Raw genomic sequence first — 57,671 nt, 5'->3', positions numbered from 1 at the left:
ATCATCTGCAATTACAAAACCAAAATTTTTGTTGCGTTGTAATACCCCTACAAATTCTGTTTTTGCACGTTCTAATACTTCAACAACATCAGCTTCTAATTTTTTACTTCCACGTTTGTTATAGGTATATACCTTAACGGTGTCTTTATGTAAACCTTTATTTAAGTTAATAGATGGTATAAAAATATCATCTTCAAAATCATCACATATAAAATATCCATTCCCATTTGAAGTTAAATCTAAAGTACCTATATGGTATTTTCTATCTTCATTAATTTGATATTTTCCTCGATCTGTTTCTTTAATTTTTTTGGTTGCTGTGAGCTCAGCTAATTTTTTTAATATTTGTGTTTTTCCATCGGTATCTGAGATCCCAATTTTTGATGCAATCTGTTTATAATTATAAGATTGAGCGGCATCTTCATTTAATATTTTAAATATGTTTCTAGTTAAATCTTTTATGATTTTACTCTTTTTTTTATAAATTTTTTTGTTTTTCGACATCTGTCTAATTGTATAGTATTATAGTAGCAAATTACAAATAATTAGTGGTATTTATAAATTAAATAAATGTTATAAATACAGCTTGTATTTGCTATGGTTATTTTTAAATTATTAATCACTTAAAGATTAAAATGAGTTATCTCTTAGTATAAGATAGTGATGTAGTAAAAAAAGATAATTAATAAGGAGAGAGAAGTTAGATTGAGTAAACCTAAGTTATTCTTTTAATTGAAGTTTATAAACAATACATCACTAAGCACACAAAGTGATGGTACAAAGGTACGTAATTTCTTTTATATGGATTAAGGTATTATCGTTTACATACTTAACTTACTGTAAAATACTATTTTAGGTTTTATAAAGTTAAATAAATCTTAAATTTTATGTAACAAATAAAATTTATACTCGTCTTTATAATAACAAACTTAGAGATGAAAGCAGTAAAAAAAATAATAGGAATCTTCTTTTTAATATTCTTAACAGGAGTTATTATCTCTGTGCTTTCTATACAAGCTACTTTTAAAAAACCTCAACAAGAAACTGTCAAAGTTTTTGAACCCACAGAATTATTACTTTTAGATAAAACCGTTTAAGTTTTTATTTACACTTATAAACATACTATACTATAATCATTAAAAGAGATTTTAAAATTTAAAAAAGATTGATGTTTATAATATAGTGTTCATAGCTACAATATTTTTTACTTTTTAAATTTTGATATATCACTTATAAGAAAAAGTGAACATTTTATCAGCTATATAAGTAGCTTAAAATCAAACAAATTTTATACTTATTAACAACTATTATAAACATACTTTTAACCATTTTATGGGATAAGTAAAAATTATTTAAGTGTAAATAAATTGTAAATTTTATGTTGATAAATTGAAATCAAAAACTGATAAATAAAGTTGTATATCTAAAAAAACTTCTTGTATTGTAATAAATATTTAAAGAATCAAATTTTCTTTTAAAAATCTACAAATAGTTCTTAACATTTAATTAATTGTGTTAAAGCCTTAATATGATGAGTTTTATTAAAAAATTAAAAAAAGTACCTGTTAATAACTGTTGATAACCATCAATATGTTTATTTTTGTGTATACAAACACAACTAAGACAAACTATTATGACTATTGCGATAGGAAATGATCACGCTGCTACTGATTATAAATTTGAAATTATAAAACAATTAGAAGCCCAAGGACATACTGTTATAAATTTTGGAACAAATGATACTACAAGTATGGATTATCCAGATGCTATACATCCTACAGCAACAGCTGTAGAGACCGGTAAAGCAGATTTTGGTATCATATTATGTGGTAGTGGTAATGGAGCTCAAATGACCGCTAATAAACACAAAGGAATTAGAGCTGCATTGTGTTGGAATAATGAGTTAGTTGCTTTAACACGTCAACATAACGATGCAAATATTTTAGCTATTCCTGCTAGATTTGTTTCTTTACAACAAGCATTAGGTTTTGTAGATATATTTTTAAATACTGCTTTTGAAGGAGGAAGACATAGTACTAGAGTTGATAAAATACCTTGTGCTTAAGTAATGGAATTTTATATTAAAAATTTCAATGAACTAAGCCTTGATGAGCTTTATGAAATACTTCAATTGCGATCTGAGGTTTTTGTTGTAGAACAAAACTGTGTGTATCAAGATCTTGATTTTAAAGATCAAAAAGCACTGCATATTTTTGGTAAAAAAAACGACAAAATTATAGCTTATACACGTATTTTTAAACCTGGTGATTATTTTAAAGATGCAAGTATTGGTAGAGTTATAGTAGCAAAGAATGAAAGAAAATTTGGTTATGGTCACGATCTTTTAAAATTTTCTATAACTTGTATAGAAAAAAAGTACCACACTTCAAAAATCACCATTTCTGCTCAAGTATATCTGACAAAATTTTATACTACACACGGTTTTAAACAAGTTGGAGAACCGTATTTAGAAGACGGAATTCCTCATATAGAAATGTTACATATTTAATACTTTCCAAAGAAAGAACTAATATTAAAATGAACGCGAAGTTCCTTGTTGTTTTTTATAAGTTTAATTTTTAAAACATCAAATGGCTTTTTTTTGTAATACTGAAGTGATTGGCTTACTAAAACCCAATCAGTATGCATCTTTCCATAAACTTTATCTAAATATTCATATTCACTTGCAATTCCTTCTCTAGAGTTTTTAGCGATGACTACTTTTGCCTTATCAAAACTATAACCATCTCCTCCTGTAATAACAACATTATTACTTAAGTTATATTGAACATTCACAGCTTTTTTAGATGTAGAACAAGCTACAGCTACCAGTAAAAAACACAGGTATATTACATTTTTTTTCATAAAGTTTGGTGTTTAGGGTTTCCCTAAATTTACTAAATAAAAAGGAAGTTTCTTAAAAAAAAAGCAACTTATATTAATTTTTCTACTTTTTTAACTTCACCTAATTTTAAATTATTAAGTAAAATTGTCCCTATTCGAACTCTAATTAATCGCAAAGTGGGGTAGCCTACAACCGCAGTCATTTTACGTACTTGTCTAAATTTTCCTTCATTAATAGTTATAGAAATCCAGCTGGTAGGACCGTGTCGTTCATCCCTTATTTTTTGGGTTCTATTCGGAAAATTTGGAGTAGAAATTAAAGTTGCTTTGCAGGGAATGGTTGTGTATTTTTTACCTTCAATACTAATTTCTACTCCTTTTTTTAGTATTTCTATTTCTGCTTGACTAATCACACCATCAACCTGAACATAATATTCTTTTTCTATTTTTTTACTTCTAATATATTCACTAGTTTTTCCATCCGTAGTTAATAACAACAGGCCTTCAGAATTTACATCCAATCGACCAATTGCCATGGTTCCTTCTGGAAAAGAATACAATTCTCCCAACATTTTTTTCTTTCTCTTAGTTTGATTATTGATAAACTGAGAGAGGTACCCATAAGGTTTGTGAAGTATAAAATGCTGGTGAAAATTTTTCAAAAGTAAAAGATTTAATAAGGTAACAAAGTAACAAAACCATTTAGTAATCAACAGAAACTTTTTCTTTTTTATGCATTAAATAATAACTACTTTATTGTGATTGTTGATTTACAATTTTTTTATTTTAAATAAATAAAAGCATAAATAAAAGCTACTTTTTTGTACCTTAGTCGTTCGTATTTTAAAAAAAATAGCAGCAAATATTATGTCAGCAGATAAAGAAAAAACAGCAAAATTAAAAGCATTACAGCTTACCTTGGATAAAATGGACAAAGTCTATGGAAAAGGTGCGGTAATGAAAATGGGCGATAGCCAAGTAGAAGATGTAGAGGCTATTTCTTCTGGTTCATTAGGACTAGATTTAGCATTAGGTGTTGGTGGTTACCCAAGAGGAAGAGTAATTGAAATATACGGACCAGAATCTTCTGGTAAAACAACCTTAACGCTTCATGCAATTGCAGAAGCTCAAAAAGCAGGAGGGATTGCTGCTTTTATTGATGCAGAACACGCTTTTGATCGTTTTTATGCAGAAAATTTAGGAGTTGATATTGATAACCTTATTATATCTCAGCCAGATTATGGAGAGCAAGCTTTAGAAATTGCAGACAATTTAATTAGCTCTGGTGCAATTGACATCGTGGTAATTGATTCTGTGGCCGCATTAACTCCAAAATCAGAAATTGAAGGAGAAATGGGTGATTCTAAAATGGGTCTTCATGCTCGTTTAATGTCACAAGCGTTACGTAAATTAACAGGAACCATTAGTAAGACAAAATGTACTGTAATTTTCATTAACCAATTAAGAGAAAAAATAGGTGTGATGTTTGGAAACCCAGAAACCACTACCGGTGGTAATGCATTAAAATTTTATGCTTCTGTTCGTTTAGATATTCGAAGAAGAACGCAAATTAAAGATGGAGAACGTGTTATTGGAAACAGTACCAAGGTTAAAATTGTTAAAAACAAAGTAGCACCACCTTTTCAGGTTGCAGAGTTTGATATTATGTATGGAAAAGGAATTTCTAAAGTTGGAGAAGTCTTGGATATTGGTGTAGAATTAGGAATCATTAAAAAAAGTGGTTCTTGGTTTAGTTATGGAGATACAAAACTTGGACAAGGAAGAGATGCTGTTAAAGGTGTTATTCAAGACAACCCAGAGTTAATGGAAGAGTTAGAAGTAAAAATTAAAGAAGCAATAAATAATCAAGATTAAGTATTTTTAAAAGTTCTACTTAATTAAAAAGCTATTTCAATATATTGAAATAGCTTTTTTACTTTTGTACAATGATCCAGATTACACCGAAGCTTTCTTTACAAACAATCAATGACACTGATTGTGATTTGCTATTTTCTTTAATGAAAGAAGTATATCCAAAGGCCTACGCCCATTTTTGGAAAGACGATGGGAGTTGGTACCTGTCTTCTCAATATTCAAAAACAAACATTTTAAAAGAGTTGTCCCAAGAAAAAAGTGACTATTATTTTGTGTTGTTTAACAATGAAATTATAGGAAACTTTAGAGTTGTTTGGGATGAAAAATTAGCGGGAATCCCAACCGAGAAACAACTTAAACTACACCGAATATATTTAGATTCAAAAGTTCAGGGAGAAGGCATAGGAAAGACATTGCTTAGCTGGTTAGAATCAAACGCAAAAGAAAAAAACTATCAAACAATTTGGTTGGATGCGATGAATGAGCAAGCACAAGCTTTTGAGTTTTATAAAAAGTTAGGCTATCAATATCACTCTCATTGTTTTTTAGACTTTACTTTATTAAAAGATGAAGTCCGTAAAATGAGTCAAATATATAAAAATATGTAGCTATTTAGAAAACATTTTAACGAACCACAGTATTAAATACAAACCAATACCAAAACCAGCGAATAAAACACATACAACAAACGCTATTCTTATGTTTTGTGTTTTCCACCCTAACTTACCACTTAACCACTCTGAGACTCCTAAAATCATAATTCTGCTATTTAAGTTATATTAATTACTTATACCCCTGTACTACCAAAACCTCCAGCACCACGCTTAGTTTGGTTTAAAACAGCTACTTCTTGCCAATCAACACGCTCATGTTTTGCAATAACAAGTTGTGCTATGCGTTCTCCGTCATTAATAACAAATTCATCGCTTGATAAGTTAACCAAAATAACTCCAATCTCTCCGCGATAATCAGCATCAACAGTTCCTGGAGAATTTAAGACCGTAATCCCTTTTTTAGCAGCCAAACCACTTCTCGGTCTAACTTGTGCTTCAAAACCAACAGGTAATGCAATATATAAACCTGTTTTGACAATGGCTCTTTCTAAGGGCTTTAAACGAATTGCCTCGTCAATATTTGCTCGCAAATCCATTCCTGCAGAGCCTGCTGTTTCATAACTAGGTGTTTGATGCTTTGATTTATTGATGATCTGTACTTGCATAATTTTAGCGTTTCAAAAATTGTTTAATGGTTGCTTTTTCTAAGAGATATATCAGTACAAAGAAACCAAAAATTGCCGAGATAGAAAACCAGTAATTTCCTCGAAATTCTAAAAATGACAATGCGCAAAATGCGACTGAAATAACCAGATAAAAACCAATCTTTTTTAGTTCATAAGGGACTTTGTAATACTTTTTTCCAATATAATATGAACAGGTAACCATAAAACCATAGGTTAGTAGGGTGGCCCAAGCCGAAGCAATAAAACCTATTTCAGGAATCATAACTACGTTAAACACGATGGTTATTAGGGCACCTAAAATAGAAAAATACATGCCGTATTGAGTTTTATCGGTTAGTTTGTACCAAACGGATAAATTATTATAAATTCCTAAAAACAAATTGGCAAGTAAAATGATAGGAACAATTTGTAGGGCTTGAAAATATTCTGGTTTTCCAAGTAAAATTTTAGCAAAGACATCAATAAACAAAACAACGATTAACATAAATAAAGCACCAAATAAGGTAAACCAGGTTAAGATTTTCGCATAGTTTTCTTTGGCGTTTTTGCTTGCAGCATGATTAAAGAAAAAAGGCTCTGCACCCAATCGAAAAGCCATGATATACAAGGTCATAAACACACCGAGTTTATAGCAGGCTGCATAGATTCCCATTTGCTCTTTTCCGATCAATTGACCCAATAATAATTTGTCTAAATTTTCATTGGTTACAAAGGCCAAACTACCCACCATGATAGGAATACTATAGCGAAGCATTTTTTTAAGCAACTGAAAATCAAAATCAATTTTAAACTTAAAAACAATAGGAAATAACAATATAAAAGTAGTTGCACTGGCAATGGTACCGGCAACGAAAATATGCATGACTTTTGGATATGAATTGTAGTATTCTATGATAAAGTTTGGCAAATAAATTCCGTTTTTAATTGCATGTGGAACAAACCATAAAAAGAAAACATTTAAGACTGCAAAAATTAAAATATTTAAGATTTTATATATGGTAAAATGCATAGGTTTGTTTGCAACCCGCAAATAGGCATAGGGGATCACTACCAAAGTATCTAAGGTAATGGTCCATACTAGTAATTTAAAAAACAAAGGGTTTTGAAAATCAAAAAAAGCACTGAGTTCATTGCTATATAGCAACATCAAAATCAAAAAAATCAAGCTAGTAACTGTTAAGCTAATAAAGGCTGTTGATATGGTTTTACCCTTTTCTTTTTCTTTAGAAAAAAATCGAAAAAAAGCAGTTTCCATACCAAAGGTTAACAAAGCATTGAAATAGGCTGCATACACGTAGTAATCTGTATTGATTGCATAGGTGTTGGCTTCTAGGGTAGAAGTGTGAAGCCTTACTAAAAAGATGTTAATTGCTCTTGGCAAAACAGCGGCAATCCCATAGATGATTGTATCTTTAAAAAAGCGCTTTAAGCCGTTTACCATAGGTGTTTATCTTGTGTGTGTGTACTCTCTTTAAAAAGAATAATAAGCAGTGTATTTCTTTGTTTTTAAAACAAAGAGGTTTTTTGTACCGAATCTATATCCGTATAAATGTTTAGACAAATATAATAATTACCTTAAGCATTGTGACATAGAACATAGTTTTCTTATTTTTGACCTAACAAATGATTCATACGTAATGAGCAATAGTACTAAAATAGCAGTAATAGGAGGAGGTAGCTGGGCTACAGCCATTGTAAAAATGTTGTCTGAAAATTTAGAAAGCGTTGGGTGGTATATGAGGAGTGTCTATGCCATAGAGCATATTAAACGCAACAAACACAACCCTAATTATTTGAGTTCTGCAGAGTTGAACCCAAAGCAGCTAATACTATCTAGTGACATAAATGAAATAGTGGCTGCTTACGATATTTTAATTTTTGCAATTCCCTCTGCTTTTCTAAAAACTGAGCTTGAAAAATTAACGGTATCACTAGAAAACAAAACCATCTTTTCTGCAATCAAAGGAATTGTACCAGAAACAGGCTTAATTGTAGGGGAACATTTTCAACAGGTATATAATGTCCCATTAGAAAATATTGGAGTCATCAGCGGTCCTTGTCATGCAGAAGAAGTTGCTATGGAACGACTGTCTTATCTAACCATCGCTTGTCAAGATCCAGCAAAAGCCAAAATATTGAGTAAAGCAATTGCAGGAAGATATATCAAAACTAAGATTTCTGATGATATTGTTGGAACTGAGTACGCTGCGATGTTAAAGAATATTTATGCCATTGCAGCAGGTATTGCTCATGGACTTGGTTATGGAGACAATTTTCAAGCAGTACTTATGAGTAACGCCATTAGAGAAATGAAGCGTTATATTAAAAAGGTACACCGCATGAAAAGAAATATTAATAACTCTGCTTACTTGGGAGATTTATTGGTTACAGGCTATTCTACTTTTAGCAGAAACAGAATGTTTGGAAACATGATTGGTAAAGGCTATACAGTAAAATCAGCGATGATGGAAATGAGTATGGTTGCAGAAGGTTATTACGCGGTAAAAAGCGCTTATGAAATCAAACAAAAAACAGGTACGAGAACTCCAATCATCGATGCTGTATATGCTGTACTTTATGGCGGAAAAGAAGCAAAAGATCAGTTTGAAAAATTAACAAACAAAATGAACTAGTTGTTTGTACAGTTAATAACGATTTTACATAGGTGTTAATCTTTCGTCTTAACCGATCAATTGCTCCATGGGTTTTTCTATACTTTTGTTAAACAATCCTTGGTTTAATGCATTTAATGCAGCTACTTTATCGGATGTCTTCACCAACAAAGATACATTATAATTACTTCCCCCGTAAGAAATCATTCGAATTGGTATCCCTTTTAATGAATTAAAGACGGTCGCGCTTTCTCCTTCTTTGTTTTGAGAAAAGTCTCCAGCGACACAAATTATACTCAAGGTACTGTCTACTTCTACTTTTCCTAAAGCCTCTAATTCTGAGATGATTGCCTCTAAATACCGTGTGTCATCTATGGTTAAAGAGACGGCTACCTCAGAGGTGGTAATCATGTCTATTGGTGTTTTGTATTTTTCAAAAACTTCAAAAACAGTCTTTAAAAACCCATAGGCCAATAGCATTCTGTACGATTTTATTTTGATTGCTGTAATTCCATCTTTTGCCGCAATTGCTCTCACGCCTTTTTTAACAGCATTGTTTTTTATAATCGTTCCTCTTGCACTGGGATTAAACGTGTTTTTTAACAATACCGGAATCGCGTTGTCTTTTGCGGGGATTAGACTTTGAGGATGCAAAATCTTTGCACCAAAATAAGCCAGTTCTGCTGCCTCATCAAAAGAAATTTCTTCTATAGAGAAGGTGTTGTTTACATATCGGGGATCATTGTTGTGCATGCCATCAATATCTGTCCAAATTTGAACCTCAGTAGCTGCAATTGCCGCTCCAATTAACGATGCGCTATAATCACTACCACCTCGTTGTAAATTGTCAATTTCACCCACACTATTTTTACAAATAAAGCCCTGAGTAATCCATAATTTTTGCTCAGGCTGTTGTTTGAGTATTGGATTTAATTTTTTAGAGATATAAGGAATATTAGGTTCCTTATTTTCATCTATTTTCATAAAATCTAAAGCAGAGAGTAGGCAAGAAGAGATGTTTCGCTCATCCAAATACAATTGCACCAAATTTGTTGAAATAATTTCTCCTTGGGCCAAGACAAACAAAGCGTCGTTTGTGGTAAATGGTTTGTTTTTAAAGGCTCTTATATCTGAAAAAATCTGAGTGACAAAATTTTTAGCGCTTAGTTGATAGCTTTTATTTTGATACAGTTCATCAATTAAAGGTAAATAGCTGTCATAAAGCAAATCCAATTGTAGGTTTGCTTCTTCAAAAGAGTTGTTTTCAAGAGCATTGTTAATGGCAACCAAGGCATTGGTTGTACCAGATACCGCAGACAAAACTACTATTTTGGGTGCTGAGCACTCTGTTATAATTTTCACTACTTGTTGAATGCTACTAGCCGTTCCAACAGAAGTTCCTCCAAACTTTAATACGATCATTTTAATGATAAATTTCAGCAAAAAAACAACGAAAAGTTACATTGTACAATTTTATTTGATATTTTTACATTTTATAACAAGATGTTTAATATTAAACAACAGTAAGGTTTTTACTTATGAAAACAATACAAGAAGCTGTAGAGAGCACCATTAGAAAAACACCTTTCATAGAAGAGGCGTTGAATGAAAAATTGATAAATGTATCATCATTGGCGCGTATTATTTTGCCAGATGTAACAGCAATATTAAAAAAAGAAGTCAAAATTGGTGCTGTGATGATGGCTATCAACAGGTTATCACCAGCCAGTGAATTGCGCATTCGAAAAAACATTAAAAAACTAGCCTTTAATTTGGGTGATTTTATTGTCCGCTCTGACCTCTGTGATTTTACTTTTAAAAACACACCGTCATTGCTTAAAGAAATCGCTAAAATATTAAGCCAATCTGCAGATAGCAACGATTATTTTTTAACTGTTTCTCAAGGTATTTTTGAAACAAACATTGTTACAAGTAAAAATTTAAAACCCTTTGTCGAAGCAATTTTTGAACAAGAAACTTTAATTAATAGTGTATTAGATCTTGCTTCAATTACAATCAAACTACCGACAGGAAATTTAGATCAATCTGGAATCTATTATTTTATTTTAAAACAATTAGCTTGGGCAGACATCCCTTTACAAGAAATTATTTCTACAACCAATGAAATGACTATTGTGGTTAAAGAAAAGGATGTAAATGAAACCTTTGCAATTTTAATGGATATGAAGCGTAGCTAATCTGTTGATAGCATGAAAAAGAATGACCCATACGCCTCTTTAAGAATTAAAGAGTTTAATTATTTTTTACTACTTCGGTTTGCATTAATTTTTGGCTGGTCCATGCAATTTATAATTGTAGAATGGCAGGTGTATAGCCTTACAAAAGACCCTTTATCTTTAGGGGTGATAGGTTTGTTAGAGGTAATCCCAGCAGTAACCATGGCGCTATTTGCGGGTCATATTGTTGATCAAAGAGAAAAAAGAAACCTATTAGCCTTGTGCATAGCTGTTTTTTCTTTGATTAGTTTGGGGCTGTTTTTACTTACTTGGCCAGAAATTGTTTCGGATTGGTCTTCTCAGACTGTTCTTTATAGCATTTATGGTTTGGTCTTTTTTGGAGGCTTTTTACGATCCTTTTTTGGACCCACTATTTTCTCTTTACTAGCATTAATTGTCCCTAAAAAGCTTTATCCCAACGCAGCAACTTGGAGCAGTTCTACTTGGCAAATGGCATCAGTATTTGGCCCTGCCATGGCTGGATTTTCTATCGCTTGGATAGGTGTACACTGGTCTTTATGTATCGTTTTTACCCTAGTATTGATTGCATTTCTGTTGGTTTTTAAAATCTCTAAAAAACCAATTTTAAATCCAAATTTAGGAGAGCCCATCTTACAAAGCTTAACAGACGGTCTTAAGTTTGTTTTTAAAACAAAAGCTGTTTTAGGAGCCTTAACCTTAGACATGGTCTCGGTTCTTTTTGGCGGTGCTGTAGCCTTGCTTCCTATTTTTGCTCAAGATATTTTAAAGGTCGGTCCCGAAGGATTTGGAGCGCTTAGAGCCGCACCTGCTATTGGCGCCTTAATTACCATGTTAATTACCGCTTATATCCCGATTAGTAAAAATGCAGGATTGAAATTGCTCATGGCTATTTTTGGTTTTGGACTTAGTATTATTGTTTTTGGACTCTCTTCTATCTTTTGGGTTTCGTTAGTTGCCTTATTTTTTAGTGGAGTTACTGATGGCGTTTCTATGGTCATCCGACAAACCATCCTACAACTTAAAACGCCAGATCATATGAGAGGGCGCGTGGCATCAGTTAATTCTATCTTTGTAGGCTCTTCTAATGAACTCGGAGCTTTTGAAAGTGGAGTAACAGCAAAATTAATGGGTACTGTTACAGCGGTTGTTTTTGGAGGAACTATGACACTGATCACTGTAGTTACTACAGGAATCGTTTCTCCTTCTTTTAGATCATTAGATTTGACCAAAGATTTTGAAGAGAATGAAAAAGAAGCATAATTAGTCTAGAAAACTAGTTGTTTGTTTGAGGTTAGTCTCTAATTCTAAACGATGTTCGTCCGTAGTATTTTCATCCCAAGAAAAACAGTTTTTAAAAAAATGTAGTACAAAATTTTTGTGTTTTTCTACGCTGGGTTTGTCAAAATACATTCTTCCAGTTCTTCGCATAAAAAAATCAGTAGGGCTACAGCACATTTCATTTTTGATACTAAAATTCAATTCGGCTTCAAGCAATGATATTACTGGGTCTTTGCCAGCTAAACTGTTATATTTTTTTAGGATTTGAGCTGTTTGATTGCCATAGTTATGCACCAAATAATTGGCATCATTTTTTGTGAAACCATCTTTTTTTAGCTCATCATAAACGCTGTTTACATATAGTTTAACGGCCTTGTAGTCTTTAAAATCACCGCCAGTAAGGACAATATCTTCAGTGGCAATTTCTCCAAACTTAACGCCGTGTTTTCTAAGGGCTTTTTTGCTAACCAAATCAACAATTCTTTCGGCCATTTTTCGGTATCCGGTTAGTTTGCCTCCTGCAATAGAGATTAATTCTGATTCTGATACAAAAATTTCATCCTTTCTAGACAATTCTGATGCAGATTTACCTTCTTCATGGATAAGTGGTCTTAACCCTGCCCAAGATGATTGTATGTCCTCTAGCTGTAAATTGACCATTGGAAACATATTGTTTACGGCTGATATTAAATAGGTGGCATCGACCAAATTAACAGACACCTTGTTTTTATCTTTTTGAAAGTTTGTATCTGTGGTTCCAAAATAGGTGATTTTACCTCGTGGGATTGCAAACATCATTCTGCCGTCAGGAATATCAAAATACACGGATTGCTTTACTGGAAACTTTTCATGGGCCACAACCAAGTGAACCCCCTTAGTTAGATGCAATCGCTTACCAGTTTTAGAATGGTTTAGCTGTCGAAGCTCATCTACCCATGGACCACAAGCATTTACAACATAAGAGGCTTTAATTTCAAAGTTTTCTCCAGTATATGTTTCTTTAGCTTTTGCACCAACCACCTTCTCTTCGTTATAAATAAACTCTGTCAGCGCTGTGTAGTTTAACACCGTTGCTTTATACTTTAAAGCTGTTTTTAATACCTCTAAGGTTAATCGGGCATCATCAGTTCTGTATTCTGCGTAGTAACCAGCTCCTTTTAAAATATTTTCTGGTAATAGAGGTTCTTTTTCTAAGGCTTCATTTTTAGACAGCATTTTTCGTTTATCATCCCCTTCTACATGGGCTAAAATATCATAGATTTTTAAACCAATAGAGGTAAGCCATGATCCATAAGAACCACCTTCAATTAAGGGTAAAATCATCTTTTCTGGCAAGACCAAATGAGGGGCTAATTTATGAACCACTGCACGTTCTGTTCCGACCTCTTTTACCAACCAAAAATCAAATTGTTTTAAGTATCTCAAGCCGCCATGAATCAATTTTGTTGATTTGCTACTGGTTCCAGATGCAAAATCGTTTTTTTCTATCAGTGCTACTTTAAGCCCTCTAGAGGCGGCATCTAATGCGATTCCCGCTCCAGTGATGCCTCCACCAACCACCAATAAATCAAAATGAGTGTTTTGTAATTTTTTAAGAATCTGAGGTCTATTTAAATATGAAAAATTGTTCATCTATTTTGTAGGTTAAGATTTGTTAGGGCTAATAATTTGTGTTTCCAATCCGTCAATACTGTGTTGGTTTTTTTCTTTCCAATACTCTTCTATTCCAGGTTTTCCTTTTTCTAGAGCCCAATTGTTAAGTTCTTCTCGTTCTCCTTGGTATTCGTAAAAAGGAATAGACATCCCGCAGGAAGTTTGTGCACTTTCTATTTCTATATCAAAGATTTGTCTTGAGCCGGGTGTAATCGGAAACAGTTTTATCAGCTTTTCCCAGTCTTTATCTTTTGGTTTGATTTCGGTTCCTTTTCCATAGAGTCTAAGAATGTTTGGAGCTCCTTCAAAGGCACAAAACATTAAGGTTATTCTGTTGTTGTCTAGCAAATGCGCTGCGGTTTCATTACCGCTTCCGGTAACATTTAACCACAAAACCCGGTTTGGACTAATTACCCTAAAAGAATCCATGCCTTTAGGAGACAAATTAATACGCCCTGAATTAGGGGCTGTAGCCACAAAGAATATTTTTTGAGCTTCAATAAATTTTTGAAGTCTTGATGTAATTGTATGATAAAACTTTGACATATTTTTATTTGGAGTTTAATCGATCCAGTTTTTAGTTCGTTCTAATGCTTTTAACCATTTTTTATAAAGCCGTTCTCTTTTTTCTATTGAAAAGGTAGGCTTAAATTCCTTGTCAATTTTTCTGTGATTTTGCAACTCTTCTTGTTTCCATAAACCCACACAAATCCCAGCCAAATACGCTGCACCCATCACCGTTGTTTCTGTAATTTTTGGACGTTGGACTACAGCATCTAATAAATCAGCCTGAAACTGCATAAGTAAATTGTTTTCTGCAGCACCACCATCCACTTTTAAAATATTAATTTTTATTTGAGCATCTTCTTGCATCGCTTCTATGACGTCTTTTGACTGATAGGCCAAAGATTGTAAAGTTGCTTTTATTAAGTGGTTTTTACCCGTATCTCTGGTCAATCCAAAAATAGCGCCTCGTGCATACATATCCCAATAAGGAGCTCCTAAGCCCGCAAATGCAGGAACTACCACTACAGGGTTTTCTTCTGTAATCAGGCTTGAAAACAACTCACTTTCTTCTGCTGTTTCAATTAAATTAAGGCCATCTCTAAGCCACTGAATAGCGGCGCCTGCAATAAAAACGCTTCCTTCTAAGGCATAGTAAATTTTATCATCAATACCCCAGGCAATGGTGGTTAACAAACCATTGTTAGAATACATTGCCTGTGTTCCTGTATTCATTAACATAAAGCAACCTGTTCCGTAGGTGTTTTTTGTATCGCCTTTCGTAAAACAAGTTTGTCCAAAAAGAGCAGCCTGTTGATCGCCTGCAATCCCCGTTATAGGAATTGAGACTTCTCCTAATTCTAGATTTCCAAAATGATAGGAAGAGGGTTTTACCTGTGGCAGCATGTTTAGAGGAATCTCCAAAGCGTCAAGCAAAGTTGGGTCCCAACAGCAGTTTTCAATGTCAAAAAGTAGTGTTCTAGAGGCGTTGCTATAATCTGTTGCATGGACCTTGCCATTTGTAAAGTTCCACAACAGCCAAGTGTCTATGGTTCCAAAAAGTAAATCTCCGTTTGCGGCATCAGCTTTTGCTCCAGGGACATGTTTTAAAATCCAATGAATTTTTGTGGCAGAAAAATAGGCATCAATCACCAAACCTGTGGTTTTTTTAACCTGTTTTTCTAGCCCTTTTTTTATAAGGTCCTCGCAAATATTTGCGGTTCGATTGTCTTGCCAAACGATTGCATTATAAATGGGTTTTCCGGTGTGTTTGTTCCAAACAACCGTTGTTTCTCGTTGATTGGCAATGCCAATTCCAACAATTTCAGAGGGCAAAACCTTGTTATTTTTAAGCAAGGTCTGTAAAGTGGCAAGTTGACTGTTAAGAATTTCCATGGGGTCATGTTCTACCCAACCAGGCTCTGGAAAAATCTGACTAAACTCTTGTTGCTCTATGGCAACGAGGCCCCCACTTGCGTTAATAAGCGCAGCTCTTGAACTTGTAGTCCCTTGGTCTAATGCGATGATATAAGAGTCTGCCATAACTGCTGTAAAGTATCCGCAACCAATTTACAAAAAATAGTGCAGCTCTTAGTTTGATTAACATTAATTAATCAATGAAAATGAACTTTTAAGTTCTCTTTAAATTCTTACCTTTAGCGGACAAACAAAGAACTTATGGATTACGGATTTCTATCAGTGTTGCCTCCCATCATTGCCATTATTTTAGCTTTAAGAACTAAACAAGTTTACATTGCCTTATTATTTGGTATTTGGTTTTCTTGGTTGATTATTAAAGGGTGGAATCCTTTGGATGGAACCTTGGCGATGATAGAAGGGATGGTCAATGTTTTTAAATCAGAAGGAAATACCCGAACCATTATGTTTAGTGCCTTAGTAGGAGCGCTTTTGATCTTTATTCAGTTTTCAAGAGGGGTAGAGGGCTTTATTAATATTTTAAACAAACTTATTGAAAGAGTAGAAAAAAAGCAAGTTGGGTATAGCAGAGTTGTGGTACAGGTTCTAGCAACCCTAACGGGTTTGTTGTTGTTTGTAGAAACCAGCATTAGTTCTTTAACGGTTGGAACTTTATACAGACCTGTTTTTGACAAACTAAAAATACCGAGAGAAAAACTGGCGTACATAGCAGATTCTAGCTCGGCACCTTCTTCTATTTTAATTCCATTTAATGCTTGGGGAGCCTTTATTATGGGCCTGTTGCTTACCCAGGGAATAGACAAACCATTTTCTGTAATGATGAGTTCTATTAAGTATAATTTTTACCCGCTTTTGGCCATCGCCATCGTCTTTATCGTCATTTTTACTAAAAAGGATTGGGGTGCCATGAAAAAAGCAGAAAAGCGAACTCGAGAAACCGGGTTGTTAATGAACGAAGGATCCACACCGATGGTTTCTGATGCTGTGACTTCTTTTCCGCCAAAAGAAGGAATTAAGGCAAAAGCCTATAATATGATTGTTCCTTTAGGTGTCATGGTTTTTATGATGCCAATTAATTTAATTTATACCGGGTGGGATAGTGTAAAATCATCGACCTCATTTTTAGATCAGATCTCTCAAGCAATAGGAAACGGATCAGGATCTTCTTCTGTTTTGTATGCGGTTATTGCATCCTTATTAGTAGCCATAAGCATGTATTTTATTCAAGGGATAATGAAGCCTAAAGAAGCGGTAGATTTAACTCTTAAAGGAATCAGCGAGCTTATGCCATTAGCCCTGTTAATGTTGTTGGCATTTGCCATAGGCGATGCTTGTAAAGAATTAGAAACAGGAGTCTATGTTGCCAATGCGACCAAAGAATGGCTTTCGCCAGAACTGTTACCTGCAGTGGTTTTTGTCATCAGCTCATTTATTGCCTTTTCTACAGGGACCTCTTGGGGAACTTTTGCCATAATGATGGCGATATCTATCCCGATGGCAAACATTCATGGGGCTGATATCACTATTGTTGTAGCAGCAACCTTGGGTGGTGGTATTTTTGGAGATCATTGTTCGCCGATTTCAGATACCTCTATAATTTCTTCAATGGCCTCTGCCAGTGATCATATAGATCATGTAAAAACCCAATTACCTTATGCACTTGTTGGTGGAGTGATTACCACAATCTTGTATTTATTAATTGGTTTTTTAGTTTAATATGAAGCTAAACCTTTGACAAACTTAAATTTCAGCTATATTTTTATACATTTACTAACTAAACTAGAAGGCAAGCCTATACTGTCTTGCTTAAACACAGTGAACTATACAATTAATCAGTGCTTAAAAAAGCATAAACAATCAACCCAATGAAAAAAACAGTTTTATTAGCTATTGCAATTTGTACCAGCAGTTTTTATTCGTGTACAGAAAACATCGACCAAATTATCAACGCAAAAGAAGTTGAACGCATAGAAAGAATTCTTTCTTCTGATGAGATGGAAGGACGAAAGACCTTTACTCCAGGAATTGACAAAGCAGCAGATTTTATCGCAGCAAATTTTGAGGAAAGTAACTTAGAATTTTTTGGAGATAATGATTCTTTCTTTCAGCATATTACCATGGTCAAATCAAGTGCAGGTGAGGCAATGGGTAAGTTAGATAAAGAAGTTTTAAATTTAACCAATGTGGCTGTTAACTCTACAGAAAAGGAATTACATGTAGATTCACTTTCAGACTATGAAATAGTAACAGTAAAAAAAGGCGCTAATTTTTTTCAAATAGTATATCCTTTATTTAGAGCACAGAAAAATGTATTGGTGTTGATAGACAAATCTCATGAAAACAACTTTAAGAGAATTTCAAGATTTACAGGAGGAGCTAAATTTCCATCAACATTTTCACAATTGTTTATTTTAACAAACAATACCAAGCCTTCATCCATACAACTTCATGTAACCAATAAAATTACAGAACAAAAGTTAAAGAATGTTGTTGGGGTCATACCAGGGAAGAGCAAGAAAGATGAATACGTAGTTTTTGGAGCTCATTATGATCATTTAGGGATCGGTAAACCAGATGCAAATAAAGATAGTATTTACAACGGAGCAAACGATGATGCAGCTGGAACAACAGCGGTTATGATGCTTGCAAAATATTTTAACAAGATTAAAGACAATGAGCGTACTTTAATTTTTGTTGCTTTTACTGCCGAAGAAATTGGTGGTTTTGGAAGTCGTTATTTTAGTCAACAACTTAACCCTGATCAGGTAATGGCCATGTTTAATATAGAAATGATCGGAACTGATAGCAAATGGGGAACCAACAGCGCTTATATTACAGGTTTTGAAAGAAGTAGTATGGGAGAAATATTACAAAAAAACTTAGAGGGTTCTAAGTTTCGTTTTGAACCAGATCCATATCCAAAACAAAATTTATTTTACCGTAGTGACAATGCAACCCTAGCAGAGTTAGGAGTTCCTGCTCATACCATTTCTACTTCTAAAATGGATGAAAAACCAAATGATGAGCCAAATTATCACAAACAAAGTGATGAAATTGAAAAGCTTGATATGAACAATATGGCCGAGATTATCAAAGCGATTGCCATTAGTAGTAAAACCATCATTAGCGGTAAAGACACTCCAACTCGTGTAGCATTGCCTAAAAAACAATAAGATAATATAAAGAAATACGGATTCCTGCTGTAGTAGGAAGCCAAAAAAAGGTGTTTGTATAGGATTCGTTCCCTACAAACACCTTTTAAATTTTACAGATTGCCGCAAGTCTTTTTATTGATTATTTCTTGTTGTCATTTCATCCATGTTTTTTAGCTGATTTGCAAAAGGAGGCATTGTATTTGAATTTTCTGTCGATTTTTTTTTGACGCTGTTAAATGTGTTATTTTTTCTTGTGCAACAAGCTATATCTATATCCCTAAAAACAATAGTAGCAACGTTGTGTATTTTCTCATTTTTTAATTTTGTTTTTTTGACATTGAATTTTCCTAAAGGTTTAATTGATGTAGGAAAAAGAATGAATAAATAAACAAGCTCATGCATTGTGAGATGAAGAAGATTAACTGGCTAAAATTCCTCGTTTGTTTAACTCAGGAATCATGCGTAGAGCACCTTCTTTAACGGTGTCTTTTTCAAAGAGAAATGTTTTTTCATGCAAGGTGTTCCCTTCAAAAAAAGTTACGTGAAAACGATTGTGTAGTTTAAACAATTCAGGTTGTATAAACTCTACTTTTGCAAAAGAGTTTGCCGGCAATTTGTCGATTTTTTTTCGCAATATTGATGTGGCCTTTGTTTGGTTAAATCCTTGAGAAACAATGACAACCAGTTCTAAATCTATATTTTTTTTGTTGATGATATAAATATTCCAATCATCTGTTTTGTACTCGTTGTTAAACTCATATACAACAGCGATTTCTACATCGGTAACTTCTGGGATTTTAATGTCTTTTTTCATAAAAAATAATCAAGAAAACAACGTGTTTGTGTCTTTGTAATTTTCTGTAATAAAACCTCTTAAACTATTTATAATTGTATGCTCAAAAACCTCATCGATACTATATAATTCAAAAAGATTAATAGGCTCAAACACTAGTTTTTCTAATTTTGTGAAATACAAATTGCAAAACAAATCGATGTTTAAATTTTTGCGAAGATACTCTTTTTCTTTAGCCTCTTCAAGCAAAGGTTTTAGAGTGTTTTTTATAAAACTGTCTTTAAAATTTTGGAAAACCTCATCTGCATTGTGGTAATACTTCTTGATTCCGTGTAAAAAAGCGGGCTTAAAATAATTTAAGTATTGAAAGCTTTTTTCTTGAATTAGGACTATTTTTTCAATAGGATCTTCTTTGGTTTTAAGAACCTTATCTACATCATGTAAATATTTATCGATAATCAAACGAAGACCTTTAGCTATAAGTTCTTCTTTTGTTTTAAAGTGCTTGTAAATGGTTTTTTTAGAAATACCCAGTTCAGAAGCAAGTTCGTTCATAGAAAAACGCTTGCTTCCAAACTTGATAAAATTCTTAATAGAACACTCTATAAGATCTTGTTTACTAACCATTTTACTAATCATTATTTTAATCCACCACCTAAAGCCTCGTATAAGTCTACAATAGTTAATAACTGTTGCAGTTTACTGTCTATAATGTTTAACTCTGCATTTAAAGCACTTTGTCTAGCGGTTAATAAATCTAAATAGGTTGCATAACCATTTTTAAGCAACTCATTTGAATTTTGTTCTGCTTTGCGTAATGCCTCTACTTCTTTTAATCTAAAAGTATATTTTTTTGTTTCAGAATGATAAGCAAACAAAGCATTAGACACTTCATTACCCGCAGTTAATAAAGATTTCTTAAAGTTCAAAAGCGCTTGTTCTTGCTGTGCTTTAGCAACTTCATATTGAGTTTTTATTTTTCTACCGTTTAGAATAGGTTGGGTAATTCCACCTGCTAAATTTGCAAAGAGTGAGTTTCCGTTAAATAAATTATCAACATTTAAACTTTGAAAACCAGTGGACGCTGTTAAAGTCAAAGAAGGATAAAAATTACTTTTAGCCACATTTGTAAGTTCAAAGGCTTGTATTAATTTGTATTCTGAAGACATCACATCAGGTCTGTTGCTTAACAAGTTAGAAGGTACCCCAAGTTTTAATGAGCTTTCTATTTTTTGATTGCCTAAGCTACTTCTTTTAAAATGTTGAGGTGATTTTCCCAACAAAATACTCAAGGTATTTTCTGTTTTAAAAATAGCAGTTTCTAGATCTACTTCTAAAGCTTTTGCACTATTGTATTGAGCAATATTCTGATCTACAGCAACCTGATTTGTTAAACCTGCTTCTTTTAAAGCCTTAATAGTTTCAACACTGTTCTTACGAGCTTCAATTGTTTGCTGGGTAATTAGCAATTTAGAATCTAAGGCTAAAAGTTGGTAATAATTAGCAGCAATGGTAGAAATTAACTGTGTTTTTACAGCTTGATGCGCCGCAACACTTTGTAGATAACTTGCAGCAAATGCTCTTTTATTACTTCTTATTTTTCCCCAAATATCTGCTTCCCAAGACAGTGCTCCAGACAACTCAAACTGATCGATATGATCTGTCCCTAGACTACTTAAAATAGCCCCCTGTTGTCCGTTACTAGAAATATAAGATCTACTGGCAGACCCTGATGCATTTAAGGTTGGTAAATTACCCGCTTTACCTTGTTTTAGGTAGGCCTCTGCAGCAACTATTTGTTGAATTGCAATTCTGATATCAATATTATTTTGAAGACCTTCTTCTATATATTGATTTAAATAGCTGTCTGTAAATAAAGTTTTCCAAGACACATCTGCCATAGAAATACTATCTGATGGCAAATTATCTGTTCTGTACAAGTTATCTGTTTCTTCTACTGTTGGTCTAACATAGTCTTTGGCTACAAAACAACTCTGTATTGTAAAAGCCATTACAACGAGTATTGCCCCTTTGTGAAGTTTTTTGTTTTTTATAATTGAAATCATCTGTTTAGTCTTCATATTGTTGAGAAATAACTGCTGGTTTACTAGAAACTTTTTCTTGTAACCACTGAAATAGTATAAATAAAATAGGAATTACAAACACACCTAAAACAGTCCCTATAAGCATTCCTCCTGCAGCACCAGTACCAATAGATCTGTTACCTTCGGCACCAACACCTTTTGCTAATACTAATGGCATTAATCCAAGAATAAAAGCGAAAGAAGTCATTAAAATTGGACGTAAACGTGCTTTGGCACCATGAATTGCTGCATCTACAATGCTTTCTCCATTTCGTCTACGTTGTATGGCAAATTCTACAATTAAAATCGCATTCTTCGCCAACAAACCAACCAACATAATTAAGGCAATCTGGAAATAGATGTTATTTTCTAATCCAAATATTTTAGTTGATAAAAACGCACCAAATACACCTAAAGGCAATGATAAAATAACTGCCAAAGGTAATAAGTAACTTTCATATTGTGCTGCTAATAAGAAGTATACAAATATAATACACAGCATAAAGATTATAACGGTTTGGTTACTGGCATTAACCTCTTCACGAGATAACCCTGAGTAAGCCACATCATAATTACTTGGTAACTTTGCAGCTTCGGCTTGAACAACTGCCAAGGCATCTCCAGTACTAAACCCAGGATTAGCAGCTCCAGATACTTTTGTGGAATTGTATAAATTAAAACGAGTTACAGATTGTGGTCCAAATACACGCTTTAAAGTTATAAACTGTGTAATAGGCGTCATGTCTCCATTTCCTGTTTTTATATATAATTCATTTAAAGCACTTTTATCTGCTCTATCTTCTGGTAATGCTTGCATATATACACGATATTGTTTACCAAATCGTGCAAAATCTGCAGCGTAAACACCGCCTATATACCCTTGCATTGTAGAGAAAATACTACTGATGGGAACACCAGATTTTTTAGCTAAAGGCACATTAATTTCCATTTCGTATTGTGGATATTTGGTATTGAATGACGATTGTCCGTATTGTATTTCTGGGTGTTCCATCAAACTACCAATAAACTGTTGTGTGGCTTGGTCTAACTCCGTAAACTCACCTCCAGAACGGTCTAATAGATTGACTTCAAAACCAGCAGATAATCCAAATCCTGGAATACTTGGTGGTGTAAAAAAGATGATATTTGCTTCGGGAATTCCTGCTGCAATACCAAACATTTTTCCAGTAATGGCAGCACTACTTTGGCTCTCGTCACGTTCTGACCAATCTTTCAGTTTTATAAATCCTAAGGCATAATTACTACCTGAACCACTAATTAAACTAAACCCATTGATTAATGAAATACCTTGTATACCTTCAAGTTTATTAGCTTTTGCAAAAATTTCTTCTGTAACTTGATAGGTTCTATCAATTGAAGCTCCTGGTGGTAACTCTACATTAATAAAAATTAGTCCTCTATCTTCATCTGGTACAAAACCAGTAGATGTTGTACTTGCAGACCACCAAATACCAACAGAAGCCAAAACCAATATAGCTACAGTAACCCATTTATTATTATATAAAAACGATAAAGACCTTCCGTAGCGTTCTGTTGTTGCGTTAAAGCCTCTGTTGAAAGCTGCATAAAAACGTTGCATGAAACCTTTCTTTTTTTCATTTCCGTCATGAGGTTTTAAGAATAGCGCACACAATGCTGGACTTAAAGTCAATGCATTTACTGCTGAAATTAAAATAGCCACAATTAATGTAACACCAAATTGCTCATAAAAAACCCCTGTTGGTCCTTGTACAAAAGTAACTGGGATAAATACGGCTGCCATAACCAAGGTAATTGAAATGATGGCACCAGATATTTCATGCATGGCATCTAAAGTTGCTTTTTTGGCACTTTTCTCGCCATCATCAATTTTGGCATGGACGGCTTCTACAACCACAATAGCATCATCTACCACAATACCAATGGCAAGAACCAATGCAAATAAAGTTAATAAATTAATGGAATAACCAAATAAATTAAGAAAGAAAAAAGTACCAATAATAGAAACTGGAACCGAAATAGCTGGAATTAAAGTAGAACGAAAATCTTGAAGAAAGATAAATACCACAAGAAATACCAAAACAAAAGCTTCTAAAAGTGTATTACGCACCTTATTCATAGAAGCTGTTAAAAAGTCATTGGTATCGTAATTTATAAAAGCTTTTACGCCTTTAGGAAAATCTTTTTCAAGACGATTTAATTCAGATTTAATTTGAGTAATGATTTCCTGTGCATTAGAACCTGCCGTTTGATAGATTGCCATATTAATACTTGGAAAACCATTAGTTTGGGCAATTGAACCATAAGATTGCGCATCTAATTCAATTTTGGCAACATCTTTTAGATGCAAATATTGTCCATTATCTAATGCTTTAACAATAATGTTTTCATATTGTTTTTCGGTTTTAAAACGACCACTATATTTAATGTTATATGAAAATGATTCGCCATTATTCTGCCCAAGAGAACCTGCTGATGCTTCTAAACTTTGCTCACGAAGCGCTGCTTGAATATCGGAAGGAATTAAATGATAAGCTGCTAATTTTTCTGGTTTTAACCAAACACGCATAGCATAATCTTGTTGAGAAAATACATTAACATCTCCAACACCATTAATTCTTTGCAATGTTGGAATCACGTTAATTTTCAAGTAATTTTGAACATAAGTGCTATTGTAATCTGGATTTTCTGAATATACAGACATAAACATTAAAGCTGATGTTTGTTGTTTCTGTGTAATAACTCCAGTTTGTACAACTTCTTGAGGTAATAATGGGTTGGCACGAGATACACGATTTTGAACATTTACAGCCGCAATATCTGGATCTGTTTTTTGGTCAAAATAAACGGTAATATCTGCCGTACCATTATTTGTTGCAGAAGAGGTAATATAGGTCATGCCTTCTACACCATTAATTTGTTCTTCAATAGGAATAATAACACTTTCTAGAATGGTTTCTGCACTAGCTCCTGGATAACTAGCTCTTACTTTAATGGTTGGTGGCGCAATATCTGGGTATTGTTCTACGGGTAAAGCATTATAACCTAAAACTCCAAGTATAACGATAATGATAGAAATAACTGTAGATAATACAGGTCTTTCAATGAATGTTTTTAACATAATTAATAATTAAGATGTTATTATTGAAATAAAGGTTTAATTGGTTTTGCAACACTATCAAACACAACTTCATTTGGTTGTATAGGTGTTTCATTTTTGAGTTTTCCAATACCTTTTACAATTATTTTATCGCCTTGTTTTAAACCAGACTCTACAACATATAAATTATCAACTTCACCTTTTATTTTTATAACAGTAGCAATAGATTTGTTATCTTCACTTACTTTATAAGCAAGAATACGTCCTTGTTGCTCAAAGGTTGCTGCTTGTGGAATTATAACAGCATTTTCATATACTACAGGAATTCTTATGGTTCCACTATTTCCATTAGTAACTAACTGATTCGGGTTATCAAAAATGGCTCTAAAACTTACGGTTCCTGTGTTTGGGTCTATTTGCCCTGTTACGGTTTGAATGTTTCCTTTTTCAGGATAATCAAATCCATTTGCTAATACCAATTGCACTTCTGGAACATTATCAACTTTTTCTTTTAAGGTTTTCCCTTCAGTAGTTTGAAGGAAATCTAAATATTCCGTTTCATTCATTGAAAAGAACGCATATACTTGTTTAATGTCGGAAACGGTGGTTAATGGCATTTGGTTTGTTGCGCTTACCAAAGATCCTTCACGAAAGGGAATGGCACCAACATAACCATCTACAGGGCTTTTAACAGTTGCGTAACCAATATTAGCATTAATGCTACTATAATTGGCTTTAGCTTGTGCTAAATTTGCTTTGGCGGTTTCTAATTGCACTGGGCTAATAATATTTTTTTCTACAAGTGGAATTAATTTATCAACCTCAACTTGAGCAACATTAATACGCGCTTTTGCAGCGCCAGCATCTTGACTTAAGGATTGTGTTTCTAATTCAAATAAAACTTGACCTTTGCGAACTTTTTGTCCTTCATCTACGAATACTTTTTTTATGTAGCCAGAAGTTTTTGCTCTAACATCACTATTTATAATACCTTCTATATTTGTTGGGTATTCTTGATAACTAATGACTGTTTTAGTCATCAATTTAGTTACAGGGAAAGATGGTGCGGGAGCTTGTACTACAGCAGTTTTTTGTGCTTCATCGGTTGCGCAACTAACCAAGAAAAATATACTTAGTACTACTAATGTGAATAATTTATTGTTCATTTTAAATCTTATTTTAAATATCGAAATGGTTGTTTATTAATTTTAGTTTTAATTCTTTGATTGAGGTAGATGCTTCATCTAAAAATTTTATATAATCGTTGTGAAAATTTAAATCAAATTTTTCTTCATTTTTTTTTATCTTCTTAGTATTAAGAACTTCTTTGTAGTTTTTTATTTCTAGATGAAGTTCTCTTACTTCTTGCCACTCATTTATTAAATCATCAATATGTTGGACTATAGAGTCTTTATTAATAACAAAGTACTTTTTACGATCTCCAGTTTTTGTAAAATATTCTATTTTGTGTAAATCTTGTAGATGATTGAGATGTGTAGAAATGGTACTCTTACTTGCGCAAAGAATGTTAACCATTTCTTCAAAGGTTGTACCTTTTTTGCCTGTTAGAATTATATAAGATAAAATACGTGCAGCGACAGGAGCTAACTGTTCTCTATTTTCTAAATGCACTCCTAATTTTTCAACTAAGCGCATTTTTTCTTCGCAGATTTCTTCTTTCATTTTTAATAGTTTTAGTACTGTTTATAGAGGTCACTGAGACCTTCACAGTAAATTTGGACTGCAAAGATAAATAATTAGTTCGGAATAAACCGAACTAATCGAAGTAAATTTAATAGTAACTAAAAAAGCCGATAGAAATATCGGCTTTAAATAGATTTTGTAGTGTTTATAGAACGGATTTAAACTGCTCTAAAAAACGAACATCGTTTTCATAAAACATACGGATATCAGGAATTTGATACAACAACATAGCAATACGCTCTATTCCCATTCCAAAGGCGTAACCAGAGTATTTAGTTGGATCAATATTAGCATTTTTTAATACATTAGGATCTACCATACCACAACCCATAATTTCTAACCAACCTGTTCCTTTGGTAATTCTATAGTCTGTTTCTGTTTCTAACCCCCAGTAAATATCTACTTCTGCACTAGGCTCTGTAAACGGAAAATAAGAAGGGCGTAAACGGATTTTTGATTTACCAAACATCTCTTTGGTAAAGTATAGAAGTGTTTGTTTTAAATCAGCAAAAGAAACATCAGTGTCAATATATAAACCTTCTACCTGATGGAAAATACAATGAGCTCTTGCAGAAATATCTTCATTTCTAAAAACTCTTCCTGGAGAAATAGTTCTAATTGGAGGTTTATTGTTCTCCATATAACGAACTTGTACAGAAGATGTATGAGTTCTTAATAATGTGTCTGGATTTTTTTCTATAAAAAATGTATCCTGCATATCTCTTGCTGGATGGTATTCTGGCAAGTTTAAGGCGGTAAAATTATGCCAATCATCCTCTATTTCAGGACCTTCAGATACGGTAAATCCAATTCTATTAAAAACCTCAATAATTTGATTTTTAACGATAGATATTGGGTGGCGTGAACCCAATTCTATTGGCTCATGAGGACGTGTTAAATCACCATAAAAAGCATTTTCCTCTACTGAATTATCTAAGGCCTGTTGCAAAGCCGAAACTTTGTTTTCAGAAGCATTCTTTAAATTGTTTAATGCTTGACCAAAATCTTTACGCATGGCAGCATCAACATTTTTAAATTCAGCAAACAACTCTTTTAATAAGCCCTTGCTTCCTAAATACTTTATTCTAAACGCCTCGATTTCTTCTTTTGAGCTTGCTTTAAAAGCCTCAACTTCACCAATCAGTTCTTTTACTTTGTCTAACATTTTATGTTTCCAATAATTAGATGGCAAATTTAAGATTTTTAAATCAATTTTTCCATACGATTCTTTAAGAGTTCAAAACCTTAGAGAAAGTCTTTAGCGAAATCGATTGAGAAAAATAACCATAAATGAAAATAAACCATCTTTTTTAAAAAAATAGATTTTAAAAATAGTTATCTTTGCCCCGTTATTTAACATAAAATATTAACATCTAAAAAAATAGATTTAAATTATGGAATCTAAAATAAATGCTTTTATGGATTACGTAAAACAACGTAATTCTAATGAACCAGAGTTTTTGCAAGCAGTACATGAGGTTGCAGAAACTGTCATTCCATTTATAGAAAACAACCCAAAATATCAAGGGAAAAAATTGTTAGAAAGAATGGTAGAACCAGAAAGGACATTGTTGTTTAGAGTTCCTTGGTTAGATGACAAGGGAGAAATTCAGGTTAATCGTGGGTACCGTGTTGAGTTTAACTCAGCGATTGGTCCTTATAAAGGAGGTTTGCGTTTTCACCCATCAGTAAACTTATCAATTTTAAAATTTTTAGGCTTCGAACAAGTGTTTAAAAACTCTCTTACAACTTTACCTATGGGTGGAGGAAAAGGAGGTTCTGATTTTGATCCAAAAGGAAAATCAGACAATGAAGTAATGAAGTTTTGTCAATCTTTTATGACAGAATTGTCTCGTCATATTGGAGCGAATACTGATGTTCCTGCTGGTGATATTGGTGTAGGAGGAAGAGAGATAGGATATATGTTTGGTCAATACAAGCGTTTGAGAAATGAATTTACAGGAGTGTTAACCGGAAAAGGTGCATCTTGGGGAGGTTCATTAATTAGACCTGAAGCAACAGGATACGGAAATGTATACTTTGCACAGAACATGCTTAAAACAAAAGGAGATTCTTTTGAAGGGAAAACCGTAGTTGTTTCTGGATCAGGAAACGTTGCACAATACGCAACTCAAAAAGCCACTGAATTTGGAGGAAAAGTAGTGACGATGTCTGACTCTTCTGGATATATTTATGATGCAGACGGAATCGATGCAGAAAAGCTTGCTTTTGTGATGGAAATTAAAAACGTTCGTCGTGGAAGAATTGGTGAGTATGTTACTAAATATCCATCTGCAAAATTTGTAGCTGGAGAAAGACCTTGGTCTGTAAACTGTGACGTTGCTTTGCCATGTGCTACTCAAAATGAATTGAATGGTGATGAAGCAAAAACATTGATTGCAAACGGTTGTACTTGTGTTTCAGAAGGCGCAAACATGCCATCGACTCCAGAAGCAGTTGAAGCTTTTCAAAAAGCTAAAATTTTATTTGCTCCAGGAAAAGCATCAAATGCAGGAGGAGTTGCTACATCTGGTTTAGAAATGAGTCAAAACTCTTTGCGTTTAAGCTGGACTAGAGAAGAAGTTGACGCAAAATTAAATGGAATCATGAACAGTATTCACCAATCTTGTGTAACCTATGGTGAGCAAGATGGAGGTTATGTTGATTATGTAAAAGGAGCAAACATTGCAGGCTTTGTAAAAGTAGCAGATGCTATGTTGGATCAAGGAGTTGTATAAACAGCAACCTATTAAATATAAAAAAAAGCGCATCTATTTGATGCGCTTTTTTTATTTTTAAAAAATAAAGGAAACCAAAAACATCGTACTAAAAGGACCAAATCATAAACCTATTGTTTTGGATGTCTTTGCAAACCAAAACAAGCAGCCAAAACCTGTGCTTATTTTTTGCCATGGTTACAAGGGGTTTAAAGATTGGGGAGCGTGGAATATTATGGCAAAAGCTTTTGCTGATGCGGGGTTTTTCTTTGTGAAATTCAATTTTTCTCACAATGGAGGAACCGTAAATCAACCTATTGATTTTCCTGATCTAGAAGCCTTTGGGAACAATAATTACACTAAAGAACTAGATGATTTAAAAACGGTTATTGATTGGGTTTTTACCAATCCAGAGATTCAAGAAGAACTAAACGTAGAAGAGCTATCATTAATGGGCCACAGTCGCGGAGGTGGTATCGTAACCATCAAGGCTGAAGAAGATACTAGAGTAAGCAAGGTAATTTCATTGGCAGGAGTCTGTGATCTAGCAAAAAGAACAGCAACTTCTGGCAATCTTGATCAGTGGAAAAAGGACGGTGTAAAATATGTGTTGAATGGAAGAACCAAGCAAAACATGCCACATTTTTATCAGTTTTATGAAGATTTTTTAGAAAATGAAACCCGTTTGACTATTAAAAGAGCTGTTTCTAATTTACAAATACCGTATCTTATATTGCATGGAACCCAAGACTCTTCTGTTTTGATTGATGAAGCTATCCAACTTCATTCATGGAATCCAAAAAGTCAATTTAATAGGATTGAAAAGGCCAATCATGTTTTTAACACCTCTCATCCTTGGCATGAGCCAGCACTTTCGACTCAATTAGCTGAAGTAGTAAAATTGTCGATTGCTTTTTTAAAAAAATGAAGGCAGTTTCGTTATTTTTGAATGATGAAACTAGCACCTCCTTTTCGAAAAATTATACACGTAGATATGGATGCTTTCTACGCTTCGGTGGAGGAGTTAGACAATCCAACTCTTGTTGGTGTCCCTTTGGCTGTTGGTGGAAATGAAATTAGAGGGGTGATTTCTGCGGCTAATTACGAGGCTAGAAAATTTGGTGTTCGCTCTGCAATGACTGGAGCCCTGGCTAAAAAATTATGTCCAGATTTAATTTTTGTTCCACCGAGATTTTCTAGATACAAGGAAATTTCGAAACAGATTCGCGAAATATTTTACGAGTATACAGATCTGGTAGAGCCACTGTCTTTGGATGAGGCCTATTTAGATGTAACCATCAACAAAAAGGGAAATCCTTCTGCGAGTTTGATCGCTCAAGAAATTAGACAAAAAATATACGATAACTTAGGCTTAAGGGCCTCTGCAGGTATTTCTATAAACAAATTTATAGCCAAGGTTGCATCAGATATAAACAAACCTAATGGGCAAAAAACCATCAATCCAGAAGAGGTTTGTTTGTTTTTAGAAAAGCTTCCCGTAGAGAAGTTTTATGGAGTCGGAAAGGTAACTGCGGCAAAAATGCACAGTCAAGGGTTTTTTACAGGAAAGGATTTAAAGCAACACAGTTTAGAGCACTTAACAACACTTTTTGGTAAATCTGGCTCACATTATTACCATATTGTAAGAGGTGTGCACAAAAGTGAAGTTAAGCCCAATAGAATTCGAAAGTCAATTGCAGCAGAAAGAACTTTCAATGAAAATATTTCATCAGAAATTTATATGCTAGAGCGCCTTAACGTCATTGCAAAAGAGCTCGAAAAAAGAATGCAGCATTCTCAAACTAAAGGAAAAACCATTACCTTAAAAATAAAATACAGCGATTTTACCCAACAAACCAGAAGTAAAACGGCTTCAGATTTTATGCAAACTCAAGAGGAGTTTATGCCTTTGGTAAAAGATTTACTCTTTCAAGAAAAATTATCCAACTCGGTTCGTTTGTTAGGCATTTCTTTTACTAATTTAGATACCGAAAAGAAAGAACCTGTTTGGGTACAATTACAATTTGAATTCTAATGACGACAATAATCCGCACCAACTCTAAAAATAATGACTTTATCAACTTGGTTAAAGACTTAGATGCGTATTTAAAAATTACCGATGGAGAAGATCACGATTTTTACAATCAGTATAATCATATTGATGTGATAAAACATGTTGTTGTAGTTTATTTAGACACGGTTCCTGTAGGTTGTGGCGCCATCAAGCATTTTGATGCTGATAGAGCTGAGGTAAAAAGAATGTTTGTAGCTGCAGAACAAAGAGGTTTTGGAATTGCGCCCAAAATTTTGAACGAACTAGAAAACTGGGCAAAAGAATTAGGATATAAAAAATGTATTTTAGAAACTGGAGAGCGTCAAGTAGAAGCGGTAAAATTATATCAAAAATGCAATTACAAACGAATGAGTATAAACTATGGACAATATGAAGGCGTTGTAAATAGTTTGTGTTTTGAAAAAAATATCTAGCAAATGAACTTTAGTTATTGGGAGCTTAAAGAGTGGTTTTCTAAGGTTGATTTTACAATCGTTGGCAGCGGAATTGTGGGTTTAAATTGCGCTTTACAGCTCAAGAAAAAATACCCAAAAGCTAAGATTTTAGTCCTAGAAAAAGGCATGTTGCCGCAAGGAGCAAGTTCTAAAAATGCAGGATTTGCTTGTTTTGGAAGCCTGTCAGAACTGGTCGATGATTTAAAAACCCATACAGAAGAAGCCATTTTTAATTTGGTAAAAAAACGCTGGGAAGGATTGCAACTTTTAAGAGAAAACTTAGGAGATGCAAACATCGGTTTTCAACAGCATAAAGGCTTTGAGTTATTTTTAAACAAGCAATTATTTGAAGAATCTGCATCTAAAAAGCATCAGATAAATAAACTCATTTATCCAATCTTTAAGCAAGACGTTTTTTCAGAATCAGAGAATATATTTAAGTTTCAAAATATAGAACCAAGGTATAGTGTCAATCAGTTTGAAGGCCAAATAGATACCGGAAAAATGGTCACAGAGTTGCTTTTAAAAGTACAAAAAGCAGGCGTCAAGATTCTCAATACGATTACCGTCAAAAGTTTTGTAGAACACGGTGATCAGGTATCTGTAAAAACCAATCAACTTGAGTTTACAACCAACAAATTTTTTATCGCAACCAACGGATTTGCAAAACAACTCTTAAAAGAAAATGTGCAACCCGCAAGAGCGCAGGTCATCATTACCAAACCCATTAAAAATCTACCTATTAAAGGAACCTTTCACTTAGATAAGGGCTATTATTATTTTAGAAATATTGATGATAGAATTTTATTTGGCGGCGGAAGAAATCTGGATTTTAAAACAGAAGAAACCACAGAATTTGGGCAAACAGCAATCATTCAAGATCAGTTAAAAAGGATGTTGAAAGAAACGATTTTACCCAACACCCCTTTTGAAATTGACCACTCCTGGAGCGGAATTATGGGTGTTGGAAATCAGAAAAAAGCCATCGTAAAACCAGTAGGCACAAATGTGTATTGCGGAGTTCGTTTGGGGGGCATGGGAATCGCCATTGGCAGTTTGGTTGGTAAAGAATTGGCAGACTTAATAGCGTAATATCATTACGAGCCGTTCTACGCTGCTCAAGACAAGCTCATCGAGAAATCTTATGAAACTAAAACAAGAACTTTTTAATCAGTGTGAGGCCTTTGTAAACAAGCGTTTGCAAACCGTCGAAGACATTATTTCTTCCAATCAAAAAGGACTGCAATCAGAAACCAAAAGTTCTGCCGGTGATAAGCATGAAACCGGGCGTGCGATGTTGCAATTAGAAATGGAAAAAGCTGGGCAACAACTAAAAGGAATCCTACAAATGCAAGAGACCTTAGCAAAAATTGATCTTGCTAAAAAATCAAACATTGCACATTTAGGAAGCTTGGTAACAACCAACCAAGCAAGCTTTTTTTTAAGTATTAGCGCTGGGCAACTTGTGGTTGATGGTAAACCTTATTTTGCTGTTTCAGTTTCTTCTCCGATTGGCAAATTATTGTTGGGAAAAAAAGAAAATGAGCTTATTAGATTTAATGGAAAGGACATAAGTATTATCTCAGTTTTGTGATAAACACTCGTGAATGTTAGTCTATTTTATCAGTTTTCAGAAAGACTTTGAGTCCTAATTGCAAACCAACAGCATGCTTAACAAAGAGCGGTTGATCTCTATATTGCACCTCTATAAGCCAGTGAGAACCTTTATAATAAGAGTTGATAACGCTAGCTTCTATGGCTGATTTTTCAACAATTTTTAGTTGATGAGGGTACAGTAATACGTTTTTATTATTGACTAGCAGTTCATTTACATCATCAAACAAGGCTGCAATGTATTTGTTTTTTGGATTGCCATACATCTCTTTTGGAGTTCCTTTTGCTAGTATTTTTTGCTTATGGAGCACTAGGATATCATCAGCAAAAGAGAGTGCATCATCCCCATCATGTGTGGCAATAATACAGGCAATATTTTTTTCTTTTAAATAGCTAAATAGATTTCTTCGAAGAGAGTTTTTCTTAAAATTATCTATTTGACTAAAAGGTTCATCGAGTAAAATTAAAGCCGGTTCTTTGGCCAGTGCTCTTGCAATGGCAACTCGTTGCTGTTGTCCACCACTTAAGGTTTTTACTTTGGCATTCGCAAATTCGGTCATTTCAATAACCTTGAGTAACTCTTGGGTTCTTTCTTCGCTTTTTTCTGGGTCAAAACGCGATAAAAATTTTTTAATGTTTTCTGAAACCGAAGTAAAGGGCATTAGATCAAAATCTTGAGCCACATGTTTGATAAAAGGCATGCCTGGAACCAAATGATGTGCTGGGCCTAAAACTTCAATATCATCCCAAAAAATAGTTCCATGATCAAGATCTAATAAACCGTAAATAACTTTAAGCAGCGTAGATTTTCCACAACCACTTTCTCCCATCACACATAAAACATTACCCTTATGTAATGAAAAATCAATATTTTGAAGGGTCCTCTTTGCAGAAGAATACCCAAAAGAAACTGCCTCTACTTTTAACATAAAAAAAGCCGCGAACTGTTTTGTAGTTCGCGGCTAAATTAAAAATTTCTGTAGTTAAAAAGTTGTTTTTAACGGATTAAAAAATAAAGATTACCAAATTCTAACACGATCTTTTGGGCTTAGGTACATCTTGTCATTTTCTGAAATGTCAAATGCCTCGTAAAACTCGTCAATGTTTTGCAGTGGCATATAAGCTCTGTACTGTCCTGGAGAATGCGAGTCTGTTTTGATTAAGTTTTTCAAAGCAGCATCTCTTGTTTTGGTTCTCCAAACTGTGGCCCAAGACATAAAAAAGCGTTGCTCTGGAGTAAATCCGTCAATTTTTCCTGGCTTACCATTCTTTTCATAAAAAATCTTTAAGCCTTCAAAAGAAGCTTTTAACCCTCCTAAATCTCCGATATTTTCACCCAAGGTAAAATCTCCATTTAAACGTACGTCATCAATAGCAACAACTTTGCTAAACTGAGCACTCAATTGTTTTCCTAAGATTGTAAACTGCTCTAGATCTTCTGGTGTCCACCAGTTTCTTAAGTTACCATCACCATCAAATCGAGAACCTGAGTCATCAAAACTATGTGATATCTCGTGTCCAATCACAGCACCCATACCACCGTAATTTACCGCTTCATCGGCTTTGTAATTGTAAAATGGCGCTTGTAAAATAGCTGCAGGGAATACAATTTCATTGTTTACTGGATTAAAATAAGCATTTACTGTCTGTGGATTCATTCCCCACTCTGATCTGTCTACCGGTTTACCAAGTTTGTTAATGTTTTCATTAAATCTCCATTTAGAAAGTGCCATGGTATTATCAAAATAAGTACCTCCTTCTTTGGTGTGTTTGATCTCTAAAGCTGAATAATCTTTCCATTTATCTGGATAGGCTATTTTTACGTTGAGTTTGTGTAATTTTTCTAATGCTTTTTTCTTTGTTTCATCACTCATCCACTCCAAACTGTTGATTCTTTTTTCAAAGCCCAACATTACGTTTGCAATCATTTCTTTTGCCTTCTCTTTTGCTTCTGGAGGAAACATTTTTTCTACATACAACTTACCTAAGGCTTCGCCTACAGCACCATTTAATGAGTTTAATGCTCTCTCATCTTGTGGCAATTGCTGTTTTGCACCACTCATTTCTTTGCTGTAAAACTCCCAGCTCATTCTTTCTAAATCGGTAGTTAATCGACTTGAAGCTCTGTTGATGATGTTCCAACGCAAATACAATTTAATATCATTGATATTGCTATTTTTTAAAACAGCATTCATCGCCTTCATATAATTGAGGTCTGAAACAATTACTCTGTCAACAGTGCTAAGACCAAGTTCGTCAAGGTATTTAGACCAATTAATTGCTGGAGTCATTTTTGTCAGTTCACTAATGCTAGCAGGATTGTATCTTTTTCGAGTATCTCTGCGCTCTTCTTTTGTCATTTGTGGTTCTGCCAAACTGTATTCTAAATCAAAAACTTTTTGTGCGTTTTGAGCTGCAGTTTTTTCATCGTCTCCAAAAGCTTTGAACATTTTTGCAATATGAGCAACATAAAGGCGGCGTTTGTTCTTGGTGTCTTCGTCTTGATCTACATAGTAATCTCTAGACAAACCCAATCCAGCTGGGCCCACATAGGTAGTATATTCACTGCTGTTTTTTAGGTCATTTGAAATTCTAACATTAAAAAATCCGGCTCCTCCGATAGGTGCAAAATTGACTAGCAATTCTTGAAGATCTTTTAAATTTTTAAGCTCATTAATTTTTGCCAAATAGGGTTGTAATGGGGCTATACCTTGCTTGTTTCTAGCAACAGTATCCATAATGGTCGCATAGTAATTTACTGCTTTCTCTTGGTCAGAATCAATTTCATTTCCTTGGGCATCTTTTATTTTTGGAAACTCACCTTGCTCAATGGCCTCGTTTAAAATAGACAAAACATCATCATTTGTCTTTTGTCGTAGCTCATTAAAACTCCCCCATCTTGTTTTGTCTGCAGGGATTTCTGTCTTGTCAAGCCATTGACCGTTTACATATCTAAAAAAGTCTTCTTTTGGCGAAGTAGAAGTATCCATATTAGCCACTTCAATCCCCGGGGTCTTTGCCGCTGGTTCATCTTTACAAGAAACGAACATTGCCATCGCAGAAACGGTAGAAAACAAAACGATTTTTTTTATTGATTTTTTCATATATATATTGTTTTTAATCTGTTCATATATTCAAAGTTACTACAAAAAAACTCCTATTAAATATAGCTAAGAGGCTTTTTAAAGTGCTTAGTAAAAATTTACTTAAAAGAGCGATTTAAAACGCTCCCAATTTGCATAAATTAACACTGCGTTTAGTAGTGCAACCAATGCTGCTGGAGCAATAGTGCTCATATCAAAGACTAGATGAAAAGCAACAATATTAACAGAAATTGGAACCAACCAAGCCAAGGCAAAGCCTTTCCATTTGTTCATCAACAGTAAAAACCCAGGGACAATTTCTGAAACCGCAATCAGTGGCATCATATAGCCCGTTTTTATCAGTGCATCCATAAAACTTCCTTCTGGTGGAGCATCCATAGGGATGAAGCCAAAGAATTTGTTAAAACCAAAAACCAAAAGGACAAGAGCCAAAACAACTCGCAAAATCATTTGTACATTAGAATTCATAATTAAAAAGTTTAAATTAGTATTTAATAAGTACTGTTAAGATACTAAAAAAGAGCAAATTAACAATGTCTTGGTTTGTAAGTTGTAATTTTTGTTTATAATTTACGACTATCTTTGTAAGATTAAGACTTATAAAATGACAGAAAATTTAACAAAAGAGACCTTTTTAGAGAAGGTTTTTAATTATGAAAAAAACAAGGAATGGACTTTTGAAGGATCTGTTCCTGCCATTATTGATTTTTATGCAGATTGGTGTGGTCCATGTAAAATGATTGCCCCTGTTTTGGAGCAATTAAGTGAAGAGTACGGAGATGCTTTAACTATTTATAAAGTAGATACAGAAGCTCAACAAGAACTTGCGGCTGCTTTTGCTATTAGAAGTATTCCTTCAATGCTTTTTTGTCCAATGGGAGAAGCTCCTCAGATGGCCAATGGCGCTTTGCCAAAAGCAGAATTAGAACGAATTATTGCAGATGTTTTAAAAGTAACAAAATAAAAAAATCCCGAGCGAACACTCGGGATTTTTTTATATCCTGTTTTATTTTAGACCAACTTATGGGCAACTAAATATTCTGCTATTTGCACAGTATTGGTTGCAGCTCCTTTTCTTAAATTATCTGCAACAATCCATAAGTTAAGTGTATTTTCTTGTGATTCATCTCTGCGGATTCTTCCAACAAAAACCTCGTCTTTTTCATGTGCTGTAATAGGCATTGGATATAGGTTTGTTGCAAGGTCATCCTGTACTACAATTCCATCGGTATCACTTAATATTTGACGAACTTCTGAGAGGTCAAAATCATTTTCAAACTGAACGTTTACCGCTTCTGAATGCCCACCTGCTGTCGGAATTCTAACAGCAGTTGCCGTTACAGAAAAAGTATCATCTCGCAAGATTTTCTTTGGCTCCTTAACCAATTTCATTTCTTCTTTGGTATAGCCGTTTTCTAAAAACACATCACAATGTGGCAATGCATTTCTTCCTATCTTGTGTGGGTAAGCCATTTCTCCTTCAACACCAGCTTCTTCATTATCTAGTTGCTGTACGGCTTTAACTCCAGTACCAGAAACTGATTGATAGGTTGATATAACCACGCGTTTCATTTGGTATTTTTTATGCAATGGCGCTAAAGCCATGACCAATTGAATGGTAGAACAATTTGGGTTTGCAATAATTTTATCCTCAGAAGTTAACACATCGCCATTAATTTCTGGAACTACCAATTTTTTAGTTGGATCCATTCTCCAGGCAGAAGAATTATCAATTACAGTTGTACCTGCTGCTGCAAATTTAGGAGCCCACTCCATAGAAGTATCTCCACCAGCAGAAAACAGAGCAATGTCTGGTTTCATTTCAACGGCAGTTGCCAAATTAACAACGGTAAATTCTTTTCCATTAAACGGAATTGTTTTTCCAACAGATTTTTGTGAGGCTACAGGAATCAATTCTGTGATCGGAAAGTTTCGTTCTGCTAATACTTTTAGCATTACATTTCCTACCATCCCGGTTGCTCCTACGATTGCTACTTTCATTTTAGATTCAATTTGTGACTGCAAAGATTATGAAAAATTTGATTGGTTGTATCTTTAAAATTCGTTAAAACACACTTGTGTTTAAATTTGATCAAAAAGGGTAGAAATGTTAAGTATTAAACGCAATAAAAAGGCTATTTCTATAAAAAACTGTATTTTTGCGCCTATTAATTATTGTTTAACTAAAAAAGTATAGCATGCAACTGTACAATAAGTTAAGCGCTAAAGAACGCGCTGTATTAATTGACGAAGCCGGAAAGGATCGTTTAACCATTTCATTCTATCAATACCACAAGATAGAAGACCCACAAACTTTTAGAGATAAATTATTCCTTGAGTGGAACGCATTGGATGTTTTAGGACGTATCTATGTTTCTTATGAAGGAATTAATGCACAATTGTCTGTTCCTTCGGATAGAATGTTAGAGTTGAAAGAGCAATTGGATGCGATTCCATTTTTAAAAGACATTCGTTTAAATGTTGCCGTTGAGCAAGACAATAAATCCTTTTTAAAACTCAAAGTAAAAGTTAGAAACAAAATTGTTGCTGATGGTCTTAATGATGAAACCTTTGATGTTACTGATAAAGGAATTCATTTAAACGCAAAAGAGTTTAATGAAATGTTGGCAAACCCAAATACGGTTTGTGTTGATATGCGAAATCATTACGAAAGTGAAATTGGTCATTTTGATGGCGCTGTAACTCCTGATGTGGACACATTTAGAGACTCTTTAGACATTATTGAAGAAGATTTAAAAGACAATAAAGAGGATAAAAACTTATTGATGTACTGTACTGGTGGAATCCGCTGTGAAAAAGCATCTGCCTACTACAAACACAAAGGGTTTAAAAATGTTTTTCAATTAGAAGGAGGAATTATTGAGTATACCCGTCAAGTAAAAGAAGAAGGCATAGAAAATAAATTTTTAGGAAAGAACTTTGTGTTTGATCACAGAAGAGCAGAAAAAATTTCTGACCATGTTGTTTCTAATTGTCATCAATGTGGAGAACCCTGTGATGAACATGTAAACTGCGATAATGAAGCTTGTCATTTGTTGTTTATTCAATGTAAATCCTGTTCAGAAAAAATGAACACATGCTGTTCTGATGAATGTAAAGAAATAGCAGCTTTGCCTTTCGAAGAACAAAAAGAACTTCGAAAAGGAAAAGGTAATAGTAATAAAATCTTTAAAAAAGGAAGATCTGAAGTGTTGACTTTTAAGAGGTAAAACAACTAAATATTAAAACAAGACCTCAATTTTGAGGTCTTTTTTATGCTCAAAAAAGTAAATTTTTTACGAATTCTAATTCAAGCTAGACGAATTCTAAATTGATTTAAAATTAATCAAATTCACAAACGATATTTGGTAAATAATCAAATAAAACGCAGGTGAGATAACTTTTATCATCTTGTTTTCTCATTCTTTGAGAATGCGTATATTTACAGATTCGTCAACTTTAAGTTGATAGTCAAATTATTTAAGAACCCAATAAAAACAAGAGCTGCCAGAAAAAGCACTTTTGTTTTTTAAAAAATATATACATTCTATGAGCTGTACTAGTTGCTCAACAAAAAAAGACGGCGTCCCAAACGGTTGTAAAAGCAATGGAAATTGTGGAACAGGCGGTTCTTGTGGAAGCGGAAGCAAATTAAATGTTTTTGACTGGTTGTCTAATATGACTTTGCCTAACGGCGAAGCTCCTTTTCACATTTTTGAAGTCCGTTTTAAGAATGGGCGTAAACACTTTTTTAAAAATACAGAAAATTTAACGCTGTCTATGGGCGATGTTGTTGCTGTAGAAAGTTCTTCTGGGCATGATGTTGGAACCGTTTCTTTAGGAGGTGAGTTGGTCAAAGTGCAGTTAAAAAAGAAAAACATTAAAGCAGACAGTGAGGAAATCCTTAAAATCTATAGAAAGGCTACACAAAAAGATATAGATCAATGGCAGGCTGTTAGAGAAAAAGAGCCAGAAACCCAAAAACGCGGAAGAGAAATCATTAGTCGTTTGGGGCTTAAGATGAAATTGTCTGATGTAGAATATCAAGGCGATGGAAACAAAGCCACTTTTTATTATACTGCGGATGACCGTGTAGATTTTAGACAGCTGATTAGAGATTTGGCAAGTGCCTTTTCTATTCGAGTAGAAATGAAGCAGGTAGGTTTACGACAAGAAGCAGCTAGACTTGGAGGTGTTGGATCTTGTGGTAGAGAATTGTGTTGTTCTACTTGGCTAACTGATTTTAGAAAAGTGAACACAGCAGCTGCACGTTATCAACAACTTTCATTAAACCCATTAAAGTTAGCGGGACAATGTGGTAAATTAAAGTGCTGTTTAAATTTTGAGTTAGACACCTATTTAGATGCTTTAAAAAGTTTTCCAAAACAAGATTTAGCTCTTAAAACAGAAAATGGCCTTGCTGTTTTTGTTAAAATGGACATCTTTAAGCAATTGCTTTGGTATACGTATAAAGACAATAGTTTTAAATGGTATAAATTAACTTTAGAGCAGGTAAATGAAATTATTGCTTTAAATAAGAATAACGAAGAGGCTGCTCCATTAGAAGACTATGAATCTGATTTGGTTGCCGAAGTTAAAATTGATTTTGAGAATGTTGTAGGTCAGGATAGTTTAACCCGTTTTGACGCGCCAAAACCCAAACGAAACAGAAACAAGAACAATCGAAATAAAAATAGAAGAAACAAAGGGAAGGCAGTGGCAGCAACTACGGATTCTAATTCAAAAGGACCAGCAAAAAAGCAGCCTTTTAAAAAAGGGCCAAAAGAAGCAGTTGGTAATGCTGCACAAAAGCAAGGAAATCAAGAAGGAAAACCGAAGCCTAAACCAAGAAGAAATTATAAAAAACCAAAGAGCAAAGGTGGAAACGAGAAAAAGAGCGAACAATAACAGTTTTTTTTTAGGGATTTTGTGCCTGTTCTGTTTTTCTGCCTGTGATGCAAAAAGAGTTTATGATTCTTATCAAACAATTTCTCAAAACGGATGGAACAAAGCAGATACAGTAGTTTTGCCTTTTCGGATTACAGATACGTTAGCAAAAAACAACGTGTTTATAAACATAAGAAATAACAACACATTTAAATTTAATAAAATAGTGTTAATATCAGAGTTACTTGATCCAAATGGCAAGAAAATTGTAGACACCTTGCAATATGATATGGCTGATGCTAGCGGTAGGCTTTTAGGAAAAGGATTTACAACAATTAAAGAGCATAAGTTTTTGTACAAGCCAAATTTTGTATTTTCATCAAGTGGAGACTATACTTTGGCGATACGCCAAGCAATGGCTCAATCAGGTAGTGTACAAGAAAGAACAAACCTAGAAGGAGTCATGAACGTTGGGTTTAGAATAGAAAAAGAAAATTAGAAATGACAGAGAAAACAACACCAAATTTTAAAAAATACATCAAGTGGTTTTGGCTGCTTTGTGCAGGAGGATTTGCCTCAATTTTACTTTTATTTTTACTTGCTTCATGGGGAGTATTTGGGGATTTGCCTACTTTTGAAGAATTGGAGAACCCAGAAAATAATTTGGCATCAGAAATTATTTCTTCGGATGGAAAAACGCTGGGTACTTATGCCATAGAAAACAGAAAGCCGATCCGTTTTAATGATTTGCCAGACAATCTAGTTAACGCTTTGATCGCAACTGAGGATGAGCGATTTTTTGATCACTCTGGAATTGATTTTAGAGGTTTAGCTCGAGCAGTTGTAAAACTTGGAAAAGGCGGAGGAGCGAGTACCATTACACAACAATTGGCAAAAAACCTATTTACTAAAAGAGCATCTGGAAATACAGCCAAAAGAATTATTCAAAAAATAAAAGAATGGGTTGTTTCTATTAAGTTAGAGCGTCAATACACCAAAGAAGAAATTATTGCGATGTATTTGAACACACAAGATTTTATTTTTAATGCGGTAGGAATTCGTTCTGCCTCACGAATTTATTTTGGTAAGGAGCCTCTCGAGTTAAAAATTGAAGAGTCTGCTGTTTTGGTTGCTATGTTAAAAAACCCTCGACAATACAACCCGAATAGAGAGATTTCTAAAAACAAATCTTTTCAGAGAAGAAATGTTGTTTTTTCCCAATTGTCTAAAAATGGATTTATAACAGAACAAGAAAAAGATTCTTTGCAAGCACTTCCTTTAGAGATTAATTATACTCCAGAAAGTCATAGTGATGGGTATGCCACCTACTTTAGAGAGCATTTACGTGATTATTTAAAAGGTTGGGTAAAAGCAAATCCAAAACCAAATGGAGAAACCTACGATATTTACCGAGATGGTTTAAAGATTTATGTAACCATTGACTCAAGAATGCAGCAGTATGCAGAAGAAGCGGTTAAAGAACATATTGGCAATCTTCAAGATTATTTCTTTAAGGAACAAAAGAGCAACAGAACAGCTCCTTTTTACGATTTAGAATCTGATCAAATTACTATGATTTTAGAACGGGCCATGAAAAACTCTGACCGTTGGAGAAATATGAAGTCAAATGGAGTTTCTGAAAAAGAGATTAGAGCATCTTTTAAGCGCAAAAGACAAATGAGAATTTTTTCATGGAAAGGCGATCAAGATACCCTAATGTCTCCAGCAGATTCTATTAGATACTACAAGTATTTTTTACATTCTGGTTTGTTATCGATGGAGCCACAAACAGGTCATATTAAAGCATGGGTTGGAGGTATCAATAATAAACACTTTAAATACGATCACGTAGAACAAGGAAGAAGACAAGTAGGTTCTACCTTTAAGCCTTTTGTATATGCTACCGCAATCAATCAATTAAAGCTATCTCCTTGCGATACGTATCCAAACATACCATATACAATTCCCAAAGGAAAATATGGTATTCCAGAGCCTTGGACACCTAAAAATTCTGGTGATGAATACGGAGGAGTAATCAGCTTAAAGGAAGGATTGGCCAAATCGGTGAATGTTCTTTCTGCACGATTGATTGATATGGTTGGGCCAAGAAATGTGGCCAACTTAGCAAAAACAGCAACTGGAGCAACCAGAGGTATCCCAGAAGCACCATCCATAGCTTTAGGTACTGTCGAGTTGTCTTTATTCGAAATGGTAAGTGCTTATGGCATGTTTGCCAATAAAGGACTGCGTGTAGAGCCGATGATGTTGATGCGTATAGAAGATAAAAACGGAACTGTTTTAGATCAGTTTACTCCACAAACCAAAGAAGTGTTAAGTGAAGAATCTGCCTATGTGGTTTTAGATTTGTTAAAAGGTGTAACCACTGCTGGCTCAGGTATTCGATTGAGAACAACTTCTGCTAGACCGGGCTTTGTTACCGGATATCCTTATGGCTTTGACAATCCAATTGCAGGAAAAACAGGAACCACACAAAACCATACAGATGGTTGGTTTATGGGGGTTGTTCCTAATTTGGCAACTGGAGTTTGGACAGGAGGAGAAGATAATGCCATTCATTTTAAATACATAACTCAAGGTCAGGGGGCTACCATGTCCTTACCGTCTTGGGCTATTTTTATGAGAAAGTGTTATGCAGACCCTTCATTAAACATCAGTAAAGATGATTTTGAAAAACCAGAAGATCCTATTTCTATTCGATTAGATTGTGGAGATACACCTGTAAACAAGGATAAAGAAGAGACCGACAAACCGGTTATTAAAAAAGGAGATATAGATTTTTAATCCCATAAAAATGATAAATAAAGTAGTAAAAAACGTAACAGAAGCTTTGGATGGAGTTGAGAACGGAATGACATTTATGTTAGGTGGTTTTGGTCTTTGCGGAATTCCAGAGAATTGTATTACAGAACTTGTCCGATTAGGAACCACAGAATTAACTTGTATTTCTAACAATGCTGGTGTTGATGATTTTGGATTAGGCTTGTTATTACACAAGCGTCAAATTAAAAAAATGATTTCTTCTTATGTGGGAGAAAATGATGAGTTTGAAAGACAAATGTTATCGGGAGAGCTGGAAGTAGATTTAATTCCTCAAGGGACTTTAGCAGAGCGTTGTAGAGCAACCGGTGCTGGAATACCAGCATTTTATACGCCAGCAGGTTATGGAACCGAAGTAGCAGAAGGAAAAGAAACCAGAGAGTTTAATGGTAAAATGTATGTGCTAGAACAAGCATTTGATCCAGATTTTGCCTTTGTAAAAGCTTGGAAAGGAGATACTGCAGGGAACTTAATTTTTAAAGGAACTGCTCGTAATTTTAATCCAATGATGGCGATGGCAGGAAAAATAACAGTTGCAGAGGTTGAAGAATTGGTAGAAGTTGGAGAGTTAGATCCTAACCAAATTCATACCCCAGGTATTTTTGTACAACGTATTTTTCAAGGGAAAGATTATGAAAAGAGAATTGAACAACGTACGGTAACTCCTAAATCTTAGAAAATGGCTTTAAATAAAGAACAGATCGCGCAAAGAATAGCGCAAGAAATACAAGATAAATGGTATGTAAACTTAGGAATCGGAATTCCGACCTTAGTTGCAAACTATATTCCAAAAGGTATTGAAGTAGAATTTCAGTCAGAAAATGGTTTGTTGGGTATGGGACCGTTTCCAATTGAAGGAACTGAAGATGCTGATTTGATTAATGCCGGAAAGCAAACAGTAACAATTTTAAACGGAGGTTCATTATTTGATTCTGCAATGAGCTTTGCAATGATTCGAGGTCAACATGTACAATTAACGGTATTAGGAGCTATGGAAGTTGCAGAAAATGGAGATATCGCCAACTGGAAGATTCCTAATAGAATGGTAAAAGGTATGGGAGGAGCAATGGATTTGGTTGCTTCTGCTGAGAATATTATTGTTGCCATGATGCATACCAATAAAAAAGGAGAATCTAAAATACTAAAACAATGTACGCTGCCATTAACAGGTGTAGGTTGTGTAAAAAAAGTGGTGACAAACCTAGCAGTACTCGAAATTAAGAACGGTGCTTTTCACTTGTTAGAAAGAGCTCCAGGAGTTTCAATAGAAGAGATTCAAAAAGCTACAGAAGCTACCTTAGTTATTGATGGTGAGGTTCCAGAAATGAAATTTTAAGATGGAATATCTAGCAAAAAGATCATTTTTAGTGATTTTTATTATCACGTTTATTTTAATTTTTTTTCTTGATATTGTTGTTGGAATAGAAAACGGAATGTTAAGAGCCGCAATTGCTGCCGCTATAGCTGTTTTTTTATCACCAAGAAAAAAACGCATTCAAACACAAACAGGAGAGAAGACACAAATCACTTGGATTTTCTTAAAAAACCCAATTTTCTTAGAAGTTTAGCATGAAGATAATTTCTTACAACGTCAATGGTATTAGAGCCGCATTAAAAAAAGGTTTTTTTGATTGGTTAACAGTCGCAAACCCAGATGTACTCTGTTTGCAAGAAACAAAAGCCCACAAAGAACAGTTAGACCTTTCTGAGTTTGAAGCAGCCGGTTATCCTTATCATTATTGGTTTTCTGCAGAAAAAAAAGGCTACTCGTCTGTGGCTATTTTATGTAAGGAAGAGCCTAAACACGTTGCCTATGGTACCGGAATAGCATCAATGGATTTTGAAGGTAGAAACCTACGTGTAGATTTTGATGAGGTTTCTGTTATGAGTTTATACTTGCCATCAGGAACCAACAGTGATCGCCTTGATTTTAAGTTTAACTATATGGATCAATTCCAGGACTATATAAATCAATTAAAACAAGAGATTCCCAATTTGGTTATCTGTGGTGATTATAATATTTGTCATGAAGAAATTGACATTCACAACCCAAAAATGAAGGGCGTTTCTGGGTTTTTACCAGAAGAACGTCAGTGGATTGGCAGTTTTATAGATAGTGGCTTTATAGATAGTTTTAGATATTTAAACAAAGAGCCAAATCACTATTCATGGTGGAGCTATAGAGCAAACGCAAGAGCTAATAACAAAGGATGGCGTATAGATTACTGTATGGTTGCAGACCCCTTAAAAGAACAAATAGAGAGAGCGTATATTTTGCCAGAAGCAAAGCATTCTGATCATTGTCCAATTGTTGTAGAATTAGCACTTTAAAAATGAAAAAAATAGCCCTTTTATATTTTACTTTGTGCAGTTTTAGTATGCTTGCCCAACAAAAACCAGTTGATAGTTTATACAAAGATCAGCTTCTTGCAAATACTACAACACCTTTATTTACAGATAAAGAGTTGGCTACAATAGACAGTTTGCTCTTAGAGGCCAAGTACAAATCTCCGCTGTTTGACTCTGTTCAATATGTGATTAGTCCAGATGAGGCTAAAAACTTAAGCACTATTGCAATACCTACAGAAGTTCTTAAAGAAAGACTTCAGCGATTAGATGAAAAAACGCCTTTTCATTTGGCTTATAATCCAGCCTTAGAAAAAGAAATAAAATCCTATTTAACGTACCGAAAAAAATACTACCCGAGCTTAATGGCAAAAGCCGAGTATTATTTTCCAATGTTTGAAAAGTATTTAGAAGCCTATGATATTCCATTAGAGATGAAATATCTTGCCATAGTAGAGTCAACTTTAAATCCGAGAGCTGTTTCTAGAGCCGGAGCAAGAGGCTTGTGGCAGTTTATGTACCTCACAGGAAAACAATATGGCTTAAGAATTAGCTCTTATGTGGATGATAGACAAGACCCTATAAAGGCAACCATCGCAGCTTGTAGATACCTTAGTGATCTCTATACAATTTTTGGGGATTGGGATCTAGCATTGGCAGCATACAATTCAGGTCCAGGGAATGTTTCTAAAGCGATAAAAAGATCAGGAGGCTATAAAAATTATTGGAATATTCGTCCTTATTTACCTAGAGAAACTGCGGGTTATGTGCCAGCTTTTTACGCTACTATGTACATTTTTGAATATGCAAAAGAACACAACTTAGCTCCTGTAGGGATTCCAATTATGCATTTTGAAACCGACACTATTCATATAAAAAAGACAGTATCTTTTGATCAAATTAACGAGGTTACAGGGATAGAAGCAGAGATGTTAGAGTTTTTAAATCCATCGTATAAATTAGACATCATTCCTTATATTAAAGACAAAGAACATGTGTTAACCATTCCTAAAAAATCAACCATAGATTTTCTAGCAAAAGAAAAACAACTTTATGAGTTGGCTACCCAAGACGCTGCAAAAAGAGAGAAGCCATTGCCTAAGTATTTTGAAATGGATAAGCGCTTGCTGTACAAGGTTCAAAAAGGGGATTATCTAGGTAAAATTGCAAAAAAGTTTGGTGTTCGAGTGAGTGATATTAAAACTTGGAACAGGCTTAAAAATGCTCAATTAAGAATAGGACAAACACTGAGTATCTATCCAAAAAAACTCTAGCTAAAAAAATATTTCAAAAATTGTTAAAACGGAACAGTATTTGTAAATAATAATAAAACTAAATAATTAGATAATGAAAAAAGTATTCACTTTTATTGCTGTACTTCTTCTTATAACTTCATGTAAAAACGCTCAAGAGTCTTTTGTTTTAAGTGGATCTATAGGGAAAACCAATAAAATTTTAGTGGTTATGAAGAGTAGTCATTGGCTAGGAGAGCTGGGTGATGAATTAAGAGATTTTATTGGAAAACCATTGGTAGGTTTGCCACAGCCAGAAACTATTTTTTCTGTAGGGCAAGTTTCTCCAAAGGGTTTTGGAGGTGTTATGAATAAATCAAGAAATGTTCTAGTTATTGAAGAAGGAGACAAAGAAGGGTTTGCTGTCAAAAACAACCTATATGCAGAGCCTCAAACCTTGATTTATGTGACTGCAAAAGATCAACAAGGCTTGTTAAACCAGTTAAAGAAGTATGAAAAACAGATTATCAAAATTTTTAAAGATTCTGAAATCCAAGTACTTCAAAGCTATTTTAGTAAAGAAAAATTAGACGATTCTAAGTTTAAAACCATCAGTAAGTTAGGAATTTCTTTAACCATTCCAAATAGTTACCGAACGGTTGATGATACCGGTGATTTTTTGTGGTTGCGTCAGCACTTGCTAAGCGGTATTGCCAAAGGAGATGGTACCAATAACATTTTGGTGTACTCACTTCCATTACAAGATGAGAGTATCGTAGAAAAACAAATTTTAGCCGTTAGAGATTCTATTGGTAAAAAATACATTCCAGGTTCAAGAGAAGGCATGTATATGATTACAGAAGCTGCCTATACTCCAGTTACCTACCCTGCAAACATTTCTGGAAGAAAGGCATTTGAAACTAGAGGAAAGTGGGAAGTAAAGAACGATTTTATGGCTGGACCTTTCTTAAATTATACAATCATTGATAAAGAAAACAATCGAGTTTTAGTGGTAGAAGGATTTACCTATGCGCCATCTGTAAACAAAAGAGAGTTTGTTTTTGAGCTAGAAGCCATTGCTAAATCGCTGACAATTCAATTGACAAAAGACGATTCATTTTTAGATTAGAGACCAGTTCCAAGCTATTGACAGCTTTATAACGTTATAAGATATTTAGAAAAATCCGAGAATTTAATTCTCGGATTTTTTGGGTTAATGAATTAAATACCAAAAAGTTATTTTTATATTTGAGTATAATCAAAACGTTAAAATTATGGAATTTAATCTACTCACAACAGCTGTTGCAGCCCTTATGCCTCTGATAATGGGTTTTATCTGGTACGGACCAATGCTCTTCCAAAAAGCATGGATGAAAGAGCTAGGCTTTACAGAAGAATCTTTAAAAGGAGCAAACATGGCGCTTATTTTTATCGGTTGCTATGTCTTGAGTTTTCTGATGGCTTTTTTATTGCAAACTCTAGTGATACACCAATTTGGTGTTCAGTCAACGCTAATGGGTGAACCCGGTTTTACAGAACAAACAGGTGAAGCATATACCTATTTTCAAGATTTTATGAATCAGTATGGAGATCGATTTAGAACCTTTGGCCATGGAGCATTACACGGCAGTATGATTGGATTGTTATTAGTGATGCCAGTAATGGCGACCAATGCTATGTTTGAAAGAAAAAGCATTAAATATGTGCTAATCAACTCGGGCTATTGGATTATTACAATCGCTCTGATGGGAGGAATTTTATGCCAAACAGCATTTTAAAACACAAAAAAAGGAGCGTTTTTAAACGCTCCTTTTTTAATAAACTTATTGCTTGTTTGACCAGGTATCACGCAAACCTACAATCTTGTTAAAGACTAGTTTTTCTGCGCTGCTGTCGTCATCAACATTAAAATAACCCAATCGTTGAAATTGAAAGCGTTCTCCAATGGCTGAAGTCTGCAAACTTGGTTCAACATAAGCATTGATAATTTCTAAAGAGTTAGGGTTAATAAACTCCATAAAATCTTTATCCTTTTGAGCGTCTGGAGCTTCTGTTAAGAACAAACGATCATAAGCTCTTACTTCTGCTTTTACGGCGTGTTTAACAGACACCCAATGCAGTGTTCCTTTTACTTTACGTTTGCTTTCTTCGGTTCCGCTTCCTGATTTTGTTAAAGGATCATAAGTACAATGAATCACCGTAATTTCTCCATTTTCATCTTTTTCACAGCTAGTAGCTGTAATAAAATAAGCATTTTTTAAACGGACTTCTTTTCCTAATTTAAGTCTAAAGAATTTTTTATTTGCCTCTTCTCTAAAATCTTCTCGCTCAATATATATTTCTCTAGAAAATGGAACCTCTCTAAAACCAGCGCCTTCATCTTCTTGATTGTTTTCTGCGATTAGAATTTCTTCTTTTCCTTCGGGATAGTTGTCAATAATTATTTTTACTGGGTCTAAAACAGCCATTACTCTGTTGGCTGATTTGTTTAAATCCTCACGGATTTTAAACTCCAATAAAGCAACATCAATAACGTTTTCTCTTTTTGATACCCCAACAGTTTCTATAAAATTTCGAATAGAATTAGGAGTGTAACCACGTCTTCTCAATCCAGATATGGTAGGCATTCTTGGGTCATCCCAACCGCTTACTATATTTTCTTCTACCAGTTTTAAGAGCTTGCGCTTACTCATAATGGTATAGCTCAAATTCAATCTTGAGAACTCACGTTGTTTAGGCATTAAAGGATATTCATTTTTACTAAACGTATAGACTTGTTCTTTAAACCAGTCGTATAAATCACGATGAGGTTTAAACTCTAAAGAACACAAAGAATGAGATATTTGTTCAATATAATCGCTTTCTCCGTGGGTCCAGTCGTACATTGGATAAATACACCAATCGTTGCCTGTTCTGTGATGTTCTTTGTACATAATTCTGTACATCAAAGGATCACGCAAAAGCATATTTGGACTTGCCATATCTATTTTTGCACGCAACGTATGGGCTCCTTCCTCAAACTTTCCTTCTTTCATCCCTTGAAACAACTCCAAGTTTTCTTCTATAGATCTATTTCTGTATGGACTATCAACTCCAGGTTCTGTTGGCGTTCCTTTTTGAATACGCATATCCTCAGAACTTTGACTGTCTACATAGGCTTTTCCGTTTTGTATCAATAAAACAGCCCAGTCGTACAACTGCTGAAAATAATCAGAAGAATACACCTCGTTTGCCCATTGATAGCCTAACCAAGCGATGTCTTTTTTTATAGCATCGACGTATTCTTGTTCTTCTTTTGCGGGATTGGTATCATCAAAACGCAAATTTACAGGTGCTTGGTATCTTTCACCCAATCCAAAACTAATACCAATAGCTTTGGTGTGGCCGATGTGCAAATAGCCATTTGGCTCAGGTGGAAAACGAAAACGCAGAGCGTCTTTTGACAAACCATTTGCCAAATCTTCTTCAATAATTTGCTCTAAGAAATTGAGCGATTTTTTTTCTTCAGACATGTGTTTTTCTACTAAAATAGAAGTGCAAAATTACGTAAAAATTAATAGTTTTTAATTCTTTTTTAAGGCTTTCATTCTGATGTTTGTTTGCGTGGGTAATTCAGAAATAAAAGCATGTTTAATTCATTTTTTTTGGGGTAAAAAACAAGAGATTTAATAGTTGATTCTTCCAGAAAAGGGATTGTTGTATTTGATTGAATAAAAGTATCTTTGTTCTTTTATATTAAAACCGCAAAAAGTTTTGGGAATTATCAAGGTAAACAACATTCAACTTTACGCCTACCATGGTTGTCTAGAAGAAGAAGCAAAAATAGGATCTGCATATAGAGTTGATGTAAAAGTCAAGGCCAATTTAAAGAAATCTGCACAAACAGATGATTTGGTAGATACAGTAGATTACGTACAATTAAATCAGATTGTTAAAGAAGAAATGGCAATTCGATCTAAATTGCTAGAACAGGTTGTACAACGTATTATAGATCGAATTTTAATAGAGATTCCTATGGTACTTAAAGTAAAAATTAGTGTTGCAAAAATAAACCCTCCGATAGGAGGAAACGTCTCAGAGGTGGCTGTAATTTTTTCAAAAAAAAGGAAAGCATAAAAAATTCTTGCCCAACAAGTAAAAATGCGTAAATTTGCAAACCTTAAGGGTGTCGTGGCCGAGTGGCTAGGCAGTGGTCTGCAACACCATCTACAGCGGTTCGAATCCGCTCGACACCTCTACAAAACGCTCCAAATACTGGAGCGTTTTTTTGTTTTTGTTAACGTACTATTTAAGGAATTTTCTGCATCTTTGTTTTATGAAGATCTATCCTATTGAAACCGGAAATTTTAAGTTAGACGGAGGAGCCATGTTTGGCGTGGTACCTAAAAGTCTTTGGCAAAGAACCAATCCTGCAGATGCTAACAACCTAATCTCTATGAGTATGCGTTGCTTGCTTATAGAAGATCAAGAGCGATTAATCCTTGTTGATACGGGGCTTGGCTCAAAACAATCAGACAAATTTTTTGGCTATTATGATTTGTTCGGAGATTTTTCTCTAGACGCATCTTTAAAAGAACACGGATTTCACAGAGATGATATTACGGATGTTTTTTTAACCCATTTACACTTTGATCATTGTGGTGGTGCCATTCAATGGAATGCAAATAGAACTCATTATGAACCTGCGTTTAAGAACGCTAAATTTTGGTCTAACGAAAACCATTGGCAGTGGGCTACCAACCCAAATCCAAGAGAAAAAGCTTCATTTTTAAAAGAAAACATCAATCCGATAGAAGAAAGCGGTCAATTAAACTTTGTCCGTGGAAACGGTTTTGATCAACTTGGTTTTGAAGTACTGTTTATGGATGGTCATACAGAAAAGCAGATGTTGCCCAAACTGCGTATCGGTGATCAAACCCTTGTGTTTATGGCTGATTTATTGCCTACAGTGGGCCATATACCACTGCCTTATGTAATGGGCTATGATACCAGGCCATTGCTTACGCTTCAAGAAAAAGAATTGTTTTTAAATGAAGCCGCAGACAACAACTACCTGCTATTTTTAGAGCATGACGCTTATAACACATTGTGTACCGTAACACATACAGAAAAGGGAGTCCGTTTACAGGATACTTTCCAATTTTCAGACCTGTTTTAATACTAAAAAAATAATTAAACGATAAATAAATGAACATGAGAGTATACAAACCCCTCTATTTTTTGGCAGTTGCCTTTGTTGGATTTGCAAGCTGTAAATCAACTGCAACATTGCCTGTGCCTTTGGCTGAAAACAACAGTATTGCTATTGTAGCTAAAAAAAGTGCACTAACCAAAGAGCAAGCGCAAACCTGGGGACATTTAGATTTGGCTACAGATACCATTCCTGGTATGAGTGTTAATAAAGCCTATGATTTTTTAAAAGGAAAAAAGGGACAAACCGTTGTTGTAGGAGTTGTTGACTCAGGAACTGATTTACTACATGAAGATTTGGTTGATGTAGCTTGGGTTAATCCAAAAGAGGTTGCAGGAAACGGCCTTGATGATGATAAAAACGGTTTTGTTGATGATGTAAATGGCTGGAATTTTTTAGGTGCTATTTACAAAGAAAATGCAGAGTCAGAGAGAATTTTAAAAGACCCTAGTTTGGTTGATGAAGCAACCTATAAAGCAATTAAAGCAGCTCACGATAACAAAGTAGGAACTGCGAATACGACCAATGCAAGACTAAAGCAAATGTTACAGGGAGTAACCTATGCAGACAACACTATTGCTGCGCACTTAAAAAAGAAAACCTATACAAAAGATGAGGTTCTTGCAATTAAAACACAAGACCCAGCTTTGTCTCAAAGTATTGCTATTGCTAAGCAAATGTATGGTTTTGGTTTAAACACTCTTGGTCAAGCCATTAAAGAGTTGTCAAAATTGGTTGAAGACAATGATGCTTTGTTAAGTGGATCTAATTTAAAAACCAACTATAGAAGTGTTTTAGGGGATGACCCTAACACCATGGATGTTCTCGTATATGGAAATAATAAAACTGGACCAAGCATTAAAGATGAGGCACACGGAACACATGTTTCTGGGATTATTGCAGCAACAAGAAATAACGGAAAAGGGATAAATGGTGTTGCCAACATGGCAAAAATTATGGCTGTAAGAACAGTCCCTGATGGTGATGAATATGACAAAGATGTTGCTTTGGCTATTCGATATGCTGTAGACAACGGCGCTAAAGTAATCAACATGAGTTTTGGAAAAGGGTATTCTCCAAAAAAAGAATGGGTATGGGATGCCATTAAGTATGCCGCAGAAAAAGATGTTTTAATTGTCAATGCTGCAGGAAATGATGGCGATGACATTGATGTGGTAAAGACCTTTCCAAACGATTCTAAAGATTTACAAACAGAAATTTCTGACAATGTAATTACAATTGGAGCGATGGGCGCTACCTATGATGAAAATCTAGCCGCTAGTTTTTCTAACTACGGAAAAAAGAATGTGGATATTTTTGCTCCAGGGGTTCAAATTTATTCTACTACACCAGAAAATGAATATCAATTTTTTGATGGTACTTCTATGGCAGCTCCATCAACCGCTGGTGTTGCTGCGTTAATTCGTTCATATTATCCAAAATTAACAGCAAGTCAAGTAAAACATATTATCATGAATTCTGGAACAAAGATAGATTTAGAAGTGATTAGACCTGGGTCTGTATCTCAACAAAATCCAAATGGAGTAAAAGTTCCTTTTTCTGAATTGTCTGTTACTGGTAGAGTGGTCAATGCATATAACGCATTAAAAATGGCCGATAGAATGGTGAATGGCAAGTAATTTGAAAAAATTAGTATATAAAAAAAAAGAGCATTAAATTTACCAAAGCTCTTTTTAGTTGAAGACTATAATTAAAAACACAATTAGAATGAAACAAAAATTATTTATTGCATTTGCAATGATTGCAATGCTTACACAAGCACAAGGATCAAAAGGCTATTGGCAACAACAGGTAGATTACACTATGAATGTTGATGTTGATGTAGAAACTTATCAATATAAAGGTACCCAAAGGTTGATATACACCAACAATTCACCAGATGCTTTAAACAAGGTTTATTACCATTTGTATTATAATGCTTTTCAACCAGATAGTGAGATGAATGCACGTTTAACGAGTATTGCTGATCCAGATGGAAGAATGGTAAACAGAAGCGGTACAAGAGAAAACCCAGTTATAGAAAGTAGAATTTCTAAATTGAAGCCTAATGAAATAGGATATTTAAAAGTAAGCTCATTAAAACAAAATGGAAAAGCTGTTCAATATGAAGTAGCAGGAACCGTTTTAGAGGTAACTTTAAATCAACCAATTCAACCAAACAGTAAAGTAACTTTTGATATGGTTTTTGACGGTCAATTACCTGTTCATATTCGTAGAGCTGGAAGAAACAGTGGAGACGGAGTTGCAATGTCTATGGCACAATGGTACCCTAAAATGGCTGAGTATGACTTTGAAGGATGGCAAGCACACCCTTATATAGCAAGAGAGTTTCAAGGTGTTTGGGGTGATTTTGATGTAACACTTCATATTGATAAAGAATATACTGTAGGAGGAACAGGAAATCTTCAAAACCCACAAGAAATTGGACATGGTTATGAAGACAAATCAAAACCATTAAATATTCAAAGAGGAAAAAAATTAGCATGGCACTTTAAAGCAGATCGCGTTCATGATTTTACTTGGGCAGCAGATCCAAATTATGTGCATGATATTTATAAAATGGAAAATGGTCCAGACCTACACTTCTTTTATAAAGACGATGAAAAATATAAGAAAAACTGGAAATCAATTCAGCCTTTAACTGCAGAAGCGATGAAGTTTTTTAGCGAAAATGTTGGTCCATACCCTTGGAAACAATATTCAGTAATTCAAGCAGGAGACGGAGGAATGGAATACGCAATGTGTACTTTTGTTGCAGGAGGTGATAGAAGAAGCCCAATTGGGACAGTTTTTCACGAAATGGCTCATACTTGGTTTCAACAAATCTTAGCAAGTAACGAAAGCAAACACCCTTGGATGGATGAAGGCTTTACAAGCTATATTTCTGCTTTGGCATCAAACAAAATTTTAAGAAAAGGAGATGGTAGACCAACAGCAGGTGGATATGGAGGTTATTTTTATTTGGTAAAAAGCAAATTAGAAGAGCCATTAACTACGCATGCTGATAGATATAACCTTAATTCAGCATACAGTGTTGCTAGTTATACCAAAGGAGCTATGTTTTTATCTCAATTAAACTATATAATTGGTGAAGAGAACGTTAGAGAGACAATTAAAAAATACTACAGAGACTTTAGCTTTAAACACCCAACACCAAACGATATCAAAAGAACTGCTGAGAAAGTATCTGGATTAGAGTTGGATTGGTATTTAAACGAGTGGGCTCAAACCACACATACAATTGACTACGGAGTAGAAAAAGTAGAAGGATCAAAAGTAACTTTAAATAGAGTTGGAAAAATGCCAATGCCTGTTGATGTAACTGTAACTTATGTAGATGGTTCTACAGAAGATTTCAACATTCCTTTAAGAATGATGAGAGGAAACAAGCCAACTTCAGCGAAAGTAATTGCAGACTGGCCATGGGCTTTCCCTAGCTATACATTTGCTGCTTCTAAAGCTGTAAAAAAGGTAGAAATTGACACCTCTAAAATGATGGCAGATGTAGACAGATCAAACAATGTTTTTGAAACTAACTAATTTCTTATAAATATGAAAAAAGCGATACAAATTTCATTGATGATTATGCTCTTTGTTGCCACTGGTTGCAGTAGTTCAAAAAAAGTCGTTGCAGTTAAAAAGGCAGACCCTTTAGTAGGGAACTGGGCAATGGTTATTAAAGGGACTCCTCAGGGTGACCTTCCTGCAAAGATGATTATTTCTAAAGACGAATCTAATAGTTATACAGGTGTTTTAAGCACCACTTTTGGAGACCTTCCTTTAGAGAACTTTAAAATAGGGAACAACAAACTTTCGGCAGGCTTTGCAGCTCAAGGATTGGATTTCAGTTTAACAGGAACCTTTAAAGGGAAAGATTTTGAAGGAGCCGTTTCTGGAATGGGAGAAATTTTTACTGCAAATGGTAAAAAAGAGTAAAGAGCAATCTTTAACGAATAAAAAAAAGCCGCAAACTGCGGCTTTTTTTTATTCGTCTACTTTTTCAATAAGTGTATCAATATTTAATTTATCTTTTGGAATAAAGCCTTTTAACATGAGACCAATACCAAATATGATAAGCATAATCCCCATGGTTCTTTTAATCTTGTAGATTACTTTAGGAGTTAGTTTGTTTTTTAATTGCTTGGCCAGAACAATCTTACCTAAATCGGTAACAAAATAACTTGCTACAATAAGCGTAAAATACCAAAAGATATGTCTAGGGTTCATGTCTAAAGCAGGGCCAATGACAACAATCAGTCCTAGCCAAAAAGCCAAGACACCAATGTTGATAAAGTTTAAGAAAAAACCTTTTAAAGCTAGTTTTAAATAGTTGTTGCTTAAAGGTATTTTAATAGCACTACTACTTTCTTCTAATTCTTTTTTACTTGCCTTGTCAAAAAAAGTAATTAGACCGTAGATAACTAAGATAAGACCGCCAATAAAAAACAATCGAGGATCGTCTTTAATTTCTTCTAAGAGATGCCTGCTTCCATAATATGCAATAACTATAAACGCGATGTCTCCTAAAATAACACCCACATTAAATGCAATAGCAGCTCGTGCTCCTTTTAAGATACTCGTTTGTATCAGCATAAAAAAAACCGGCCCAATCATAAAAGAGAGAAAGAAGCCAAAGAGAATTGCGTTTTTAATGTCGTAGAAATCCATTTTTTAAAGATACGATTTCTGATTAAACATCATCAAAGTCTATAGTT

General features: G+C 34.3%; 57 protein-coding genes and 1 tRNA gene (2 of these 58 only partly in view). 34 read left to right on the top strand and 24 right to left on the bottom strand.

Annotated features, from left to right (window positions below):
• A protein-coding gene (gene rnr, locus WHC90_RS08130; protein WP_188597979.1) for a ribonuclease R crosses the window boundary here: on the bottom strand, positions 1-504 show its beginning. 1,710 nt of this gene lie to the left of the window's left edge; the window shows 504 of its 2,214 coding nt (coding positions 1-504); the start codon lies at positions 502-504; its stop codon lies beyond the left edge, outside the window.
• A 431-nt stretch (positions 505-935) separates the two neighbouring features.
• On the opposite strand from rnr, the gene WHC90_RS08125 reads away from it, so the two are divergent.
• From WHC90_RS08125 to WHC90_RS08115, 3 genes are all read left to right on the top strand, one after another.
• On the top strand, positions 936-1,097 hold the full coding sequence (locus WHC90_RS08125; protein ID WP_188597978.1) for a hypothetical protein: 162 nt from the start codon (positions 936-938) through the stop codon (positions 1,095-1,097).
• Between the two features lie 536 nt (positions 1,098-1,633).
• The gene (gene rpiB, locus WHC90_RS08120; RefSeq protein ID WP_188597977.1) at positions 1,634-2,065 is read left to right on the top strand and encodes a ribose 5-phosphate isomerase B; all 432 of its coding nucleotides are present in this window, start codon (positions 1,634-1,636) and stop codon (positions 2,063-2,065) included.
• A gap of 3 nt (positions 2,066-2,068) precedes the next feature.
• Positions 2,069-2,509, top strand: a complete 441-nt coding sequence (locus tag WHC90_RS08115; RefSeq protein ID WP_188597976.1) for a GNAT family N-acetyltransferase — start codon at positions 2,069-2,071, stop codon at positions 2,507-2,509.
• Here WHC90_RS08115 and WHC90_RS08110 read toward each other — a convergent pair.
• Positions 2,506-2,865 (bottom strand): hypothetical protein, encoded by a 360-nt coding sequence (locus tag WHC90_RS08110; RefSeq protein WP_188597975.1) that lies wholly within the window; start codon positions 2,863-2,865, stop codon positions 2,506-2,508. The genes WHC90_RS08115 and WHC90_RS08110 overlap by 4 nt on opposite strands.
• Before the next feature lie 68 nt (positions 2,866-2,933).
• The gene (locus WHC90_RS08105) at positions 2,934-3,506 is read right to left on the bottom strand and encodes a pseudouridine synthase (RefSeq protein WP_188597974.1); all 573 of its coding nucleotides are present in this window, start codon (positions 3,504-3,506) and stop codon (positions 2,934-2,936) included.
• 205 nt (positions 3,507-3,711) lie between these two features.
• Here WHC90_RS08105 and recA point away from each other — a divergent pair, with 205 nt between their 5' ends.
• A complete protein-coding gene (gene recA, locus WHC90_RS08100; protein WP_188597973.1) occupies positions 3,712-4,719 on the top strand; it encodes a recombinase RecA in 1,008 nt (335 codons plus the stop codon).
• A gap of 71 nt (positions 4,720-4,790) precedes the next feature.
• The gene (locus WHC90_RS08095; protein ID WP_188597972.1) at positions 4,791-5,327 is read left to right on the top strand and encodes a GNAT family N-acetyltransferase; all 537 of its coding nucleotides are present in this window, start codon (positions 4,791-4,793) and stop codon (positions 5,325-5,327) included.
• On the opposite strand, the gene WHC90_RS12390 is transcribed toward WHC90_RS08095, so the two are convergent.
• Genes WHC90_RS12390 through WHC90_RS08085 form a run of 3 tightly spaced genes read right to left on the bottom strand, consistent with a single transcriptional unit; the run spans position 5,328 to position 7,400 of the window.
• The gene (locus WHC90_RS12390) at positions 5,328-5,477 is read right to left on the bottom strand and encodes a PspC domain-containing protein (RefSeq protein WP_188597971.1); all 150 of its coding nucleotides are present in this window, start codon (positions 5,475-5,477) and stop codon (positions 5,328-5,330) included.
• Positions 5,478-5,506: 29 nt separating this feature from the next.
• Positions 5,507-5,938, bottom strand: a complete 432-nt coding sequence (dut, locus tag WHC90_RS08090; RefSeq protein WP_188597970.1) for a dUTP diphosphatase — start codon at positions 5,936-5,938, stop codon at positions 5,507-5,509.
• Positions 5,939-5,942: 4 nt separating this feature from the next.
• Positions 5,943-7,400, bottom strand: a complete 1,458-nt coding sequence (locus WHC90_RS08085) for a lipopolysaccharide biosynthesis protein (protein WP_188597969.1) — start codon at positions 7,398-7,400, stop codon at positions 5,943-5,945.
• Positions 7,401-7,596: 196 nt separating this feature from the next.
• Between WHC90_RS08085 and WHC90_RS08080 the strand changes: the two genes are divergently transcribed.
• Positions 7,597-8,592, top strand: a complete 996-nt coding sequence (locus WHC90_RS08080; RefSeq protein WP_188597968.1) for an NAD(P)H-dependent glycerol-3-phosphate dehydrogenase — start codon at positions 7,597-7,599, stop codon at positions 8,590-8,592.
• Positions 8,593-8,640: 48 nt separating this feature from the next.
• On the opposite strand, the gene WHC90_RS08075 is transcribed toward WHC90_RS08080, so the two are convergent.
• Positions 8,641-9,993: an aspartate kinase gene (locus WHC90_RS08075; RefSeq protein ID WP_188597967.1), complete on the bottom strand. Its 1,353-nt coding sequence runs from the start codon at positions 9,991-9,993 to the stop codon at positions 8,641-8,643.
• A gap of 116 nt (positions 9,994-10,109) precedes the next feature.
• Here WHC90_RS08075 and WHC90_RS08070 point away from each other — a divergent pair, with 116 nt between their 5' ends.
• Entirely contained in the window at positions 10,110-10,769 is a 660-nt protein-coding gene (locus WHC90_RS08070) for a hypothetical protein (RefSeq protein ID WP_188597966.1), read from the top strand.
• Between the two features lie 12 nt (positions 10,770-10,781).
• The gene (locus WHC90_RS08065) at positions 10,782-12,050 is read left to right on the top strand and encodes an MFS transporter (protein WP_188597965.1); all 1,269 of its coding nucleotides are present in this window, start codon (positions 10,782-10,784) and stop codon (positions 12,048-12,050) included.
• On the opposite strand, the gene WHC90_RS08060 is transcribed toward WHC90_RS08065, so the two are convergent.
• From WHC90_RS08060 to glpK, 3 genes are read right to left on the bottom strand one after another with little or no spacing between them, the layout of a single operon-like run.
• Positions 12,051-13,700: a glycerol-3-phosphate dehydrogenase/oxidase gene (locus tag WHC90_RS08060; protein WP_188597964.1), complete on the bottom strand. Its 1,650-nt coding sequence runs from the start codon at positions 13,698-13,700 to the stop codon at positions 12,051-12,053.
• Positions 13,701-13,712: 12 nt separating this feature from the next.
• Positions 13,713-14,267 (bottom strand): pyridoxamine 5'-phosphate oxidase family protein, encoded by a 555-nt coding sequence (locus WHC90_RS08055; protein ID WP_188597963.1) that lies wholly within the window; start codon positions 14,265-14,267, stop codon positions 13,713-13,715.
• 15 nt (positions 14,268-14,282) lie between these two features.
• Positions 14,283-15,767 (bottom strand): glycerol kinase GlpK, encoded by a 1,485-nt coding sequence (gene glpK / locus WHC90_RS08050; RefSeq protein ID WP_188597962.1) that lies wholly within the window; start codon positions 15,765-15,767, stop codon positions 14,283-14,285.
• A gap of 135 nt (positions 15,768-15,902) precedes the next feature.
• Between glpK and WHC90_RS08045 the strand changes: the two genes are divergently transcribed.
• Complete coding sequence (locus WHC90_RS08045) at positions 15,903-17,378, top strand: Na+/H+ antiporter NhaC family protein (RefSeq protein WP_188597961.1); 1,476 nt, start codon at positions 15,903-15,905, stop codon at positions 17,376-17,378.
• A 149-nt stretch (positions 17,379-17,527) separates the two neighbouring features.
• Positions 17,528-18,835 (top strand): M20/M25/M40 family metallo-hydrolase, encoded by a 1,308-nt coding sequence (locus WHC90_RS08040; RefSeq protein WP_188597960.1) that lies wholly within the window; start codon positions 17,528-17,530, stop codon positions 18,833-18,835.
• 400 nt (positions 18,836-19,235) lie between these two features.
• Here the strand turns inward: WHC90_RS08040 and WHC90_RS08035 are convergent, their stop codons facing one another.
• From WHC90_RS08035 to pheS, 7 genes are all read right to left on the bottom strand, one after another.
• A complete protein-coding gene (locus WHC90_RS08035; RefSeq protein WP_188597959.1) occupies positions 19,236-19,631 on the bottom strand; it encodes a hypothetical protein in 396 nt (131 codons plus the stop codon).
• 9 nt (positions 19,632-19,640) lie between these two features.
• The gene (locus tag WHC90_RS08030) at positions 19,641-20,249 is read right to left on the bottom strand and encodes a TetR/AcrR family transcriptional regulator (protein WP_340818932.1); all 609 of its coding nucleotides are present in this window, start codon (positions 20,247-20,249) and stop codon (positions 19,641-19,643) included.
• Positions 20,249-21,676 carry an efflux transporter outer membrane subunit gene (locus WHC90_RS08025; protein ID WP_188597957.1) on the bottom strand — a complete coding sequence of 476 codons (1,428 nt, stop codon included), beginning with the start codon at positions 21,674-21,676 and terminating at the stop codon, positions 20,249-20,251. Before WHC90_RS08025 ends, WHC90_RS08030 begins: the two co-directional genes overlap by 1 nt.
• A gap of 4 nt (positions 21,677-21,680) precedes the next feature.
• Positions 21,681-24,815: an efflux RND transporter permease subunit gene (locus WHC90_RS08020; RefSeq protein ID WP_188597956.1), complete on the bottom strand. Its 3,135-nt coding sequence runs from the start codon at positions 24,813-24,815 to the stop codon at positions 21,681-21,683.
• A 20-nt stretch (positions 24,816-24,835) separates the two neighbouring features.
• Complete coding sequence (locus WHC90_RS08015; protein ID WP_188597955.1) at positions 24,836-25,960, bottom strand: efflux RND transporter periplasmic adaptor subunit; 1,125 nt, start codon at positions 25,958-25,960, stop codon at positions 24,836-24,838.
• Positions 25,961-25,973: 13 nt separating this feature from the next.
• Positions 25,974-26,477 (bottom strand): GbsR/MarR family transcriptional regulator, encoded by a 504-nt coding sequence (locus WHC90_RS08010; RefSeq protein ID WP_188597954.1) that lies wholly within the window; start codon positions 26,475-26,477, stop codon positions 25,974-25,976.
• A gap of 166 nt (positions 26,478-26,643) precedes the next feature.
• Complete coding sequence (gene pheS / locus WHC90_RS08005; RefSeq protein ID WP_188597953.1) at positions 26,644-27,663, bottom strand: phenylalanine--tRNA ligase subunit alpha; 1,020 nt, start codon at positions 27,661-27,663, stop codon at positions 26,644-26,646.
• A 229-nt stretch (positions 27,664-27,892) separates the two neighbouring features.
• Here pheS and gdhA point away from each other — a divergent pair, with 229 nt between their 5' ends.
• The 6 genes from gdhA (at position 27,893) to WHC90_RS07975 (ending at position 33,317) form a co-directional block, all read left to right on the top strand.
• Entirely contained in the window at positions 27,893-29,236 is a 1,344-nt protein-coding gene (gene gdhA / locus WHC90_RS08000; RefSeq protein ID WP_188597952.1) for an NADP-specific glutamate dehydrogenase, read from the top strand.
• 118 nt (positions 29,237-29,354) lie between these two features.
• Positions 29,355-30,143, top strand: a complete 789-nt coding sequence (locus WHC90_RS07995; protein WP_373284657.1) for an alpha/beta hydrolase family protein — start codon at positions 29,355-29,357, stop codon at positions 30,141-30,143.
• A 24-nt stretch (positions 30,144-30,167) separates the two neighbouring features.
• Positions 30,168-31,250 carry a DNA polymerase IV gene (gene dinB, locus WHC90_RS07990; RefSeq protein ID WP_188598590.1) on the top strand — a complete coding sequence of 361 codons (1,083 nt, stop codon included), beginning with the start codon at positions 30,168-30,170 and terminating at the stop codon, positions 31,248-31,250.
• Positions 31,250-31,702 carry a GNAT family N-acetyltransferase gene (locus WHC90_RS07985; RefSeq protein ID WP_188597951.1) on the top strand — a complete coding sequence of 151 codons (453 nt, stop codon included), beginning with the start codon at positions 31,250-31,252 and terminating at the stop codon, positions 31,700-31,702. Before dinB ends, WHC90_RS07985 begins: the two co-directional genes overlap by 1 nt.
• Positions 31,703-31,705: 3 nt before the next feature.
• The gene (locus WHC90_RS07980) at positions 31,706-32,815 is read left to right on the top strand and encodes an NAD(P)/FAD-dependent oxidoreductase (protein WP_188597950.1); all 1,110 of its coding nucleotides are present in this window, start codon (positions 31,706-31,708) and stop codon (positions 32,813-32,815) included.
• A 52-nt stretch (positions 32,816-32,867) separates the two neighbouring features.
• Positions 32,868-33,317 (top strand): 3-oxoacyl-ACP synthase, encoded by a 450-nt coding sequence (locus WHC90_RS07975; RefSeq protein ID WP_188597949.1) that lies wholly within the window; start codon positions 32,868-32,870, stop codon positions 33,315-33,317.
• Between the two features lie 16 nt (positions 33,318-33,333).
• Here the strand turns inward: WHC90_RS07975 and WHC90_RS07970 are convergent, their stop codons facing one another.
• The 3 genes from WHC90_RS07970 to WHC90_RS07960 all read right to left on the bottom strand — a co-directional run bounded on the left by WHC90_RS07970 (position 33,334) and on the right by WHC90_RS07960 (position 36,909).
• Positions 33,334-34,266 carry an ABC transporter ATP-binding protein gene (locus WHC90_RS07970; protein WP_188597948.1) on the bottom strand — a complete coding sequence of 311 codons (933 nt, stop codon included), beginning with the start codon at positions 34,264-34,266 and terminating at the stop codon, positions 33,334-33,336.
• Between the two features lie 90 nt (positions 34,267-34,356).
• Positions 34,357-36,441, bottom strand: a complete 2,085-nt coding sequence (locus WHC90_RS07965) for a M13 family metallopeptidase (RefSeq protein WP_188597947.1) — start codon at positions 36,439-36,441, stop codon at positions 34,357-34,359.
• A gap of 102 nt (positions 36,442-36,543) precedes the next feature.
• Positions 36,544-36,909: a DoxX family membrane protein gene (locus WHC90_RS07960; RefSeq protein WP_188597946.1), complete on the bottom strand. Its 366-nt coding sequence runs from the start codon at positions 36,907-36,909 to the stop codon at positions 36,544-36,546.
• A 136-nt stretch (positions 36,910-37,045) separates the two neighbouring features.
• Here WHC90_RS07960 and trxA point away from each other — a divergent pair, with 136 nt between their 5' ends.
• Entirely contained in the window at positions 37,046-37,405 is a 360-nt protein-coding gene (gene trxA, locus WHC90_RS07955) for a thioredoxin (RefSeq protein ID WP_188597945.1), read from the top strand.
• Positions 37,406-37,452: 47 nt separating this feature from the next.
• Here the strand turns inward: trxA and WHC90_RS07950 are convergent, their stop codons facing one another.
• The gene (locus WHC90_RS07950; RefSeq protein ID WP_188597944.1) at positions 37,453-38,442 is read right to left on the bottom strand and encodes an aspartate-semialdehyde dehydrogenase; all 990 of its coding nucleotides are present in this window, start codon (positions 38,440-38,442) and stop codon (positions 37,453-37,455) included.
• 197 nt (positions 38,443-38,639) lie between these two features.
• On the opposite strand from WHC90_RS07950, the gene WHC90_RS07945 reads away from it, so the two are divergent.
• The 11 genes from WHC90_RS07945 (at position 38,640) to WHC90_RS07895 (ending at position 49,522) form a co-directional block, all read left to right on the top strand.
• Entirely contained in the window at positions 38,640-39,671 is a 1,032-nt protein-coding gene (locus tag WHC90_RS07945; RefSeq protein WP_188597943.1) for a rhodanese-related sulfurtransferase, read from the top strand.
• A 319-nt stretch (positions 39,672-39,990) separates the two neighbouring features.
• Positions 39,991-41,349, top strand: coding sequence for a PSP1 domain-containing protein (locus tag WHC90_RS07940; RefSeq protein ID WP_188597942.1), 1,359 nt, complete (start codon positions 39,991-39,993; stop codon positions 41,347-41,349).
• Positions 41,321-41,827, top strand: coding sequence for a gliding motility lipoprotein GldH (locus tag WHC90_RS07935; protein WP_188597941.1), 507 nt, complete (start codon positions 41,321-41,323; stop codon positions 41,825-41,827). Before WHC90_RS07940 ends, WHC90_RS07935 begins: the two co-directional genes overlap by 29 nt.
• 2 nt (positions 41,828-41,829) lie before the next feature.
• Positions 41,830-44,130, top strand: coding sequence for a penicillin-binding protein 1A (locus WHC90_RS07930; protein ID WP_188597940.1), 2,301 nt, complete (start codon positions 41,830-41,832; stop codon positions 44,128-44,130).
• Between the two features lie 10 nt (positions 44,131-44,140).
• Positions 44,141-44,842, top strand: a complete 702-nt coding sequence (locus WHC90_RS07925; RefSeq protein ID WP_188597939.1) for a CoA transferase subunit A — start codon at positions 44,141-44,143, stop codon at positions 44,840-44,842.
• Between the two features lie 3 nt (positions 44,843-44,845).
• Positions 44,846-45,502 carry a 3-oxoacid CoA-transferase subunit B gene (locus WHC90_RS07920; protein WP_188597938.1) on the top strand — a complete coding sequence of 219 codons (657 nt, stop codon included), beginning with the start codon at positions 44,846-44,848 and terminating at the stop codon, positions 45,500-45,502.
• A 1-nt stretch (position 45,503) separates the two neighbouring features.
• Entirely contained in the window at positions 45,504-45,734 is a 231-nt protein-coding gene (locus WHC90_RS07915; RefSeq protein WP_188597937.1) for a hypothetical protein, read from the top strand.
• A 1-nt stretch (position 45,735) separates the two neighbouring features.
• Positions 45,736-46,497, top strand: coding sequence for an exodeoxyribonuclease III (locus WHC90_RS07910; RefSeq protein ID WP_188597936.1), 762 nt, complete (start codon positions 45,736-45,738; stop codon positions 46,495-46,497).
• A 2-nt stretch (positions 46,498-46,499) separates the two neighbouring features.
• The gene (locus WHC90_RS07905) at positions 46,500-47,786 is read left to right on the top strand and encodes a lytic transglycosylase domain-containing protein (protein WP_188597935.1); all 1,287 of its coding nucleotides are present in this window, start codon (positions 46,500-46,502) and stop codon (positions 47,784-47,786) included.
• A 73-nt stretch (positions 47,787-47,859) separates the two neighbouring features.
• Positions 47,860-48,873 (top strand): DUF4837 family protein, encoded by a 1,014-nt coding sequence (locus tag WHC90_RS07900; protein ID WP_188597934.1) that lies wholly within the window; start codon positions 47,860-47,862, stop codon positions 48,871-48,873.
• Between the two features lie 145 nt (positions 48,874-49,018).
• Positions 49,019-49,522, top strand: coding sequence for a DUF1761 domain-containing protein (locus tag WHC90_RS07895; RefSeq protein WP_188597933.1), 504 nt, complete (start codon positions 49,019-49,021; stop codon positions 49,520-49,522).
• Between the two features lie 45 nt (positions 49,523-49,567).
• Here the strand turns inward: WHC90_RS07895 and WHC90_RS07890 are convergent, their stop codons facing one another.
• Positions 49,568-51,256, bottom strand: coding sequence for a glutamine--tRNA ligase/YqeY domain fusion protein (locus tag WHC90_RS07890; protein ID WP_188597932.1), 1,689 nt, complete (start codon positions 51,254-51,256; stop codon positions 49,568-49,570).
• Positions 51,257-51,497: 241 nt separating this feature from the next.
• On the opposite strand from WHC90_RS07890, the gene folB reads away from it, so the two are divergent.
• From folB to WHC90_RS07860, 6 genes are all read left to right on the top strand, one after another.
• Positions 51,498-51,860: a dihydroneopterin aldolase gene (gene folB, locus WHC90_RS07885; protein WP_188597931.1), complete on the top strand. Its 363-nt coding sequence runs from the start codon at positions 51,498-51,500 to the stop codon at positions 51,858-51,860.
• Positions 51,861-51,908: 48 nt separating this feature from the next.
• Positions 51,909-51,979, top strand: a tRNA-Cys gene (locus tag WHC90_RS07880).
• An 80-nt stretch (positions 51,980-52,059) separates the two neighbouring features.
• Entirely contained in the window at positions 52,060-52,902 is an 843-nt protein-coding gene (locus tag WHC90_RS07875) for an MBL fold metallo-hydrolase (protein ID WP_188597930.1), read from the top strand.
• A 29-nt stretch (positions 52,903-52,931) separates the two neighbouring features.
• Complete coding sequence (locus WHC90_RS07870; protein ID WP_229664890.1) at positions 52,932-54,575, top strand: S8 family peptidase; 1,644 nt, start codon at positions 52,932-52,934, stop codon at positions 54,573-54,575.
• Positions 54,576-54,663: 88 nt separating this feature from the next.
• Entirely contained in the window at positions 54,664-56,496 is a 1,833-nt protein-coding gene (locus tag WHC90_RS07865; RefSeq protein ID WP_188597929.1) for a M1 family metallopeptidase, read from the top strand.
• 12 nt (positions 56,497-56,508) lie between these two features.
• Complete coding sequence (locus WHC90_RS07860) at positions 56,509-56,892, top strand: hypothetical protein (RefSeq protein WP_188597928.1); 384 nt, start codon at positions 56,509-56,511, stop codon at positions 56,890-56,892.
• 48 nt (positions 56,893-56,940) lie between these two features.
• Here WHC90_RS07860 and WHC90_RS07855 read toward each other — a convergent pair whose 3' ends face one another.
• Both WHC90_RS07855 and WHC90_RS07850 read right to left on the bottom strand, forming a co-directional pair.
• A complete protein-coding gene (locus WHC90_RS07855) occupies positions 56,941-57,624 on the bottom strand; it encodes a LysE family translocator (RefSeq protein WP_188597927.1) in 684 nt (227 codons plus the stop codon).
• A 22-nt stretch (positions 57,625-57,646) separates the two neighbouring features.
• Positions 57,647-57,671 carry the final stretch of a 2Fe-2S iron-sulfur cluster-binding protein gene (locus WHC90_RS07850; RefSeq protein ID WP_188597926.1) on the bottom strand. Its footprint extends 1,016 nt past the window's final position, so the window shows 25 of its 1,041 coding nt (coding positions 1,017-1,041); its start codon lies off the right edge, out of view; the stop codon is at positions 57,647-57,649.

The sequence above is a fragment of the Polaribacter pacificus genome, from assembly GCF_038024035.1.
GTDB classification, from domain to species: Bacteria; Bacteroidota; Bacteroidia; order Flavobacteriales; family Flavobacteriaceae; genus Polaribacter; species Polaribacter pacificus.
This window is presented reverse-complemented; position numbering and strand designations above follow the sequence as displayed.

Coding starts and splice junctions, on each gene's coding strand:
- WHC90_RS07915 (WP_188597937.1), top strand. CDS start 45,504: ATGGAATATCTAGCAAAAAGATCATTTTTAGTGATTTTTATTATCACG.
- WHC90_RS07975 (WP_188597949.1), top strand. CDS start 32,868: ATGAAACTAAAACAAGAACTTTTTAATCAGTGTGAGGCCTTTGTAAAC.
- WHC90_RS07870 (WP_229664890.1), top strand. CDS start 52,932: ATGAACATGAGAGTATACAAACCCCTCTATTTTTTGGCAGTTGCCTTT.
- WHC90_RS07925 (WP_188597939.1), top strand. CDS start 44,141: ATGATAAATAAAGTAGTAAAAAACGTAACAGAAGCTTTGGATGGAGTT.
- WHC90_RS07900 (WP_188597934.1), top strand. CDS start 47,860: ATGAAAAAAGTATTCACTTTTATTGCTGTACTTCTTCTTATAACTTCA.
- trxA (WP_188597945.1), top strand. CDS start 37,046: ATGACAGAAAATTTAACAAAAGAGACCTTTTTAGAGAAGGTTTTTAAT.
- WHC90_RS07920 (WP_188597938.1), top strand. CDS start 44,846: ATGGCTTTAAATAAAGAACAGATCGCGCAAAGAATAGCGCAAGAAATA.
- WHC90_RS07965 (WP_188597947.1), bottom strand. CDS start 36,441: ATGAAAAAATCAATAAAAAAAATCGTTTTGTTTTCTACCGTTTCTGCG.
- WHC90_RS08020 (WP_188597956.1), bottom strand. CDS start 24,815: ATGTTAAAAACATTCATTGAAAGACCTGTATTATCTACAGTTATTTCT.
- rpiB (WP_188597977.1), top strand. CDS start 1,634: ATGACTATTGCGATAGGAAATGATCACGCTGCTACTGATTATAAATTT.
- WHC90_RS07960 (WP_188597946.1), bottom strand. CDS start 36,909: ATGAATTCTAATGTACAAATGATTTTGCGAGTTGTTTTGGCTCTTGTC.
- WHC90_RS12390 (WP_188597971.1), bottom strand. CDS start 5,477: ATGATTTTAGGAGTCTCAGAGTGGTTAAGTGGTAAGTTAGGGTGGAAA.
- WHC90_RS07940 (WP_188597942.1), top strand. CDS start 39,991: ATGAGCTGTACTAGTTGCTCAACAAAAAAAGACGGCGTCCCAAACGGT.
- pheS (WP_188597953.1), bottom strand. CDS start 27,663: ATGTTAGACAAAGTAAAAGAACTGATTGGTGAAGTTGAGGCTTTTAAA.
- WHC90_RS08075 (WP_188597967.1), bottom strand. CDS start 9,993: ATGATCGTATTAAAGTTTGGAGGAACTTCTGTTGGAACGGCTAGTAGC.
- dut (WP_188597970.1), bottom strand. CDS start 5,938: ATGCAAGTACAGATCATCAATAAATCAAAGCATCAAACACCTAGTTAT.
- WHC90_RS07970 (WP_188597948.1), bottom strand. CDS start 34,266: ATGTTAAAAGTAGAGGCAGTTTCTTTTGGGTATTCTTCTGCAAAGAGG.
- WHC90_RS08095 (WP_188597972.1), top strand. CDS start 4,791: ATGATCCAGATTACACCGAAGCTTTCTTTACAAACAATCAATGACACT.
- WHC90_RS08110 (WP_188597975.1), bottom strand. CDS start 2,865: ATGAAAAAAAATGTAATATACCTGTGTTTTTTACTGGTAGCTGTAGCT.
- WHC90_RS07945 (WP_188597943.1), top strand. CDS start 38,640: ATGCAACTGTACAATAAGTTAAGCGCTAAAGAACGCGCTGTATTAATT.
- WHC90_RS08085 (WP_188597969.1), bottom strand. CDS start 7,400: ATGGTAAACGGCTTAAAGCGCTTTTTTAAAGATACAATCATCTATGGG.
- WHC90_RS08115 (WP_188597976.1), top strand. CDS start 2,069: ATGGAATTTTATATTAAAAATTTCAATGAACTAAGCCTTGATGAGCTT.
- glpK (WP_188597962.1), bottom strand. CDS start 15,767: ATGGCAGACTCTTATATCATCGCATTAGACCAAGGGACTACAAGTTCA.
- WHC90_RS07890 (WP_188597932.1), bottom strand. CDS start 51,256: ATGTCTGAAGAAAAAAAATCGCTCAATTTCTTAGAGCAAATTATTGAA.
- WHC90_RS07860 (WP_188597928.1), top strand. CDS start 56,509: ATGAAAAAAGCGATACAAATTTCATTGATGATTATGCTCTTTGTTGCC.
- WHC90_RS07875 (WP_188597930.1), top strand. CDS start 52,060: ATGAAGATCTATCCTATTGAAACCGGAAATTTTAAGTTAGACGGAGGA.
- WHC90_RS07910 (WP_188597936.1), top strand. CDS start 45,736: ATGAAGATAATTTCTTACAACGTCAATGGTATTAGAGCCGCATTAAAA.
- WHC90_RS08070 (WP_188597966.1), top strand. CDS start 10,110: ATGAAAACAATACAAGAAGCTGTAGAGAGCACCATTAGAAAAACACCT.
- gdhA (WP_188597952.1), top strand. CDS start 27,893: ATGGAATCTAAAATAAATGCTTTTATGGATTACGTAAAACAACGTAAT.
- WHC90_RS08010 (WP_188597954.1), bottom strand. CDS start 26,477: ATGAAAGAAGAAATCTGCGAAGAAAAAATGCGCTTAGTTGAAAAATTA.
- WHC90_RS07950 (WP_188597944.1), bottom strand. CDS start 38,442: ATGAAAGTAGCAATCGTAGGAGCAACCGGGATGGTAGGAAATGTAATG.
- recA (WP_188597973.1), top strand. CDS start 3,712: ATGTCAGCAGATAAAGAAAAAACAGCAAAATTAAAAGCATTACAGCTT.
- WHC90_RS08045 (WP_188597961.1), top strand. CDS start 15,903: ATGGATTACGGATTTCTATCAGTGTTGCCTCCCATCATTGCCATTATT.
- WHC90_RS08055 (WP_188597963.1), bottom strand. CDS start 14,267: ATGTCAAAGTTTTATCATACAATTACATCAAGACTTCAAAAATTTATT.
- WHC90_RS07855 (WP_188597927.1), bottom strand. CDS start 57,624: ATGGATTTCTACGACATTAAAAACGCAATTCTCTTTGGCTTCTTTCTC.
- WHC90_RS07895 (WP_188597933.1), top strand. CDS start 49,019: ATGGAATTTAATCTACTCACAACAGCTGTTGCAGCCCTTATGCCTCTG.
- WHC90_RS07905 (WP_188597935.1), top strand. CDS start 46,500: ATGAAAAAAATAGCCCTTTTATATTTTACTTTGTGCAGTTTTAGTATG.
- dinB (WP_188598590.1), top strand. CDS start 30,168: ATGAAACTAGCACCTCCTTTTCGAAAAATTATACACGTAGATATGGAT.
- WHC90_RS08125 (WP_188597978.1), top strand. CDS start 936: ATGAAAGCAGTAAAAAAAATAATAGGAATCTTCTTTTTAATATTCTTA.
- WHC90_RS08015 (WP_188597955.1), bottom strand. CDS start 25,960: ATGAACAATAAATTATTCACATTAGTAGTACTAAGTATATTTTTCTTG.
- WHC90_RS08025 (WP_188597957.1), bottom strand. CDS start 21,676: ATGATTTCAATTATAAAAAACAAAAAACTTCACAAAGGGGCAATACTC.
- WHC90_RS07980 (WP_188597950.1), top strand. CDS start 31,706: ATGAACTTTAGTTATTGGGAGCTTAAAGAGTGGTTTTCTAAGGTTGAT.
- WHC90_RS07985 (WP_188597951.1), top strand. CDS start 31,250: ATGACGACAATAATCCGCACCAACTCTAAAAATAATGACTTTATCAAC.
- WHC90_RS08030 (WP_340818932.1), bottom strand. CDS start 20,249: ATGATTAGTAAAATGGTTAGTAAACAAGATCTTATAGAGTGTTCTATT.
- WHC90_RS08060 (WP_188597964.1), bottom strand. CDS start 13,700: ATGAACAATTTTTCATATTTAAATAGACCTCAGATTCTTAAAAAATTA.
- WHC90_RS08040 (WP_188597960.1), top strand. CDS start 17,528: ATGAAAAAAACAGTTTTATTAGCTATTGCAATTTGTACCAGCAGTTTT.
- WHC90_RS08080 (WP_188597968.1), top strand. CDS start 7,597: ATGAGCAATAGTACTAAAATAGCAGTAATAGGAGGAGGTAGCTGGGCT.
- WHC90_RS07930 (WP_188597940.1), top strand. CDS start 41,830: ATGACAGAGAAAACAACACCAAATTTTAAAAAATACATCAAGTGGTTT.
- WHC90_RS07865 (WP_188597929.1), top strand. CDS start 54,664: ATGAAACAAAAATTATTTATTGCATTTGCAATGATTGCAATGCTTACA.
- WHC90_RS08065 (WP_188597965.1), top strand. CDS start 10,782: ATGAAAAAGAATGACCCATACGCCTCTTTAAGAATTAAAGAGTTTAAT.
- WHC90_RS08035 (WP_188597959.1), bottom strand. CDS start 19,631: ATGAAAAAAGACATTAAAATCCCAGAAGTTACCGATGTAGAAATCGCT.